Annotated in this window: 41 protein-coding genes; 7 read left to right on the top strand and 34 right to left on the bottom strand. The window is 42.0% G+C overall.

Features of this window, described 5'->3' with window-relative positions:
* The coding region (locus tag ND16A_RS09690) for an IS3 family transposase (RefSeq protein WP_033077529.1) at nucleotides 1-376 on the top strand (376 nt) is incomplete at its 5' end.
* 577 nt (nucleotides 377-953) lie between these two features.
* Here ND16A_RS09690 and ND16A_RS09695 read toward each other — a convergent pair.
* From ND16A_RS09695 to ND16A_RS09710, 4 genes are all read right to left on the bottom strand, one after another.
* On the bottom strand, nucleotides 954-1,949 hold the full coding sequence (locus ND16A_RS09695; protein ID WP_052073055.1) for a type II toxin-antitoxin system HipA family toxin: 996 nt from the start codon (nucleotides 1,947-1,949) through the stop codon (nucleotides 954-956).
* A 2-nt stretch (nucleotides 1,950-1,951) separates the two neighbouring features.
* Complete coding sequence (locus ND16A_RS09700) at nucleotides 1,952-2,311, bottom strand: HipA N-terminal domain-containing protein (protein ID WP_033077519.1); 360 nt, start codon at nucleotides 2,309-2,311, stop codon at nucleotides 1,952-1,954.
* Complete coding sequence (locus ND16A_RS09705; RefSeq protein WP_033077518.1) at nucleotides 2,298-2,606, bottom strand: hypothetical protein; 309 nt, start codon at nucleotides 2,604-2,606, stop codon at nucleotides 2,298-2,300. The genes ND16A_RS09700 and ND16A_RS09705 overlap by 14 nt, the downstream gene beginning before the upstream one ends.
* Nucleotides 2,607-3,056: 450 nt before the next feature.
* Entirely contained in the window at nucleotides 3,057-4,331 is a 1,275-nt protein-coding gene (locus ND16A_RS09710) for a tyrosine-type recombinase/integrase (protein WP_033077517.1), read from the bottom strand.
* A 270-nt stretch (nucleotides 4,332-4,601) separates the two neighbouring features.
* On the opposite strand from ND16A_RS09710, the gene mutS reads away from it, so the two are divergent.
* Nucleotides 4,602-7,157 (top strand): DNA mismatch repair protein MutS, encoded by a 2,556-nt coding sequence (gene mutS / locus ND16A_RS09715; RefSeq protein ID WP_033077516.1) that lies wholly within the window; start codon nucleotides 4,602-4,604, stop codon nucleotides 7,155-7,157.
* 164 nt (nucleotides 7,158-7,321) lie between these two features.
* On the opposite strand, the gene rpoS is transcribed toward mutS, so the two are convergent.
* The 12 genes from rpoS to ND16A_RS09775 all read right to left on the bottom strand — a co-directional run bounded on the left by rpoS (nucleotide 7,322) and on the right by ND16A_RS09775 (nucleotide 18,325).
* Nucleotides 7,322-8,236, bottom strand: a complete 915-nt coding sequence (gene rpoS / locus ND16A_RS09720) for an RNA polymerase sigma factor RpoS (protein ID WP_033077515.1) — start codon at nucleotides 8,234-8,236, stop codon at nucleotides 7,322-7,324.
* Between the two features lie 77 nt (nucleotides 8,237-8,313).
* Nucleotides 8,314-9,126 carry a peptidoglycan DD-metalloendopeptidase family protein gene (locus tag ND16A_RS09725; protein WP_033077514.1) on the bottom strand — a complete coding sequence of 271 codons (813 nt, stop codon included), beginning with the start codon at nucleotides 9,124-9,126 and terminating at the stop codon, nucleotides 8,314-8,316.
* Between the two features lie 66 nt (nucleotides 9,127-9,192).
* Nucleotides 9,193-9,771 carry a YqaA family protein gene (locus ND16A_RS09730; RefSeq protein WP_033077513.1) on the bottom strand — a complete coding sequence of 193 codons (579 nt, stop codon included), beginning with the start codon at nucleotides 9,769-9,771 and terminating at the stop codon, nucleotides 9,193-9,195.
* Nucleotides 9,768-10,424, bottom strand: a complete 657-nt coding sequence (locus tag ND16A_RS09735) for a protein-L-isoaspartate(D-aspartate) O-methyltransferase (RefSeq protein ID WP_033077512.1) — start codon at nucleotides 10,422-10,424, stop codon at nucleotides 9,768-9,770. The genes ND16A_RS09730 and ND16A_RS09735 overlap by 4 nt, the downstream gene beginning before the upstream one ends.
* Nucleotides 10,421-11,173, bottom strand: coding sequence for a 5'/3'-nucleotidase SurE (gene surE / locus ND16A_RS09740; RefSeq protein WP_033077511.1), 753 nt, complete (start codon nucleotides 11,171-11,173; stop codon nucleotides 10,421-10,423). Before surE ends, ND16A_RS09735 begins: the two co-directional genes overlap by 4 nt.
* A 10-nt stretch (nucleotides 11,174-11,183) precedes the next feature.
* A complete protein-coding gene (gene truD / locus ND16A_RS09745; RefSeq protein ID WP_235282097.1) occupies nucleotides 11,184-12,227 on the bottom strand; it encodes a tRNA pseudouridine(13) synthase TruD in 1,044 nt (347 codons plus the stop codon).
* Nucleotides 12,220-12,717: a 2-C-methyl-D-erythritol 2,4-cyclodiphosphate synthase gene (gene ispF / locus ND16A_RS09750; RefSeq protein ID WP_033077510.1), complete on the bottom strand. Its 498-nt coding sequence runs from the start codon at nucleotides 12,715-12,717 to the stop codon at nucleotides 12,220-12,222. The genes truD and ispF overlap by 8 nt, the downstream gene beginning before the upstream one ends.
* Nucleotides 12,708-13,481, bottom strand: a complete 774-nt coding sequence (gene ispD / locus ND16A_RS09755) for a 2-C-methyl-D-erythritol 4-phosphate cytidylyltransferase (protein ID WP_081945557.1) — start codon at nucleotides 13,479-13,481, stop codon at nucleotides 12,708-12,710. The genes ispF and ispD overlap by 10 nt, the downstream gene beginning before the upstream one ends.
* 2 nt (nucleotides 13,482-13,483) lie before the next feature.
* On the bottom strand, nucleotides 13,484-13,762 hold the full coding sequence (ftsB, locus tag ND16A_RS09760) for a cell division protein FtsB (protein ID WP_033077509.1): 279 nt from the start codon (nucleotides 13,760-13,762) through the stop codon (nucleotides 13,484-13,486).
* Nucleotides 13,763-13,894: 132 nt separating this feature from the next.
* Nucleotides 13,895-14,545 (bottom strand): hypothetical protein, encoded by a 651-nt coding sequence (locus ND16A_RS09765; protein ID WP_052073053.1) that lies wholly within the window; start codon nucleotides 14,543-14,545, stop codon nucleotides 13,895-13,897.
* A gap of 534 nt (nucleotides 14,546-15,079) precedes the next feature.
* Nucleotides 15,080-16,378, bottom strand: coding sequence for a phosphopyruvate hydratase (eno, locus tag ND16A_RS09770; protein WP_033077508.1), 1,299 nt, complete (start codon nucleotides 16,376-16,378; stop codon nucleotides 15,080-15,082).
* 309 nt (nucleotides 16,379-16,687) lie between these two features.
* Nucleotides 16,688-18,325, bottom strand: coding sequence for a CTP synthase (locus ND16A_RS09775; protein ID WP_033077507.1), 1,638 nt, complete (start codon nucleotides 18,323-18,325; stop codon nucleotides 16,688-16,690).
* A gap of 247 nt (nucleotides 18,326-18,572) precedes the next feature.
* On the opposite strand from ND16A_RS09775, the gene ND16A_RS09780 reads away from it, so the two are divergent.
* A complete protein-coding gene (locus tag ND16A_RS09780; RefSeq protein ID WP_033077506.1) occupies nucleotides 18,573-18,992 on the top strand; it encodes a secondary thiamine-phosphate synthase enzyme YjbQ in 420 nt (139 codons plus the stop codon).
* 348 nt (nucleotides 18,993-19,340) lie between these two features.
* On the opposite strand, the gene ND16A_RS09785 is transcribed toward ND16A_RS09780, so the two are convergent.
* The 5 genes from ND16A_RS09785 to rlmD form a co-directional block, all read right to left on the bottom strand.
* Nucleotides 19,341-20,477, bottom strand: coding sequence for a DUF3083 family protein (locus tag ND16A_RS09785; RefSeq protein ID WP_081945556.1), 1,137 nt, complete (start codon nucleotides 20,475-20,477; stop codon nucleotides 19,341-19,343).
* Nucleotides 20,478-20,901: 424 nt separating this feature from the next.
* The gene (locus tag ND16A_RS09790; RefSeq protein WP_235282096.1) at nucleotides 20,902-21,531 is read right to left on the bottom strand and encodes a hypothetical protein; all 630 of its coding nucleotides are present in this window, start codon (nucleotides 21,529-21,531) and stop codon (nucleotides 20,902-20,904) included.
* 236 nt (nucleotides 21,532-21,767) lie between these two features.
* Nucleotides 21,768-22,565, bottom strand: a complete 798-nt coding sequence (mazG, locus tag ND16A_RS09795; protein ID WP_033077505.1) for a nucleoside triphosphate pyrophosphohydrolase — start codon at nucleotides 22,563-22,565, stop codon at nucleotides 21,768-21,770.
* Between the two features lie 46 nt (nucleotides 22,566-22,611).
* Complete coding sequence (relA, locus tag ND16A_RS09800) at nucleotides 22,612-24,807, bottom strand: GTP diphosphokinase (RefSeq protein WP_033077504.1); 2,196 nt, start codon at nucleotides 24,805-24,807, stop codon at nucleotides 22,612-22,614.
* A gap of 91 nt (nucleotides 24,808-24,898) precedes the next feature.
* Entirely contained in the window at nucleotides 24,899-26,251 is a 1,353-nt protein-coding gene (rlmD, locus tag ND16A_RS09805) for a 23S rRNA (uracil(1939)-C(5))-methyltransferase RlmD (RefSeq protein ID WP_033077503.1), read from the bottom strand.
* Nucleotides 26,252-26,353: 102 nt separating this feature from the next.
* Between rlmD and barA the strand changes: the two genes are divergently transcribed.
* A complete protein-coding gene (gene barA / locus ND16A_RS09810; RefSeq protein ID WP_033077502.1) occupies nucleotides 26,354-29,167 on the top strand; it encodes a two-component sensor histidine kinase BarA in 2,814 nt (937 codons plus the stop codon).
* 17 nt (nucleotides 29,168-29,184) lie between these two features.
* Here the strand turns inward: barA and acpS are convergent, their stop codons facing one another.
* The 11 genes from acpS to rpoE all read right to left on the bottom strand — a co-directional run bounded on the left by acpS (nucleotide 29,185) and on the right by rpoE (nucleotide 38,579).
* Nucleotides 29,185-29,565, bottom strand: coding sequence for a holo-ACP synthase (gene acpS, locus ND16A_RS09815; RefSeq protein WP_033077501.1), 381 nt, complete (start codon nucleotides 29,563-29,565; stop codon nucleotides 29,185-29,187).
* Between the two features lie 110 nt (nucleotides 29,566-29,675).
* Nucleotides 29,676-30,407: a pyridoxine 5'-phosphate synthase gene (gene pdxJ, locus ND16A_RS09820; protein WP_033077500.1), complete on the bottom strand. Its 732-nt coding sequence runs from the start codon at nucleotides 30,405-30,407 to the stop codon at nucleotides 29,676-29,678.
* A gap of 143 nt (nucleotides 30,408-30,550) precedes the next feature.
* Nucleotides 30,551-31,288, bottom strand: a complete 738-nt coding sequence (gene recO, locus ND16A_RS09825; RefSeq protein WP_033077499.1) for a DNA repair protein RecO — start codon at nucleotides 31,286-31,288, stop codon at nucleotides 30,551-30,553.
* Nucleotides 31,289-31,316: 28 nt separating this feature from the next.
* Entirely contained in the window at nucleotides 31,317-32,255 is a 939-nt protein-coding gene (gene era, locus ND16A_RS09830; protein WP_052073051.1) for a GTPase Era, read from the bottom strand.
* Nucleotides 32,245-32,928 carry a ribonuclease III gene (gene rnc / locus ND16A_RS09835; RefSeq protein ID WP_033077498.1) on the bottom strand — a complete coding sequence of 228 codons (684 nt, stop codon included), beginning with the start codon at nucleotides 32,926-32,928 and terminating at the stop codon, nucleotides 32,245-32,247. The genes era and rnc overlap by 11 nt, the downstream gene beginning before the upstream one ends.
* Entirely contained in the window at nucleotides 32,929-33,849 is a 921-nt protein-coding gene (gene lepB, locus ND16A_RS09840) for a signal peptidase I (protein ID WP_033077497.1), read from the bottom strand.
* 7 nt (nucleotides 33,850-33,856) lie between these two features.
* Nucleotides 33,857-35,647: a translation elongation factor 4 gene (gene lepA / locus ND16A_RS09845; protein ID WP_033077496.1), complete on the bottom strand. Its 1,791-nt coding sequence runs from the start codon at nucleotides 35,645-35,647 to the stop codon at nucleotides 33,857-33,859.
* A gap of 116 nt (nucleotides 35,648-35,763) precedes the next feature.
* Entirely contained in the window at nucleotides 35,764-36,240 is a 477-nt protein-coding gene (locus tag ND16A_RS09850; protein ID WP_033077495.1) for a SoxR reducing system RseC family protein, read from the bottom strand.
* Between the two features lie 73 nt (nucleotides 36,241-36,313).
* The gene (locus tag ND16A_RS09855; protein WP_052073050.1) at nucleotides 36,314-37,336 is read right to left on the bottom strand and encodes a MucB/RseB C-terminal domain-containing protein; all 1,023 of its coding nucleotides are present in this window, start codon (nucleotides 37,334-37,336) and stop codon (nucleotides 36,314-36,316) included.
* Nucleotides 37,337-37,939, bottom strand: a complete 603-nt coding sequence (locus ND16A_RS0119165; protein ID WP_052073049.1) for a sigma-E factor negative regulatory protein — start codon at nucleotides 37,937-37,939, stop codon at nucleotides 37,337-37,339.
* A gap of 61 nt (nucleotides 37,940-38,000) precedes the next feature.
* Nucleotides 38,001-38,579, bottom strand: a complete 579-nt coding sequence (gene rpoE, locus ND16A_RS09860) for an RNA polymerase sigma factor RpoE (RefSeq protein WP_033077494.1) — start codon at nucleotides 38,577-38,579, stop codon at nucleotides 38,001-38,003.
* 391 nt (nucleotides 38,580-38,970) lie between these two features.
* On the opposite strand from rpoE, the gene nadB reads away from it, so the two are divergent.
* Nucleotides 38,971-40,563 carry an L-aspartate oxidase gene (gene nadB / locus ND16A_RS09865; protein ID WP_033077493.1) on the top strand — a complete coding sequence of 531 codons (1,593 nt, stop codon included), beginning with the start codon at nucleotides 38,971-38,973 and terminating at the stop codon, nucleotides 40,561-40,563.
* Between the two features lie 17 nt (nucleotides 40,564-40,580).
* Here the strand turns inward: nadB and ND16A_RS0119160 are convergent, their stop codons facing one another.
* Both ND16A_RS0119160 and ND16A_RS09870 read right to left on the bottom strand, forming a co-directional pair.
* The gene (locus tag ND16A_RS0119160; protein WP_152593854.1) at nucleotides 40,581-41,123 is read right to left on the bottom strand and encodes a protein YgfX; all 543 of its coding nucleotides are present in this window, start codon (nucleotides 41,121-41,123) and stop codon (nucleotides 40,581-40,583) included.
* A complete protein-coding gene (locus ND16A_RS09870; protein ID WP_033077491.1) occupies nucleotides 41,071-41,322 on the bottom strand; it encodes an FAD assembly factor SdhE in 252 nt (83 codons plus the stop codon). The genes ND16A_RS0119160 and ND16A_RS09870 overlap by 53 nt, the downstream gene beginning before the upstream one ends.
* A 342-nt stretch (nucleotides 41,323-41,664) precedes the next feature.
* Between ND16A_RS09870 and ygfZ the strand changes: the two genes are divergently transcribed.
* Both ygfZ and ND16A_RS09880 read left to right on the top strand, forming a co-directional pair.
* The gene (gene ygfZ / locus ND16A_RS09875; RefSeq protein ID WP_033077490.1) at nucleotides 41,665-42,657 is read left to right on the top strand and encodes a tRNA-modifying protein YgfZ; all 993 of its coding nucleotides are present in this window, start codon (nucleotides 41,665-41,667) and stop codon (nucleotides 42,655-42,657) included.
* A gap of 75 nt (nucleotides 42,658-42,732) precedes the next feature.
* Nucleotides 42,733-43,221, top strand: a complete 489-nt coding sequence (locus ND16A_RS09880) for an FKBP-type peptidyl-prolyl cis-trans isomerase (protein WP_033077489.1) — start codon at nucleotides 42,733-42,735, stop codon at nucleotides 43,219-43,221.
* Nucleotides 43,222-43,500: the final 279 nt, after the last annotated feature.

Raw genomic sequence — 43,500 nt, 5'->3', positions numbered from 1 at the left:
AGCCGATCTTGTTTGTGATGCATTAACTATGGCTATTTGGCAGCGACAACCCAAAGCAGGTCTTATCGTTCACTCTGATCAAGGCGTTCAATATGCTAGCCACAAATACAGAAAGCTAATTAAATCGCATGGCTTTGTTGGTAGTATGAGTAAAAAAGGTTGCTGCTGGGATAATGCCGTTGCAGAAAGTTTCTTTGGCAGCTTGAAACAAGAACGAGTTCATTGGCGCAATTATCAAACACGCTATGCTGCTCAGCAAGATATATTGAATTACATAACAATGTGGTACAACAGTCGTCGCCTACATTCTTATCTGGATTACCAAAGTCCAAATAACTTTGAAGCGATGATAAACAATTTAGATATGGTTGCTTAACTGGGGTGACTGAATTTGGTTGACCAGGTCAGATTCCACTTAGGAGACTTTTGCCAAGTTGAACTACCCTATTCTTCAAAAACACCGATTCCACTTAGGAGACTTTTGCCAAGTTGAACTCCCCTATTCTTCAAAAACACCGACTCCACTTAGGGGAACTTTACTAAGGTGGACGACTCTATTTAGTATGCTATATAATTAGTGACCTAGATTGATACGTTTATAGCAAAGAAAATATTAAGTATCATCGCAGCTTAGAACATACTACTTGTGCTCTGGAAGCCTTTACAAGACTGCCATTTTAGTTTTAAAAAGATCTAACTAAATCCCTCCCCATTAGGGCACTCTTAACAGCAATCCTTAGATGATTAGGTGGGGTGGTTCGGCAAAAAACTGAGGTTTGTAAACGAGGTTTACACCTAATAAAAAACACATTGTAAGGTTTAAACTTCAGGGCTAACTATCCACTGTTCGAGTCCACCTAACAAGGCAGACCAAGTTAAAGTTAGTAATAACCGCGCTGTCAGACAGGCTCTGTGGTGCTTGTTAGTCGAGTAATAATCATGTGATGCCTCTATCAATATAAGATCGGTTGTTTGATAGATATACAGCGATCATTAATACGCTTCATGATGATCGTTTTAAGCTTATCATCAAGGGATGAATAAGCGATGACTTCAGTTGCTGCTTTTTGAAGATCATCGGTAAAGTTCATGATCACTTTTTCAGCTACTCGCTGTTTAATCCCTAACGCCCCTAATAACAAAATAAAATCATATTGCGTGTAATACCCATAAACGTCATGACTTGAGCTAAAGTCACCTTCCGTTTCAATCTCCAATAAAGATAATGATAAATACACCGTATCATACTCAGGATATGGCGCTACGCTGAGTACATCGTATAGGGGCGTGAATCCGTCCATGATATGCGTTTTGCTTGAGGGCTTGCGTTGCAGTGAAAAGTTTTTTAAATGCAAATCATTATTTCCCACAATATAAGAAAATAACACAAGTTTTACGGCTTGAGCTGCAATGGCAGTAGCACCACCACACGCCTTTACCATGGTTTTTATACACGTTTCATAAGACAGCGCATCGCTACCCTTATTCAAGGGGTGAACATCACAAATACTAGCGCCATCTTCAATGAAGAAATTAATACCTGCTGTTGATGTTAAATCAAATCGTTTTGTCACATACGCCAACTCACCATCTTCAAAAGGCGCCACTGAGCACTTTGCGACCTTTATTTTTAACCGCTCAGCTATCTTCATGATGGCGTGTTCATTTTCTGCTAACTGAGGAAAATGTTTTGGTGTGGGTTTTACGATGTATTCGCCTTGGTTACTGGGCACTAAAACATTGTTTTCTAGGGTCATAAACATTTTACGTTGGACGCCTGAGATAGAGGTGCCAGTTGTATGGTCCACCACCATTTCATCAAACGAGTCCGAGGTTCCCTTTACTGAGACAGGCTCTGATTGTTGGTACATCCCTTTGAGGTGAGACGTAGAAAAACCATGATGCAGTTCTTTTTCTTTCGTATTCCGTAAATCGCCTTTACAAAACATGGTCATTCCTTAATTTTGTTTTTTAATACACTAATCGCACCAATTAACTCTTTTCCGTTCTCTAACAACAAACCGAAAGAGTCGGCTTTATCAAGCCGTGCTTTGTTGGCTTGGTGGGTACGTAACCAACCTTCAGAAATGAGATTAGCAAAAAAGGTGGGAAAAGTATCAAACTCAAACTTGTCAGGAGTTAATGCAAAACGGTACCCAATCGGAGTACCAAAATCTAAATAAACAGCATCATATTCAAACGTATAGCTTTGTTGTTTTAAGTCGCTAAATTCGGTAAGCACACCAGCAAAATGATTGTTGCAATAGACATAACCTATACGGTTAGGCGTAGGGGATCTAAACTGATCCATTGTGACGCCCTATTAAGATTTCTAAGCCAATCACCGATGCAATAGATGAAATGGTAGTCATCGTGGCTTTTTCTGGGTTTTTCAGTGCTGCTGTGAGCGTTGACGATGAAATATCAGCAAGGAGACAAATCTCGCCTTTAGTTGAAGGCGTTTTCTTACAAAAGTCATCAACACAGTCATTTAATTCAGTCAATTTGAATAAGTCTTTAGATGCAGCGGCTTCTTTTGATGCTTTCATAAGAAGAAGCTCTGCTTCCTTGACTGCTCTCAAGGCTTCATTTAGTTCACGTTTCATTATCAATTCCTAAATTTGTACGAATATTGCTATCTGAATAACAATAATCTTATTTATTTGGGAATACAAGCAATTAATCGTATATATTTGCGATTTATAAATATAAAAGATCAAAGATCAAAGATAAATGTGATTATGATATCAGCAACAAAACTTAATTGAACGGTGGCTATTTTGAAGTCATTTGAATACTTCCAAGTTCATCTTGGATTATTGCACTTTGACAGACACTTCATCTTTAGCTAGATTTTGCTGTCCGTTTTATAGAGAGCAGATCAGTGTCCTTGTTGATTTCTTGTATAGTCTCCTGAATAGTTCAGTCAAATCATAAGCTAATGGAGTATACTCCATAAATATATCTATGCGCCAAAATGAGGTAACTTAACCCAGTTTTACGATTAAAAATGAAATTTAACCTGTACTTTCGACACAAACATCCACATCAAAAATTTAATTAGTAATTAATTGATCCATATGATCAGCCCATTTTTGCAGCCATTCTTTACAATCTTCTTCATATTTATGTAAATCATATGTGCCTTCGATACCTGAACGAGCATGCCCCAGTACAGCCTCAGCAACCTCACTTCTACACTTTAATCGAGATAAACCTGTTCTGACTGTACGGCGAAGATCGTGAGGGACCCAATGCTCTATATCAAGCATTTTTTCATCCCTGCGCATTAGCCATGCTTGCTCAGTGATGGATTTTTGCTGAATAGGCAATTTGGTTTTAAACGAGGGAAAAAGATACTTACCTGTTTCTAAACGAAGTTGTCTCAAAAAATCAATCGCCTGTTTTGATAATTGAACATATCTTTCAACATCCGTTTTTGTCGCTTTGAGGTGCCATGTTGCCTTATTTAAATCAATGTCACTCCATTCTGCCTCACAGACCTCCCCTGTACGGCAACCTGTCCAAAGTGTAAACCTAAGAATTCTTTTTTGCGTTTGAGTAAAAGCAGAGCTAGGTAGCCAATTCAAAAATTTGGATAATTCATTGTCAGAAAAAACGCGAGTTGCTCTCTTTGAAGTCAGACGAACCTTTGCCTGACGAAGGCTATTTTTTGCTAACAATGCAGGGTTAGCAAATTCATCGGAAAATTTATCAAGTCCAATAGAATATTCATAAGCTGCTGTAAATTCTCTCAGAACGTTACCAGCTTGGACATTTGAGCCTCGTGCAACTATTCCCATGATCATATTAACGATATTTTTTCGAGTAACCTCCTCAGCATATCGACCACCCAACTCTTTTACTGCATCACAGTAAAGTGTTCTTCTAGTTTCATCTTGGCCTTTTTGCTTTCTCGCTCCTGCGATGATCTTACCGTCCACTCTACGATCTTCGATATACTGAGATAAGTAAAGTTCTATAACATCAGCAACTGTCATTCTTGATGACAGTTTTTCCTCAATTATAGCTTTATCTTTTTTAGCTTTTTTTTGTTCACTGGCGGGACAACGACCATCATTGCGAATTACTTTTAACTCTTGCAATTTCACTCTAGCCTCAGCTAGTGATATAGAAGGAAATCGACCAATTTTAATTTGACATAATTTATTAGTGATAGGGCTTTTATATCGATAACAAAATGTTTTAGTGCCTGCTTTAGCACAAGATACGCGTAAACCTTCATTTTCCTCTATATCCGACAGATCTTTATCTTCGTGCTTCATTGCTTTAATTGTCGCTGCGTTTAGAGGTTTTCGTTCTTTTAGCATTTAATTACGTCCTTATTCATGGCAGGTATAGCACTAACTTTTTAATATCAGTATGATTGCATTTATAACTTAGAATGTTAGTAAACTAGCAGATCTGGTGTAGGTTTTTTAATGGTCCAATTATACACTAAAAAAACCTACACCAAAACCTACACTTATTAGTGGGATTACATGGAATAAATTGAAATTTCAGTTTGTTTCACTAGATTACAACAAACACATAAATAGCCACTCATCTGGCCATACAGAACCAAAAAGTGTAATAAAAACATGAAAGATTTATCCTCACATACCCCTATGATGCGTCAATACCTTAAAATCAAGGCCGAATTCAAAAATATTTTAGTATTCTATCGTATGGGGGACTTTTACGAGTTGTTCTTTGATGATGCGAAAAAGGCTTCTGACTTATTGGATATTTCTTTAACCGCACGTGGGAAAACGGGTGGTAATGCCATTCCTATGGCTGGGGTTCCTTATCATGCCGTAGAAAACTATTTGGCTCGTTTAGTGCAAATGGGCGAATCGGTAGCTATTTGTGAGCAAATAGGCGATCCGGCAACCAGTAAAGGTCCGGTAGAAAGAAAAGTGGTGCGGGTAGTAACACCGGGTACTATTTCTGATGAGGCGCTGCTTGAAGATAAGCGCGACAGTTTATTGGTGTCCATTTTTGCCAATAAAGACAAATTTGGCATTGCTTACCTCGATATGAGTAGCGGCCGCTTTGTTATTTGCCAGCCGGAAAATGAAGAACAGCTGCAGGCGGAACTGCAACGTCTGGCTCCTGCGGAATTGTTATATGCCGAATCATTTGAACCTCTGGATATTATCGAAAACATTAATGGTAAACGCCGGCGTCCAGACTGGGAATTTGATCTCGACACCGCGCTTAAAGTGTTAAACCAGCAATTTGGCACCAAGCAATTGTCTGGTTTCGGCGTTGATAATTATCCTTATGGTTTGGCGGCTGCCGGTTGCTTAATGCAGTACGTTAATGATACGCAAAGAACGGCACTGCCACATATTCGTAGTATAAAAGCTGAAGTTTATGCGCAAGGTGTGATTTTAGATTCTGCGACCCGTAGAAACCTTGAGTTAACGCAAAATTTAGCTGGCGGTTTTGACAATACCTTAGCTGCGGTTCTCGATAAAACCGCATCGGCAATGGGTGCAAGGTTATTAAAACGTTGGCTGCACTTTCCATTACGCGATCTTACTGTGTTATCGAATCGACAAGATGCAATCAGCGCGATTATTAGCGAGGATGTGCAAGCGGATATTTTTGACTCGATCAAAGGCATTGGCGATATCGAAAGGATCATCGCCCGTATAGCGTTGCGCAGCGCTCGTCCGCGAGATTTTGCTCGCCTGCGCAATGCGTTAGGCTTGCTACCCGAGTTAAATGCGTTGACCGAATTATCTGATCAGCCGTTTATGCAGCAACTCAGTAACGATAGCAAGGCATTGCCTGAGCTGCAGCAACTGTTAACTCACGCCATTGTTGATAATCCGCCAGTACTGATCCGCGATGGTGGTGTGCTGGCACCAGGTTATAACGCAGAGCTCGATACACTGCGTGATCTGAGTCAGGGTGCCAGTAATTTTCTTGCCGAGCTGGAGCAGCGAGAGCGTGATAAAACCGGGATCAGTACATTAAAAGTTGGTTACAACAGAGTCCACGGCTTTTATATTGAGATCAGCCGCAGTCAATCAGGGGATGTTCCGGTTGAATACATTCGTCGGCAAACCCTAAAAAACAATGAGCGCTTTATTACCGAAGAGCTGAAATCGCATGAAGAAAAAGTGCTTACCGCGCAAAGCCGTTTCCTGGCGCTGGAAAAGCGCTTATATGATCAGTTGTTTGATCAATTTGCACCACATATTGAACAGTTACAACTTTGTTCAGATGCGGTAGCCACGTTAGATGTGCTCAACAATTTTGCCGAACGGGCACTGTCATTAAATTACCATAAACCGACACTTTCCACTTCGCCGGGCATTCATATCAATGCCGGACGCCACCCTGTGGTAGAGCAAGTTACAAAGGACGCATTTATTGCCAATCCGGTGGAGTTATCCAGCCAACGGAAAATGCTGATTATTACGGGTCCCAATATGGGTGGTAAATCGACTTACATGCGTCAAACGGCGTTAATTACCTTACTGGCTCACGTTGGCAGTTTTGTGCCGGCTGACAGAGCCGAAATAGGCCTGGTGGATCGCATCTTTACCCGCATTGGCGCTTCTGATGATTTGGCCAGCGGCCGTTCGACCTTTATGGTGGAAATGACCGAAACCGCCAATATACTGCATAATGCCAGTGAGCATTCATTAGTATTACTCGATGAAATTGGCCGCGGCACCAGTACTTATGACGGCTTATCACTGGCCTGGGCCTGTGCCGAATATTTAGCGATAAATAGTAAGGCATTTACCTTATTTGCCAGCCATTACTTTGAGCTCACCGAACTGGCAGAACAAATAGATAGTTTGGCGAATGTTCACCTAGATGCAATGGAGCATGATGATTCCATTATTTTTATGCATGCCGTGCAAGAAGGCGCCGCCAGTAAAAGTTTTGGTTTGCAAGTAGCGCAATTAGCTGGCGTTCCTAAGCCAGTAATTTTACGGGCAAAACAGCGATTAGCTGAACTTGAACGACAAGCTCCAGCAACAGTAATTAGCACCAGCGCAGCAGCAGAAATTCAGCAAGATATGTTTATTGAAGAGCACCAGGTGGTAAGTGAATTGAAAGCGATGAATATCGATGACATTACGCCAAGACAAGCGCTGGATTTACTGTTTGAATTAAAATCTAAAACTTAAATTCTCGATTATCCTGAGTTCATTGTAACGATATAGGTTAGGTGAAGCCGGGTTTTAATTAAGTCAAAATGCGAGAATGAATTGCCGCCAAGCCATTTTTTCGAAGTGACAAATAGAAAGACCAGCTAAATAGCTGGTCTTTTGGTTTATTGAAGTTCTAATTTTTACGATTGAAACAAGGCTTCAATGGAAAGGTTTTGCGCGGATAATATATCACGTAATCGTTTTAATGCTTCCACTTGAATTTGTCTTACGCGTTCACGAGTTAAACCAATCTCATGACCTACATCTTCCAGTGTCGCCGGCTCGTAGCCAAGTAAACCAAAGCGTCTTGCTAATACTTCACGTTGCTTAGAGTTTAACTCATTTAACCAGTGCACAATATTTTGCTTGATATCACCGTCTTGCAAGTTGGTTTCTGGGCCCTGCCCCTTCTCATCGGCAATAACATCCAATAACGCTTTGTCCGATTCACCACCAAACGGGGTATCCACAGAAGTAATACGTTCATTAAGTTTTAGCATTTTGCTGACATCAGATACTGGAACATCCAGTTTTTGCGCGATTTCTTCGGCAGTAGGCTCATGATCCAATTTTTGCACCAGCTCTCGAGCGGCACGTAAATATACGTTCAGTTCTTTAACTACATGAATGGGGAGTCGAATCGTACGAGTTTGATTCATGATTGCTCGTTCAATCGTTTGGCGGATCCACCAGGTGGCATAAGTAGAAAAGCGGAAGCCACGTTCTGGGTCAAATTTTTCTACGGCTCTAATTAAGCCTAAGTTGCCTTCTTCAATTAAATCTAATAATGGCAGTCCACGGTTATTGTACCTTCGGGCGATTTTGACAACAAGACGCAGATTACTCTCAATCATTCTTGCTCGTGATGCTTCACAGCCTTTTAACGCTTTACGCGAAAAAAACACTTCTTCTTCAGCACTCAGTAAGGGGGAAAAACCAATCTCGCTTAAATACATTTGTGTTGCATCTAAATTTGACGAGGTTTCCTCGATAGCTTTTTTTGTATCCTTTACATTGATGTCTTCACTGACAGCTACTTCTTTTACTTTATCCATCTATATCTCCCAATATTAACCGGAATTATTATTAAATTATCATTAACACTTTCTCTTATACTCTCTTCATAAATTTATTATATTTTCGGTAAATACCGTGTTGGATTTACCGATTTGCCCCTAAATCGTATTTCAAAGTGCAACATGGTTCTATCCGTACCGCTGTTGCCCATTTTTGCAATGACTTTACCCGCTTTTACTCTTTGTTGCTCTTTTACCAACAAAGATTCGTTATGAGCATAAGCACTTAGATAATCATCGTTGTGCTTTATTATTATTAGATTGCCATAACCGCGTAATGCATTGCCTGCGTATACTACAAGACCATCGGCAGCGGCTTTTATCGGTTTCCCTTTATTACCCGCAATGTCTATGCCCTTGTTGCCTTTTGCAGAGCTGGAAAACCTGGAAATAATTTTGCCATTTACCGGCCACATCCAGGATTTCACTTTCTGGGTCAGAGAAGGCACCTTTACATTGGTGAATTTTCCGCCACTTTTTTCACCATACGCCTGTGTTTTTTGATTTGCAACAACTTTTTTGACGTTTTTTTGCACAGGTTGTCTAGTTTTAACATTTATTTTTGAGCTTGCCTTGGCTGAAGCCAGAGTTTTACTACCTTTACCGGTTAACAATAAAATTTGCCCTGGGTATATTCGATAGGGAGCCGACAACTGGTTTAGACTGGCAATGGTGCGAACATCTTTGCCCGATCGCCAGGCAATAGAGTATAAAGTTTCTCCCGATTTCACTTTATACTGCTTCGACTTGATGGTGGCTTTATTAACCGGGGGACTGGCGGTTTTACCTGAAAGGCTAACCACGGGTGCCGGCCTAGTTCTGTCAGCGCAACTCAATAACATGCCCAAAGTGATCAGCACGATGAGCATTGAGACTGTCCGTTGACTCTGAAAGAAATAGTAGTTCATTGATATTTAAATGCTTTACCTGCTCAATTATCTAAATATAAAATACAAAGCGACAATAATAAAGACCACCGCCCAACCAATTAAATCTATGCTTTCGCGAATTTTTTTCTCCATTGGCTCGCCACCAGCTTTAATTAATCCGGCAACCAAAAAGAAGCGCATGCCGCGGCCAACCGCAGAAGCAATAAGAAATGGAATAAACAGCATCTGCAAAAAACCGGCGCTGAGCGTAAACACTTTATATGGAATAGGCGAAAACCCAGCGATAAACACCACCCAAACGCCATAATCTTTAAACCACGCCATCGCATGTTCAAATTTATCCATGTAATTAAAGTCAATTAAAAGTGGCTGAATAAGCGGTTCAAACATAAGATAACCTAATAAATAACCGACTACACCACCAATTACCGATGAAACCGTTGTAAGTAGTGCTAACCGCCAGGCTCTTTCCGGTTTTGATAACACCATAGGCGCCAATAACACATCGGGTGGGATAGGAAAAAATACCGACTCGGCAAACGTTAATAACGACAATACCGCAGGCGCTGCCTTGTGCTCAGCCCAACGCATGGTCCAAACGTATAATGGTGAAAATATTTTCATGATAGCTCGCCTGGCACTAATGGCACGAATTTTACCGCTTCAATTTGTTGCTGTTCAAAATCATCACCGTTACGGGTAATTAACTTTAACACTTGTGAGGTTTCGCCAACTGGGATTATCAACTTGCCGCCATCAACTAGCTGGTTCAGCAATTCTTGCGGTATTGAGCTGGCCGCAGCCGTGACAATGATTGCTTGATATGGGCCTTTGCTGGCCCAGCCTTTCCAGCCATCGCCATGTTTCATCGCGACGTTGTGCAAGTCCATTTTTTGTAAACGCCGTTTCGCTTGCCATTGCAAAGTCTTTATCCTTTCTACCGAAAATACCTTGCCAAATAACTGCGCCAAAATAGAGGTCTGATAGCCGGAGCCGGTGCCAATTTCAAGTACATTGTCATTCGCAGAACCCTTCAATATAAGCTCGGTCATCTTCGCCACTATGTAAGGTTGAGAAATGGTTTGTCCCTGGCCAATAGGCAAGGCCGTATTATCGTAAGCTTTATGGGCCAGTATTTCTGGCACAAAGATATGCCGGGGACTATTGGCAATGGCATGTAATACCTGGTTATTGCGGATCCCGGCGCTGTAAAGTTGTTGCGCTAAAATCTCACCACTGCGTAGCGACTTGCCACTAATTCTTGTTGTTACATTCATAAGTTAAGTTCACTCATCCAATCCGTCATTTGCTGCATACTTTTATACGCGGTCATATCAATCGTCAACGGCGTCACCGACGCATAACCATTGGCAATAGCATGAAAATCAGTACCTTCGCCACAATCGGCTTCATTACCCAATTTACCATACCAAAAAATATCCCGGCCCCAGGGATCCGTGCTTCTTTGCATCGTTTCGGCCTTATGGCGATTACCCAGTCTGGTCACTTTAATGCCTTTTAGTTGCTCAATAGCAATGTCCGGAACATTAATATTAATGATTTGATCGCTCGGCAGCGGGTGTTGCTTTAAGCGTTTAACAAATTTAGCGGCGACAATTGCAGCCGTTTGATAGTGTTGCTGATGCTTACCGACTAAGGAAACGGCAACGGCTGGTAAGCCCATATGTCGGCCCTCTGTGGCGGCAGCAACGGTGCCAGAGTACAACACATCATCACCTAAATTCGCGCCATTATTAATGCCTGCTACGACCAAATCCGGTTGACCATCAAATATTTGACTAATGCCGACATGCACAGAGTCTGTCGGGGTACCATTTACGGAAAAAAAACCGTTGTCTAAGGTTTCAATGCGCAATGGATTTAATAAAGTTAATGAGTTACTGGCGCCACTGCAATTTCTGTCAGGGGCAATCACTAAGGTTTCAGCAAATTTGGCCAATTCATCATTAAGCACTTTTATCCCAGGAGCATTTACGCCATCATCATTACTGACTAAAATTTTCATTTTTGCCTACCTACTCTTCGTTGCTCAAAGATTTATCGTTATATAACAACAGTTCTCTTAATATCGTTGTCGCAAAACACCCTGCCGGCAAAAAGAAAGACAAGGTCACCACATCGTTTTGCGATGCAATTTGTCCGGCTTCAATTTCCAGATTAATGCGACGTCGCTCTTGCTTTAAACCAAACTTGGCCAGGCCCTGGCAATAATCCCCTTGTTGATTTGCCAGGCTTTGCTCAAACGCCAAGGCCGCAGATGAAGTTGCCAGCTCACCGGCCCCCCACAGCGGCGCTGTGATGGCAATATCCTTTTCGGCCAAACGAGTTATAATGGCTTGATCGACCTCGGCTTGCGAAAAAATGGAGCGAGTTCCCGCTAACATATACACATCACCATTTACTGGTGAACTAAAACTCTCTTGTTGTATACGTTCACTGACAAACAGGTTAAATAAGTACGAACGTGCTGCCGATAAATAAAAGCCTCGTTTTTTCTTATCTTTAACCTTTTTGCCATTAAATAAGTCAGTTGCCGCGGTTAAATTGTTATTTTCATGGCCAAAGCGTTGTTCACCAAAGTAATTGGGCACACCGGTTTGTACTGCTTTTTGCCAACGGGCTTTTACATCGTCAACGTCATCCACATTGCGCAGAATTAATTCAAAGCGATTACCAACTAACGCACCGGTCTTCAATTTTTTATTGTGTCGTTGGTAAGATAAGACTTCGACCCCTTCAATCGATAAATCCGATAGATCGTATTGAGTTTTGCCGGGTAAATGTACGCCAAAATATTGTTCTGTAACGGCGTTTCTGTCTTTTAGGCCCGCATAAGAAACCAGCGCTTCTTTTACTTTAAAGTATTTAGCTAATTGTCTGGCAACAAATAAGGTATTTGCTCCCGTTTTGCGAATATGAATAATTAAGTGTTCACCTTCACCTGATGGCTGAAACGGTAATAATTCAAAGACTTTAAAATCACTGACAGAGCTGCGTAAATCTCCATGACTCTTGGGTTTGCCATGTAAATAAGCCAGTTCACTTACCACATTAGTCATGCGCGACTTCCCTTTTAGATTGTTGTGTTAACAGCGTTATGGCATGTACCGATATGCCTTCTTTGCGTCCTTCAAAGCCCAGTTTCTCTGTCGTCGTCGCTTTTACATTGACGTTATCGATGTCGGTTTGTAGATCAGCCGCCAAAATAGTACGCATGTTAAGCAAGTGTGGTGCTATTTTAGGCGCTTGTGCCACGATAGTGATATCGGCATTACCGATTTGATAACCGCGTTCCATCATTAACGCCACCACATGACGCAATAAGATTCGACTGGAAATGTTTTCATAATCGGCATCGGTATCGGGAAAATGATTACCAATATCGGCTAACGCTAATGCCCCTAGAATGGCATCACATAAGGCATGAATGGCTACATCACCATCAGAATGGGCAATAAAACCCTGGTCAAAATCTATGTTAACGCCAGCTAACACTATCGGACCTTTACCTCCAAATTTATGCACATCAAAACCATGACCTATACGCATGTTTCTTCCTTTTGTTGAGCCAGTATAAAAGCGGCGAGATTAAGATCTGATGGTCGGGTAATTTTTATATTGTCTTCACGGCCACTCACCACAAAACTGTTAATGCCGCAATGTTCCAGCGCCGATGCTTCATCGGTGATTGCCGCCTTGTCTTGCAAGCCCAGGGTTAATGCCTGGGTTAATTGAGTGAGTTTAAACATTTGTGGTGTTTGTGCATGCCAAAGGTTTTCTCGCTCTTCGGTATGGGATATCTGTTGATTACTATCACACCTTTTCATCGTATCTCTTACCGGCGTCGCTAAAATTGCGCCGGCACTGTTATTGTCAGTGCAATGGTTTTGACAAAACCCAATCAGCGCATCAATATCGGCATGGGTAACGCATGGCCTGGCCGCATCGTGCACCAATACCCACTTGCCGGAAGTATTGCTTTCTTTATTAGTACCAGCATTAGCGAGGGCTGTTAAGCCAGCCAATACCGAATCACTTCTTTCGCCACCACCAATAACCGTGCTAATTTGTGGATTACTGGCAACGGCTAAGCGGCTAAATGATTGATCGTGCTCTGCAAGAGCAACCACGATGTGGTTAATTTTAGGGTGCGATAACAAGCGCTCAAGCGTATGTTCAAGAATAGACTTGCCAGCAATTTTGAGGTATTGCTTGGCAATAGTTTCGCTCATGCGTTTACCGATACCGGCAGCAGGTACAACCACACTGTAGTGGTTGGAAACATTTGGGTTTACAAAGGATTGGTTATTCAATGTTAATTCTCTTGGGGAATTACTCGGAAAAAGGTTTCACCGTCTTTGATCATGCCAAGTTCATTACGGGCACGCTCTTCTACGGCTTGCAGGCCATTTTTGAGATCGTCGATATCGGCATAAATAAGTTTATTTCGTTGCTCGAGTTTGTTGTTTAGCTCAAGTTGTCTGGCAACGCTTTTTTTCAGTTCAAGATAATCGGGCACGCTGTTTTTGCCAAACCATAAACGGTATTGGAGCAATACTAAAAACAGTACCAGTAATGCTGTGATTAATCTCATATTGAGTGATCGTTATTATTATCATTTTGTCTAAGTTTAACATTATAAATACAGGAGATCTCAAGTCCACCAATATTATTGGTGGAGTCGTAAATATCGACAAAAGTAGGGAATATACCGTGCGACTTGCTGTTATTGACTATTGAACAATTGAGATTTGATCGATGCTGGCAATTTAAAGTTACGCCAGTTTATTTGACAAGAAAGTAATAATTCTCTTAACGACAAGGTGGAAGGCTGGGTCCGGTTATTGCCCTGCCATTGATGGCCACTGCAAGCGGCAGTAAGAACTTTTTTACTGGGTTTTAACAGGGTAAAGCTTGCATCCTTGTGCATCGGCAATTCAGTTAAGTAAAACCAGCCACAATAATTACTGCGAAAGCGCTGATTGTCCAAATCAATTCTATCGATACAATCGATCATGATGCGCGACGTTCCCCGCTCTTTGATCAGCACCGGCACCACCAAACCTAACTGCAGTTTGTTATTTTGATACCATTTTTGAATGTCGCTGGCACTTTGCTCTTTAAGCGGGATTTTTTTCGCCTGTTTTTCGCTCCAGCTGCCATTTTGCAAATCCAGTAATAATGGGCTATCTACCGCTAGCATCGAACCGGCCGTACGTTTGATATAATGAGGCAGGCTTTTTAACCGAGCTTGTACTTGCTCAGCCGAGTTAAACTTTGCATCTGCTAACAAGTTTATTTCACGCTCATACAAAGCACTACACAGCTCAGAAAACTGGGAAGATTGCGCCAATGCATCGGTTAATAAATCTGCCATCAAAAAACTGCTTAATACTGCTTAAAAAAACTTCTAAGAATGACTAAATGATATACCCGAAAGTATTGATAGTGCAAGATTTTGAGGGAATTAGCAGAATTTAAGCCATCCATGCTTCAGCAGGATAAGTACTTTCATATCGATAAAGTGCTTACTTTCGTTTTGAGCCATTTACAGTCATCCACATATTCAGAAAAGAAATACCATTGAAATATGCACATTAAGAGAAAATAAGCACCGTCATTCCGTGATGTTGTTGCACGGAACCTCCTTCAGTTTCAAGGTGGCTTTGTTAAAGGCTCTATTGGGGTTTAGGAGATCCCATCCAAAAGCATGATGGGACGACGGCGCTATTTTTCGAAGAAAGTGAATATCCGCTCCAAGCTAATACTCGAGTAATTACTCACGGATGTAAATCCTGATAATAAAAAAGCACTAGATTAGGTAAATAATCTAGTGCTTTTATTAGAACCACGTTAACTAATCGGCTTGCATCAGCAGCAAGCTTTTTAAGTATTCGCTACAATTGCGAGTTTATTGGCCTTTAATTTCACTACGACCATTATAGATCGCCGCATCACCTAAAAATTCTTCAATACGAAGTAATTGGTTATATTTAGATACACGGTCTGAACGACATAATGAACCCGTCTTGATTTGACCAGCAGCAGTACCAACGGCTAAATCAGCAATGGTTGCATCTTCCGTTTCACCACTACGGTGCGAAATAACGGCGGTGTAACCGGCATCTTTTGCCATCTTGATAGCGTTTAATGTTTCAGTTAACGTACCAATTTGGTTAAATTTGATCAAGATAGAGTTGGCAATACCATTATCAATACCGCGTTTAAGGATTTTAGTATTGGTAACGAATAAATCATCACCAACAATTTGTACTTTATCGCCAATTAAATCGGTTTGGTATTTGAAACCATCCCAATCTGATTCATCCAAACCATCTTCAATAGATACGATTGGGTATTGTTGACACAACTCGGCTAAGAAATCTGAGAACTGATTTGAAGTGAATTGCTTACCTTCACCTTTAAGGTCGTAGATATTTTTGTCAGCATCATAAAATTCAGAAGCGGCACAATCCATCGCTAAAGTGATATCTTTATCTAACTCATAACCGGAAGCGGCAATAGCTTCTTTGATAACCGCTAACGCATCGGCATTTGATGCTAAATCAGGGGCAAAACCACCTTCATCGCCAACAGCTGTATTTAAGCCTTTTGCCGATAATACTTTTTTCAACGCGTGGAATACTTCTGCGCCCATACGTAATGCTTCGCTAAAGTTTGCTGCGCCCACAGGCTGGATCATAAACTCTTGAATATCAACGTTGTTGTCGGCATGTTCACCACCATTGATGATGTTCATCATAGGTACTGGTAAGCTGTAAACACCAGGAGTGCCATTAAGATCAGCAATGTGTTGGTAAAGTTCAACACCTTTATCAACAGCGGCCGCCTTCGCAACAGCTAAAGAAACAGCCAAGATAGCGTTAGCACCAAAGGTCTCTTTGTTTTCAGTACCATCAAGTTCAATCATTATCTGATCGACTTCAGCTTGGTTTAACGCATTTTTACCTTTTAGGGCAGCGGCAATATCGTTGTTCACAGCAGCAACGGCTTTTAATACACCTTTACCTAAATAACGCGCTTTATCGCCATCGCGTAATTCAAGAGCTTCACGAGAACCGGTTGATGCGCCAGATGGAGCACAAGCGCGACCAAACGCACCAGATGCTAAACGCACATCAGCTTCTACTGTAGGGTTACCACGTGAGTCCATAACTTCACGAGCGATTACTTTAACTATTTCAGACATTGTGACCTCAAAATTACTTATGTTTAATGTTTGTAGTGTTGAATTTAACTTTTATTGTGCCGGAAATTAACCATAATGATGTTTCCAGCTTATTATTCGTACTTATATGTTTCATATTATTCGTCCATGGATAACACAGAAATTTATACATCCATGTATAATCACCCTCTAAAGGCTATCCCTGCCTGCCGGGTATAAATACATCCATGTATAATCACCCTCTAAAGGCTATCCCTGCCTGCCGGGTATAAATACATCCATGTATAAAAAAGCCGCAAATATATTTCTATAGATGCGGCTAGGAGTTATTTAGTGTTGTTCAAGTTTTTGATGTTCGAACGCGGCAGCAATAAAGCTTTCAAATAACGGATGACCATCTCGCGGCGTTGAATTAAACTCTGGATGGAACTGACCAGCAACAAACCAGATATGCTCTGGAATTTCGATCATCTCCACCAGTTTTTTATCGGCAGATAAGCCTGAAAATACCAGCCCAGATGCAGATAATTGCTCTCTGAAGTTATTGTTCACTTCAAAACGATGGCGATGACGTTCAAAAATACTTTCTGCGCCGTAAATCTCCGCAGCTTTGGTGCCAGCAATTAGGTGACACTGTTGTGAGCCCAAGCGCATAGTACCGCCTAAATCAGAATTTTCACTGCGTGTTTCCACCTGGCCTTCTTCATCTAACCATTCTTCGATTAAACCAACCACAGGAAACGCTGAGTTTTTATCAAATTCGGTTGAATGCGCATTCTCCATCTTGGCCACATTACGGGCAAATTCAACAAGCGCTACTTGCATCCCTAAACAGATGCCAAAATATGGAATGTTGTTTTCACGAGCGTATTTTGCCGTGGCAATCTTACCTTCAACACCACGTTCGCCAAATCCACCGGGAACGAGTAAAGCGTCAACACCTTTTAGCACTTCTTCGCCTTTCGCTTCCACAGTTTGTGAGTCAATGTATTTGATATTCACCGTTAACTGGTTTTTCAAGCCAGCATGTTTTAACGCTTCATTCACCGATTTGTAGGCGTCTGGTAGTTCAATGTATTTGCCCACCATACCGATAGTCACTTCACCTTTAGGATTCGCTTCCTGGAATAACACTTGTTCCCATTCGTGTAAATCGGCAACAGGGACATCAATACCGAAACGTTTGCAGACAATTTCATCGGTGCCTTGTGCCACTAACAGTGCAGGTATTTTATAAATGCTGTCGACGTCACGCATTGATACTACGGCTTTTTCTTCAACGTTACAGAACAAGGCAATTTTGGCACGTTCGTTCGCCGGTATTGGACCTTCACTGCGACATACTAAGATATCAGGGAAGATACCGATTGAGCGCAATTCTTTGACCGAGTGCTGCGTTGGTTTGGTTTTAATTTCACCGGAAGCGGCCAAATAAGGCACTAACGTTAGATGCATATACATGGCACGTTCGCGGCCAACCTCAACGCCAAGTTGACGAATTGCTTCTAAAAATGGTTGTGATTCGATATCACCTACCGTGCCGCCAATTTCAACCATGGCAACATCAAAGCCTTCCGCACCTTCAATCACTCGACGTTTGATGTCGTTGGTAATGTGTGGGATCACCTGAATAGTGGCTCCGAGAAATTCTCCACGACGTTCGCGGGCTAATATCCCCTGATAGATACTGCCGGTAGTGAAGTTGTTTTTCTTGGTCATTTTGGTACGAATAAAACGTTCGTAATGACCTAAATCCAGATCAGTTTCAGCACCATCGTTGGTTACAAAAACTTCACCATGCTGGATAGGGCTCATAGTGCCTGGATCAACATTAATATACGGATCAAGTTTTAGCATGGTTACTTTTAAGCCACGGGCTTCTAAAATAGCAGCCATTGAAGCGGCAGCAATACCTTTACCAAGGGATGATACAACCCCACCTGTTACAAAAATATATCTTGTTGTCATTTGAAACCCAGAACCATGGAATTAACAGAAAATTGTTTAAGTAATTTATCACCAACAATGCATACCTAATTATGAAAACAGGTAGATAATGAGGGTGTAAATTAGTAGTCACTACAAGTGTAGCAGGACGGGGCGATATTGTAGCAAAAGCCAGGCCGCACAACAATAACGAATTTAGCTGAATTAGTTCACAAATTGGCCAACATTGTTATAAGCTTATTTTATTGCAAATAAAAGATTATTGCTTATGTGGTTACAACAACAACTTTCTATACGCGCTAAAACTCGTGGCTTTCATTTAATCGATAATGATATCGTCCAGCAATTGCCGCAGTTACAAAATATCGATTCCGGTTTGTTGCACTTATTTTTACAGCACACTTCCGCGTCATTAACCATAAATGAAAATGCGGATCCCACCGTCAGGGCAGATTTAGAACAACATTTTAATACTTTCGTGCCGGAAAATGCCCCCTATTATCAGCACGATTATGAGGGCCCTGATGATATGCCTGCGCATATCAAATCGTCCATATTAGGCTGTCAGCTAACCATCCCTATCAGCAATGGCCAACTGGCACTAGGTACCTGGCAGGGTATTTATCTAGGCGAGCATCGCAACCATGCTGGCAGCAGGAGAATTATTGCCACTATTCATGGGGAATAGATACGGGGTACGAGCTACGGGCAGTCAGCGTAAATAAAATATTGCAGCCACAAATCTAAGTATCTGGACAATACTCAGAAACAATTAACCACGTCATTCCATCACGAGCTCTAGCGAGATGTGGGACCTCCATTAGTTTATAACGTGCAAACAAACAATACCTTATATGCTCTGCTGCGGTTCAGGAGGTCCCTGATGTCGCTTATGCTCCTCAGGGATGACGGCGCTCTTTTTAGCATTTAGTGTGGGACCGCAGTTTCGCTCTTTGGCGACATTTACCTTTTCAATGAGTTAATATCTGCTCGCAGCTCATAGCCCAAAGCATAATTTCGCTAGCGCGCCCTCCCCTTATTTCGGCAATAAATACATCAGATGCTGATGGAACCTCAAGATAACGGTGTCACTATCCCCCCGATAACCAAGCTCAAGACATAGCTGTTTTAAGGCGTCGGTTAAGTGATTAACGAAACGGCCATAGCCCCGCTTATTCATATTTGCCTCAGAAGCGATGAATACCAATTTCATCGTATCAACCAAATTTTTACTGTCCCACTGGCTAACAAATATGCCGCCACTGCCTACGGGTTTAAAGCCAAGGTTTAATAATTCACCTTTTGGTAATACATAGTTTTCATTGTCTTGGCGAATGATGGGGATTTTGCCATTAGCCACAATGGCGAGTTGGTTTAGATTGTATTGCTTGGCAATTTTCACAAACCGATCGCTGACAAACGTATATAGCGGGTTGTAAGGATCATCGGCACTCTCATCAATATCGCATTGCTGCAATAAGTTTTTGTTAATAGGCAAATTGGCAACGGCAAACGTCATATTGCTGTTCTCACGGGGTAATATTAATGACTGCTGTTGATAGCGAGTTGTCATGGCGCGAAAGCCATGGGTAGCGGTCTTTTTATCGCCTTTGTTCGCGCTGAAAATATCGTAGGTTAAATGTTGGTGATCTCGCATTTTAAACGTGCCGATATCGACACCTAATAACTTGCCAAACTTACTAATGAGTTTGCTCACCCGTTGATGAAATATTGGCGCATTTTGTCTTAGCTCATCACCCGTTGCCAGAAATAATAGCTCTATTTTATCCACTAGCAATTCGCTGTTGAAAAACGTACGCAAACCGGTATGCACTTTCGGGTTATACATAAACAGAATTTGTTGCTCTGTTTCAATCACTTGCTGTTCTTCAGCATACATTACCCGGACCAGCTTATTTTTGGCAATAAAACTGACGTTATTGAACCCATACTGCTCACACAAATTAAAAAAACTGTGACTTAAATTTCGATAAAAATCGGCAAAATAGACACCATTGATATCTCTGCCTGAGATCAGTTCCAGTAACGCCAGGTTCGGTTTAAATTCCACCAACAGGTATTGATTTTCCCGGGCGCCATGCGGTACATAAACTTTGTCGGCGGCACTACGTTTGCGTATTAAATTGATCCGTGAATTGTGTTTTAACATCATCTTTCTCCTTGGTATGCCTTGCAGAATAGGCGAACAATGTGTCAAAGACGTTACATTTGGATGATAGTTTAAAGAAGCTGCGAGCAATTGGCTACGGGCATCGGGCGACTAGCTACGGGCAGCCTGCGGAGATGAAAGATTCCAGTCACAAATCTAAGTATCTTAACAATACTCAGAAACAATTAACCACGTCATCCCATCACGAGCTCTAGCGAGATGTGGGACCTCTTTTAGGTTATAACGTGCAAACAAACAATACCTTATCTGCTCTGCTGCGGTTCAGGAGGTCCCTGATGTCGCTTATGCTCCTCAGGGATGACGGCGCTCTTTTTAGCATTTAGTGTGGGACCGCAGTTTCCCTCTTTGCCGACATTAACCTTTTCAATGAGTTAATATCTGCTCGCAGCTAGCAACAAAGAGGCTCTTAATCTTCATAACCCCAAGGTGCGTCAGGCGTGTCTACCGGCTTGGTTAAGTCAAAGTCGACTCGAAACTCACGGCCTTGTCGGACCAAGCGATAAGTGAAGACTTCCGGGTAAATGTACATTTGCCAGGTGTTGCCCATAGATTGTGGAATTTGCAGTTCGACAAATAGTTGTTTGGAATATTGGTCAGCGGGGAAAGATTGTACTTGTGGGTAGCCCGCATCAAGCGTCTGACCACCATACATGGTGGAAACATCACTGCTGCCGTCGGTATGACGATGATCATGTTTTAACGATAAGCCGCTGCCAGTTTTGCTGATAATCCAGGTGCGTGAAGAGTCATCGCCAACATGAAAAGGCACTTGTAACTCAGTATCCGTACATTTGCGCACATGCATGATCAACGCTTTGTTACTAAAGCTGCTTGCCGGTGCATTATCAACCGTCACTTTGCCGGCGAAAGCCTGGCCACAATGGGCTTTAATGTTGGCAAAAAAAGCATCCTGACTTGCAATCGACACTAATGGCGCCTCATTCGCAAACGCCGGGGTTGTTGAAAGCGCCCCAGCAAAGGCAACAGTAATGGCACAGGTTTTGGGTAATTTTTTAATTAATGTATTTTTGTTCATATTGGATACCAAGTTGATTAAATATCTACTCATTTTTAATGGTTAAAACGAATAACTACTGCTTTATAAAATTGATAAGTACATAAGCATGGATGCTGCAGGTAGAGCGACGCAGGATGCCAAAGCCGAGAATAACTACTTACTAAATTTTATGCATTGTATTTATCCGTTTTTCCTCATGAAAAAGTAGAGCACATAATTAACCAAATTGGTATGACCTCTTAATAGTATAGGTTTTAACAACACAGTTTGGCTTGCTGCCATAACTGCTCTAATTCAACCAGGCTGGATTGTTTGATATCCAGGTTATGATCAAAGTGATGTTGTTCAATAAATTGAAAGCGTTTGCTAAATTTTCGATTGCCCTGCCTGAGCAATTGTTCGGGGTCTTGCTTAACATGGCGCGCTAAATTTACTACAGCAAACAACAAGTCGCCAATTTCTTCGGCGACTTTAGCATCATCGATATCATCAGCTTTCAGTTCATCTTCAACTTCAGTCACTTCCTCTTTTACTTTTGCCAGGACATCGCTGATATTGTCCCAGTCAAAGCCCACATGAGCACATCGTTTTTGAATTTTTGCCGCTTGCGCTAACGCCGGCAATGAATTGGGAATATCATCTAGTAGCGACTTTTGCTGATTTTTTCTGGCCCTCTCGATGGCTTTTTCATTTTCCCAATTGGCTTTTATTTCTTGCTCTGTGGCTAGTTCTGCATTAGCAAAAACGTGCGGGTGGCGACGGATCAGTTTTTCACAAATAGCGGCAACGACATTATCAAAGTTAAAGCGTTGTTGCTCTTCGCCCAAACGGGCATAAAACACCACTTGAAACAACAAATCACCGAGTTCATTTTCAAGTTCCGCGTAATCCTGATTTTCGATCGCTTCAGCCACTTCGTAAGCTTCTTCCAACGTATACGGCACTATGGTTTGAAAACTTTGTTGCAAATCCCATGGACAGCCTTTGATAGGGTCTCGCAACTGACTCATGATCCAAATCAGCTTTTCAATTGACGCCGGGTTATCGCGCATAGTGTTCCTTGATAAATGTTGCTGGGTTAGTGTTACTGATAACGGGTTAATTGCGAATTCGCTTAACGGTGATGACTTCATCAATGTGATCAATTTTGCTGACCAAGCGAGTCAATATTTCAACGTCGGTTAATTCTAGCTTAAAGTCCATTATGGTGACTCTTTGCTTAGGATCTGAGCGTGATGACATATCCAGAACATTCACTTTGTCATTGGCGATGATGGTGGTCACATCTCGAAGTAACCCTTGCCTGTCACCGGCAACAATTTGTATTGCTACTTGATAATTTTGCTGGTGTTTGTCTCCCCACTGTACGTCAACCAGGCGTTCCGGCGATTGCTTTAAGGCATTGTTCAATTGCTCACAATCGCTACGGTGTACTGAAATGCCTCGCCCCTGAGTAATAAACCCCTGAATACTATCTCCGGGTACTGGCTGGCAGCATTTCGCCATATGGGTTAACAAATTACCGACGCCGGATACTGTGATACCATTACTATCAACTTGCTGCTTCTCACTTTGTTGGCGGATCACCATTTTTGGATCAATGTCAGCAGCGGGCTTTAATTTTTCGGCCTGAAATTGTAACTGGTGAACAACTTGTAAAACCCGGACATGGCCACTGCCAATCATCGCATGCAAGTCGGTTAAGCTCTTAACATTAAAGCGATGAAATATTGTCGAAAAATCTGCGTCTTGCACATCATGACGAGTGAGCTCAGTATCGAGCAGTTCTTTGCCAGCTTGCGTATTCTTATCTTTATCTAATGCTTTAAAAAAACTTTGTACTTTCGACCTGACTCTGGTGGTATGAATATAACCCAATGAAGGGTTTAACCAATCGCGAGATGGATTTGGCTTTTTGCTGGTTAAAATCTCTAATTGTTCACCGGTTTTAAGTTTGTAGGTAAACGGGACAATTCGCCCGGAAACCTTTGCACCGATACAGCAGTGACCAACGTTTGAATGAATATAGTAAGCAAAATCAAGCGGCGTAGCACCATTAGGTAAATCGATGACGTCGCCATTTGGGGTAAACACATAGATTCGGTCTTCAAACACTTCATTGCGCAGCTCGTCCACCAATTCATCGGAACTGGAAATGTCTTCTTGCCATTGTAAAAGTTTTCTTAGCCAGTTAATTTTTTCATCAAAGCCCCCGGTTTTTCCGCTGGCATTACCTTCTTTGTAACGCCAATGTGCAGCGACGCCCAGCTCGGCATCATCATGCATTTGCTGCGTTCTGATCTGCACTTCCACCGACTTACCCTCTGGCCCAAGTACAACCGTATGAATAGACTGATAACCATTGGGTTTTGGCGTGGCGACATAATCATCAAATTCACTGGGCAGATGTTTCCAACTGGTATGGACAATGCCGAGGGCACCGTAACAGTCTTGTAATTTATCCACCACAATACGGACCGCTCTAACATCGAACAGTTGCTCAAAATCTAACGATTTTTGCTGCATCTTTTTCCAGATACTGTAAATGTGCTTCGGTCGGCCATAAACACTACCGCGGATCTGTAAATCGTCTAATTGTTGCTGCGTATTGGCGACAAAATCTGTCATATATTGCTCTCGCACTAAACGTTTATCATCGAGCAATTTTGCGATTTTTTTATAGGTATTCGGATGCAAATAACGAAAGGATATATCTTCCAGCTCCCATTTTAACTGGCCAATACCCAAACGGTTTGCTAATGGTGCATAAATACTGACAGTTTCCTTGGCCGCAAGTACCCGGGTTTCTTCATCGCTATTTTTGACATAGCGCAGATTGCATACACGTTCGGCAAGCTTAATCACTACAGCACGGACATCTTCGACCATAGACAATAACATTTTCCGTAAATTATCAATTTGGCCACTGGCAAACTTGGTACCACTGGGCTGCTGCAAACTGCGGATGGCGTCCATTTGCACCACCCCTTTGACTAAAGTGAAAATGGCGGGACCATAGTCATCACCAATGGTATCGATATTTAACGCTTTAGTTTCAATCAGCGGTACCAACAAGGCAGCAGATAATGAATCTTTATCCATGTTCAAACCCGCCAGTATTTCAACCATCTCTAAGGCCTTATACTGACAACTTAAGTTGTCTCGAAACAGAGCTTGCAACTTTATCCACAAAGCCTCTATGGCTTGCTGTTTTTGTTCCGTTAAGTCGAGTTCTGCCAACCATACTTCAAAATTTTCGGCAGTCATTTGATGAGATTTTCTCACTGAAACCATGAGTATTCCTGTCTATGATTTGGGAAATTAAATTTTTTTTCACTAAACATCTTAAAGCTACGGATTTATGTTACCGATTTACTGCAATTATTTAGCACTTCTGCTTACGTGTAAACAGCGCCATAGTTTCGACATGACGAGTTTGACTAAACATATCCATTAATCCTATTTTGCTTAGCTGATAGCCATTGGCAAGTAATACTTTCGCATCTCTTGTCATCGTTGCCGGATCACATGAAATATAGAGTATACTGGCGACCTTTAGTTTTAAGATGTTGGTAACCGCATTTAACGCGCCCGCTCTCGCCGGATCGAGTAGCACTTTCGAAATCGTTGATTGCTGCGCTGCCATTTTATCTTTAAGCCATGACCAGTCATCGTTTTCAGCGTTTAAATCGGCTTGTAGGAATTGGCAGTTTGTTAGAGCATTGTGTTTGGCATTTTGCAATGCCCTGTCCACCATATCCTGAACACCTTCAACGCCAATCACACTGTTGACTTGCTTTGCCAACGGCAAACTAAAATTACCCAAACCACAAAACAAATCAAGGACCACATCATCGCCATCTAATTCTAACCATTGCATTGCCTGATTGACCATCGCAGTATTTAATTTTGCATTCACTTGCACAAAATCAGTAATGGCAAAATTTAACTGGCAATCATTGACTTGATAACTTAACAAACGGCCGTTTTGCGGCGTTAACAATTCTGTCGCATCATCGGTTTGCAGGGCTATTTGATAAGGTTTTTGCTGATTAAACTCGATAAATTTTTGTCTGTCATGCTCCGTCAATTTACGAACTTGCCTAAATATCACCAATGCCGATTCGGCATCGATAACTTCGATGTGAGATATTGCCGCTTTGGCATCCAGGCTATTAATGAGCTGAGTGAAATCATTAAACTCATCGCTAAACAATTGCGGTAATACCGGACAAGATTTTATTTGTGTGAGTACATTGGAGCTTTTTTGACGGAAGCCAACAATTGCCTGATTATGCTTATTGTATTGTACGCCAATTCGGGCTTTACGGCGATAATGCCATTTGTCGCTAATTAAACTTGTTTGCCAGGGCAAGCTAGTAATGTCACTATTGCGACGAAATAAATCGCTGACTTTTTGCTGTTTAAAGTCCAGCTGTCCTTGATAAGCAAGGTGCTGTAGATCGCAGCCGCCACATTGGTAAAAGTGCTTACAGCGTGGTTGCACGCGATTACTGGCGCTAATTAATACGTTTTTAGTTTTGCCGCGCAGGTATTTTGACTTTTCCTGAATGATCTTCGCTTCTACGGTTTCGCCAGGCAAGGCTGAGTCGACGAAAACCGGTTTTTTGCCTATTTTGCCGACGCCATCACCATTGATATCCAAAGATTTGATCTCTATCTTGACTTGCTGGTTAAGATATTTGTTTGCTGCTTTTGGTTTGTAAAAATTAACCATTGATTATCCAGTTAGCGCTATCGAATTGCTATTAATGCTACATTTTTCTGAAAAAAAGTGCCATGATAAGCGAATGATTTTAACACGAAAAAGAACGTAATTATGATCAAAATAACTATCAAGGATTGGGTTATTTTATTTGCCGTACTACCAACAATCATTATTGGCTCCAGTTTGGCTATTTATTATGCCTACAATAGAATTGTTGCCATTGATGAAACCTTAATCGATAAAGGCAAAACGATCGCCAACACCCTTGCTGTAACCACGGCCTATCGTATGAATAATAAGGAATATTATTCATTGCGCAACTTATTGGCTTATGTCCAGGGCAGTAATTCCGACTTAATAAAAACCATTTTGTTATTTGATCATAAAAACACAAACCTGATAAACAGTAACGGCTCCGGTAATTCAAGCCAATACATCGCCTCACTCGCCAACGGCGAGTTAGATAAAGAATACATCCAAGAATATGATCATAGCTACTTCATCTACTTTCCTATTCGCCTCGCCATTTATAAAATCGATCAAAAATCGACTGCGAACAAATCCTATTACGGCTATTACGTCATTGAAATTAATAAAACTGGCATTTTGTATGAAAAGCAAATCTTGCTGATTGTCAGTTTACTGGTGGTATTCTTCGGTATATTTTTATCTCTGCACTTTGCCAAAAGGCTGGTATCTATTCTCTCCGGGCCAGTAAAAGAGATGAACGAAATCGTTCTGCAAATTCGCCAAGGGGCGTTGGGGGTTAGGATCCATGAGCCGTTTCAGGGGGAGTTAGATATTCTGCGCATCGGCATCAACAATATGGCACAAGCGATTGAAGATTATCAGTACGACTTAGAGTCGAATATCGAACAGGCAACCAGAGACCTACGTACCGCTCTTGAACAATTTGAGGTACAAAACGTACAACTCGATCTTGCCAAACGCAAAGCACAGGAAGCAAATCAGGTAAAGTCCGAATTTCTGGCAAATATGAGTCATGAGTTACGAACGCCGTTAAACGGGGTTATCGGTTTTACCCGACAAGTATTAAAAACGCCTTTATCAGAAACACAACGTGAATTTCTTACCACCATCGACAGCTCGGCAAATAACTTACTGTCGATTATTAACGACATTCTTGACTTCTCAAAACTCGATTCCGGTCGACTGGAAATTGAACATATCCCATTCAGTTTTAGAGACAGCATTGATGAAGCGATCATCTTGTTTGCAGATTCTGCCCATAGCAAAAACATTGAATTATCATTAAATATTAACCAGAATTTGCCCAACTCACTCATTGGCGATGCATTGCGAATAAAACAGGTATTAATTAATTTATTAAGCAATGCCATTAAGTTTACCGACTATGGTTATATCGCCGTGGACGTCGATTATCAAATAAGCAACGACGCCAATATTGAAATCTCAATACAAGTTATCGATACCGGCATAGGGATCAGCGATAAACAAAAAGAATCGTTATTTAAAGCATTTTCACAAGCCGATAAAAGCATTACCCGCCTCTATGGCGGCACCGGATTAGGCTTAGTAATTTCTAAACGCTTAGCCAATGAAATGGGTGGTGATATCAACTTTAGCAGTCAGTCTCATAAAGGCTCAAGTTTCTTTTTTACCTTTAAAAGTGAAATCAACCAACTGCCGATTGATAGTATTATCGAACCGTTTGAGCTTGAACATAAATCAGTTATTTTGTTTGAACCGCATCAGCGCAGTCGCTTAGCTATGGTAAATATTTTAAAGCATTGGCATATGGATATTACCCAAGTTACTGACTTGCGGGAATTACAAAATCAAATTCAACAGCGCAGTTTCGATTTTGCCATATTGGGGCAACAAATAGGTTCGACCAACATTAACGATGTGAAATCATTGATCGAGTCTTTATCAATGAGCGTCGGGAAAATGATTTTGGCGATCAATAATAACTCGTTAAGTTTAAAAAAATCGCTGATTAATTCGGGTATTCATGCCTGTATTACCAAACCAGTAACCAACAAAAATTTAAAGCATGCACTGTTACAAACTGAACAAACCTTTACTGAAGAGAAAAGTAAAAAACTCAAATCTGATCCTGAGAAATTACCAATTTCAGTGCTTGCCGTTGATGATAATCAAGCCAATTTAAAACTCATTCAAACCTTACTTGAACAGAAAGTCGCGGCAGTGGTTTTAGCGAGTGATGGCAGAGAAGCCTATAAACTGTGTTGTAGAGAGAAATTTGATTTGATTTTGATGGATATCCAAATGCCTATTCTCGATGGTATCAGCGCCTTGACCAAAATCCAGCATGACTCACTGAACATTCAAACCGGCATTATTGCCGTTACCGCCCATGCCCTACCCGGAGAAAAAGAAAAATACATCCGATCAGGCTTTGACGGTTATTTGGCAAAACCCATTGACGAAACGCTACTCGATCACATTATTTTTGAACACGCACCAATCAAAGATCACAATCACAACAATATAATTCCTGCAGTAGAAACTAAACATGATAACTCAGAAAAACTGGCTCATTTAGTACAACACAGTTACAACGGCGTCATCGACTGGACTATTTCGATGCAGCGCTCTGCCCATAAATACGAGTTAGCAATAGAAATGTTTACCTTGTTAATCAATTCATTACCAGAAACAAAAGTCGCCTTGCAAAACAATATCAAATTAGAAAACCTACCTAGTGTCAGCTCATTGGTACACAAACTTAACGGGGCGAGTTGTTATGTTGGTGTGCCCAGGCTGGAGAAGGTGGTACAAAGAATAGAAACACAAATAAAGCAGCAGCTGTCATTAGCCGAACTGGAGCCGGAATTTTTCGAATTGTTTGATGAAATCGATGCGGTGTTAGCCGTTGCCGATGATTTTTTGCAACTCGCTACTGCGAATGCTAAATAAACTGAACTCGGGGTAAGCTAAGCACTGAGTACCACAAAGGCTAACGCGTACTGCTTTTCATCAGATAAACTGATGTGCCAGCTAGTTGCCGTTAATTGCAGAGCCAACTCTAAAGCTCTGCCAGTTAACTCAAGCGTGGGTTTACCTGAGGCCAAATTGACAATATTAAAGTGTTGAAACGAGACACCATCCGCAATACCTGTACCTAGTGCTTTCGCTGCCGCTTCTTTGCCTGCCCAGCGTTTCGCCAAAAATCGTTCCGGCTGCTTCAAGCTCAAAAATTTTTCATGCTCAGCCGGCGTCAACACCCGCAACGCCAAACGTGCTCTCGCCTTATCCGCCATATTTTCGATACGACTGATCTCAACAATATCATTTCCGATACCAACTACTGACATATATTTCCCTAGGGTGATAAGCTGCGAGCTAAAAAAGCTACGGGCAACGGGCTATAAGATGCAGCTTGTTTGTTGCTCGTAGCTCGTAGCTCGTAGCTCGTAGCCATTCTTTACTGCCTTGCTTCAATCATCAATCGTTTCATATCACGTACGGCTTTCTCTAAACCATCGATAGCCGCACGAGCAATGATGGCATGGCCAATGTTCAACTCAATAATTTCTTTGATTGCCGCAACCGGTTTTACGTTAAAGTAATTCAAGCCATGGCCGGCATTTACTTTTAAACCTAAATTGTGCGCATATTTAATGCCGTCAATTAAACGTAACAGCTCGGCTTGTTGTTTATCTTCTGTTTCTGCATCGGCATAATGGCCGGTATGAATTTCAATAAACGGTGCTCCTGTTGCTTTGGCGGCATCTATCTGTTTTCTATCGGCATCAATAAATAAACTGACCTTGGTACCCACTGCAGCCAAACGTTCAACCGCGTTACTGACTTTGTCCATTTGTCCGGCAACATCCAAGCCACCTTCGGTGGTTAACTCTTCACGCTTTTCCGGGACTAAACAACAAAATGCGGGTTTAATACGACAGGCAATATCCAGCATTTCATTGGTCACCGCCATTTCCAGATTCATTCTACTTTGAATCGTATTTGCCATCACTTCGACATCGCGGTCGTTAATATGACGCCGGTCTTCACGTAAATGAATGGTGATGCCATCGGCACCCGCATGTTCAGCCACACAGGCGGCATGTGCAGGATCCGGGTAAGTCGTGCCTCTGGCCTGGCGTAACGTTGCAATATGGTCAACATTAACACCCAATAAAATATCGCTCATAAAACTTGCTCTCTTAATTTCATTTCATCTATTTAATTAAATCTATATAGGTCAACAGACCCTAACAATAATACCAAGTTGATTAAATATCTACCCATTTCACATGGTAGAACTAGTGGAAAACGGACAGTCGAAGCGGCAGCTTATTTGGCAAACTTATTACTGAATAGTTTGCGACTATTTAACGGCTTTTTCCCTAAATAACTCTGTAAAACCTGCCGCATCAAGCGTTTACAGGTTAATAATACGTCTGCTTGCTCTAATTTACCATCACCAATTGCAATTATGTGTTGACGATTATAGCGCGGTAAAGACAAATCAAAATCGGCCAGCACAAACCCTTGTTCGGGTACAAAATGTAACTCATTGCCGTACGGCTCACTAATTTGAGTTGATGGTTGCTCGGGTTGTTGTTGCAGATCATGAAAATCTAATGAGAAGCCTAATTCAGCCAATAAGGTTAATTCGAATTTCCTCAGCATCGGCTCTAAGGGCGATTGCAGCAGTAACTGATTCAAACTTGTTTGATAGAGTTGAAATAGGCTCTCGCATGGAATGTTTTCTGGCAGTAGCCGTACCATCAGCTCATTTAAATAGAAGCCACTAAACAGGAAGTTACCACTAAGCGCCAAGCTTTTATCGGCGTGTTCAATGCGGGATAACGACTTTAAGTCATTGCTGCCTTGCAACTCTATTTGTAAACAGGCAAAGGGCTGTAACAGGCCTTTTTTGTTGGCTTTCTTACTTTTGCCAATATAGACCACCGCACTCACATGGCCATGTTGCTCAGTCAGTAAGTTAACCAATAAACGACTATCACGGTAAGGGCGAGAGTGCAGTAAATACGCTTTTTGCAGGTTGAGTTCTTTACTAACAGACATAGCCAGGCGTTTGCATTAGCAGTGAAAACTAACCGGAATAATCATCGCCGTAGCCTAAACTGCGTAACGCTCTCTCGTCATCAGCCCAGCCAGACTTCACTTTCACCCAAGTTTCGAGAAACACTTTGCGCTCAAACATGGCTTCCATATCGCGACGGGCTTCGCGGCCAATGGTTTTCAGTTTTTCACCTTTATTGCCGATTACCATACGTTTTTGCGTGTCACGCTCGACCAAAATCAAGGCATTTATGTGCAGAATCCCCTTATCATCGGTTTTGAATTGCTCTATTTCTACTGTGGTCGAATATGGGAGTTCATCGCCGGTAAAGCGAATTAGCTTCTCTCTGACAATTTCAGAGGCCATGAAACGAGACGATCGGTCGGTAACGTAATCTTCCGGAAACCAAAAATCGCCATCCGGCAGCGACGATAAACAGACCTCACGTATCTTGTCGACTTTATCGCCTTTTACCGCACTGATAGGGATAATTTCTTGAAAATCATGCAACGCCGCTATTTTTTGTAAATGTGGCAATAACTCTTCTTTATCCTGAACATTATCAATTTTGTTCACCGCTAACACTACCGGACGGCCTGATTGCTTAACTTTACTTAGTACCAGTTCGTCATCACTGGTCCAGTTAGTGCCTTCGACCAGAAAAATAATGAGTTCAACTTCGGCTATCGTACTGCTCGCCGCCCGATTCATTAAGCGATTAATGGCCCGTTTTTCTTCTAAGTGTAACCCCGGGGTATCTACCAAAACCGCCTGACGATTATCTTCGGTTAAAATACCCAGGATACGATGGCGAGTAGTTTGTGGCTTACGCGATGTGATACTTATTTTCTGGCCTAATAAGGCATTTAACAAGGTCGATTTGCCAACGTTGGGACGACCAACTAATGCCACCAAACCACAATAGTTATCACTTTGGCTTGCACCTTCAAAATCGTCGTCATTTAACATTTAATAGCTCCAATGCTTGTTCGGCAGCCGCTTGTTCGGCTTTTCTTCGAGATGTACCTTTGCTAATAATGGCATCCGCTAACGTTTCAATTACGCAACTGATGGTAAATTGCTGGTTATGTGATTGCCCTGTGGTGGCTATCACATCATATTTAGGCAGCGCTAATTTACGCCCTTGTAAATATTCTTGTAACCGGGTTTTGGGATCTTTTTGGCTTTGTCCTGGGTTGATTTGATTGATACGTATTGCAAACCAATCAAGAATTAACTGCCGGCAAGTTGGCATATCTGAATCTAGAAATACGGCACCGATAATTGCTTCAATGGCATCTTCTAAAATCGAGTCTCGACGAAATCCGCCACTTTTTAACTCACCTGGACCTAATACCAAATAATCGCCCAGAGCAAAACTGCGACCAATTTCAGCCAGGGTAACACCACGTACCAAGGTTGAACGCATACGCGTTAGCTCGCCTTCACTGGCCTGTGGAAATTTTTCAAACAAAGCACGGGCAATCACATACCCCAAGATTGAATCACCTAAAAACTCTAAGCGTTCATTATTATCGCCTTTGGCACTACGATGCGTTAATGCCTGAATCAGCAGTTGCTCATCATTAAATTGATGACCCAGCTTAGTCGCCAGTCGATTTAAGTGTAATGGTTTAGTCAATTAATTAATTCCGCCAATGCGATTAAAACGAATACCTGATGGTACCCAGGTAGGTAAAAAGTCTGCCTCACTTCGTTCAAAATCAAAACTCATCCATATGGCAACAGCCTCACCTACCAGCGCATCTTCGGAGACAAAGCCCCAAAAACGGCCATCGAGAGAGTTGTCACGATTATCGCCCATCACCAGGTACTTACCTTCCGGTACCAGCCATTCGCCTTTTTTCAAGCCCGGTTGGTTAAAGAACCGATAATTTTGTGGCGGCTGGCTGTTATTGACTAAAATTTCATGAGTTTTATTGGGCATTGCCGATTCATAACGGGTTAATGCCTTGCCCGACTTTGGAGATTCGCCGCTGTTCTTAAACGTTGTTACCACTTGCTTCATTTCAGCGCAAGATGTGGCATTTTCTGCACATTTAGGTTGGATATATAAGTATTTGTTTTGATAAACCACCCTGTCACCAGGTACGCCAACAACCCTTTTGATGAAATCGACATTGGGATCGACCGGATACTTAAATACTACGACATCGCCACGCTCAGGTGAGCCGATATCGAAAAATTTATTGCGGGCAACAGGTTCGCGCAAGCCATAATTAAATTTATTCACCAAAATAAAATCGCCATCATATAACGTTGGCATCATCGAGCCCGATGGAATTTGGAACGGTTCATAGATAAACGAACGTAAAATAAGGACAAAGGCAATCACCGGAAATACTTGTACTGAGGTGTCAACCCAGGCATTCGGGGTGGTGATCTTTTCAATGGCAACCTGATCAAGCGGTTGCGCGCATTGCTCTTGCGTGGCTTGTAAGTTCAATTGACGCTTTGGTGCATAAACAAACTTATCGAGAAAATAAACGATGCCCGTTACTATCGTAATGACCACCAAAAATAATGAAAAATACATCGCCATAGAATAATTACTTCCCTAACTTAAGTACGGCCAAAAACGCTTCTTGTGGTACTTCGACATTGCCCACTTGCTTCATCCGTTTTTTACCTTCTTTTTGCTTTTGTAACAATTTCTTCTTACGAGAAATATCACCACCATAACATTTGGCGATTACGTTTTTGCGTAACTGTTTCACCGTTGTCCGGGCAATAACGTTACTACCTATAGTCGCTTGAATGGCGACATCAAACATTTGACGGTGAATAAGCTCTTTTAGTTTATCCACTAACTGACGACCACGTGATACTGAATTGCTGCGATGGGTGATCATCGCCAACGCATCGACTCTGTCGCCGTTAATTAACACATCGGTACGCACCATGTCTGATGCTTCGAAACGAACAAAGTTATATTCGAGTGAGGCATAACCACGACTGGTGGATTTCAACTTATCGAAGAAGTCCATCACCACTTCTGCCATCGGCAGTTCGTAATGCACCGCAACTTGGTTACCGTGATAGGTTAAATTCTTTTGCACACCACGCTTTTCGATACACAAGGTAATGACATTACCCAAGTGCTCTTGTGGCACTAAGATATGCGCTTCGACAATGGGCTCGCGAATTTCATCAATTTCATTAACCGCGGGTAAATCCGATGGATTGTCTATGGCAACTACCTTGCCATTAGTGCATAACACTTCATAGTTTACCGTCGGTGCCGTGGCGATCAGATCCAGATCATATTCACGCGCCAAACGCTCCTGAATAATTTCCATGTGCAACATGCCAAGGAAGCCACAGCGGAAACCAAAGCCCAGCGCGCCAGAACTTTCTGGCTCGAAGAATAATGAAGCATCATTCAGGCTTAACTTATTTAATGCGTCGCGGAAGTTTTCAAAATCATCTGAGCTGATAGGGAAAATACCGGCATACACCTGTGGTGTTACTTTTTGAAAACCGGGTAGCACATCTTCAGCCGGCTTACGCGTTAACGTTAACGTATCACCAACTGGGGCACCGTGAATCTCTTTAATACCGGCAATAATGAAGCCAACTTCGCCAGTCTTCAAGATACCAGTTTCCGTTTGCTTCGGCGTGAAAATACCGACTTTATCAATTTGATGGCTTTGCCCGGTCGACATCACCGTCATCTTATCACCGGCTTTGATCTCTCCGTGCATCACCCGTACTAAAGAAACTACGCCTTGATAGTTATCAAACCAGGAGTCGATGATCAGCGCTTGCAGCTTATCATCCGTTTTACCCACCGGCGGTGGCACATTGGCCACTATGCTCTCTAGTACTTCATCAATACCAATACCAGTTTTCGCACTACACTGCACGGCGTCAGTTGCGTCAATGCCGATAATATCTTCAATTTCTTCCGCCACTTTGTCAGGGTCAGCCTGTGGTAAGTCAATTTTATTTAAAATTGGCACCACTTCTAAATCCATTTCAATGGCGGTGTAACAGTTTGCCAGAGTTTGTGCTTCTACGCCCTGGCCAGCATCGACTACCAACAATGCACCTTCACAGGCGGCTAATGAGCGTGATACTTCATAAGAAAAATCAACGTGACCGGGAGTGTCGATAAAGTTAAGCTGATAAATTTCACCGTCTTTGGCTTTATAATCCAGGGTTACGCTTTGCGCTTTAATGGTAATACCGCGTTCACGTTCCAGATCCATAGAATCTAATACTTGCGCTGCCATTTCACGGTCTGACAGGCCGCCACAATGTTGAATTAATCGATCGGACAGGGTGGATTTGCCATGATCAATGTGGGCGATAATTGAGAAATTTCGAATGTGCTTCATAAAAGAGCTTTTAATAGATACGTAAATACAAAAATGATTATGCGTGATTTTAGCGAATTTAACCGCAGCTAGCTATCTATTTCACTGACTTTAGGCTTTAAATCTGTAACAGGAGATTATTTTAGTTCGACAGTTGCGATAATATCGGCACATTTTCGCAGCAGTTTAGGTTGTAAACTGGCTTGGCTATGCCGACTATTTTGCTGCTTTTGCGCAATCACAAAACCTAAATAACCACCCACGACAGCAAACACCAAAGCGATAAGCTCATGCAGTTGTAACTGTTCCACCAGATAAAACTGACCAATAGTGGCGAACACTATCATCATCAATAACGGTAATAAGTAGACTTGCACGGCACTGTTTAACAGACTTTTTTCCGATAAGCCGATCACCACCTCATCACCAATGTGCAAATTGTTTTGCCCGGCTGTAATTGTGGTGGTCAGTGCCTTATGAGGAATGGCTTTGGCAATTTGGCCACTGCCACAATCATCTTGCTGATGGCAGCTATGACAGGTTGATTTAATGGTACTGGTGACGGTTACTTGCTTGCCATTAATGGCAACAACAGTGGCGGTTTCTTCAATCATTACCTTATTTATACCAATTCTATCTGCATTTTCGTGACTAAATTGTAAACGGGCTCATTAACTCGAATTCAAATTAGTTAAAACTTATTGACTCCGCTATGGTGTTCGCCGTTTTAGCTGGTATTTTACCGACTACGGTGATCTCATAGCCATCGCGCAACGTCGATAATAACACAGTTGCGCCGGTTTGATTAACCGTTGCTTTTCTTGGCGCTTCATCACTTGCCAGCACATAGACAGAAACATCGACCAGGCCATCATTAAACATCAAGGTTTCCACCTCAGTATCTACTTTTTGGATATTGCGTTTGCTGCTTTTGATTAATTCAAATCCAGCCGGAAGCCAGTTAACTTGCCATGGTAGTTTCACTTCCGCCTTGTTTCCTGATAATGGTTCGGGTAAAACCGCGGTGGTCAGTTGCTGCAATAACTCATTGGATTTTTCAGTGATCATCAGATGAGTAAATTGAATTTGCTCTAACAGTTCGCCCGCTCTTGAAATCACCGCGACCTTTAACAACAATCCGCTTTCAATATCAAGCCACAACCAGTAACCAAACCGTTGCTTGTCTTTACTTTCCAGTCGCACCAACTGTGCTGGTCGACCTAAGATCCTGCTTTTCCCAACACCAATAAAATTATAGGTCGCTTGCAGCTTTTCAATATCGCCGAATAAGGCTGCCGGGATCGGAGCTCTGATACTATTGCTGTGTACAGAGTAAGGAGACTTATCTGATTCAAAATAACTGACAGTATCATCTAAACGAATCGCTTCTTTGCGCGGCCCATTTAACAGCGTAATTAATTCAAGTTCTTGCTCATCTGAAATACCATGCAACCAACGGTAGGGCTCGGCGCGATTGTTTCGCACCACCACAAAAGAGGTATCAAAATTAAGGGTTCGCATTGAATGCGTTAACCGCTGTAGCCATTGTAAAGCGGTTGGTGCTTTTACGGTTTCAGCGGCAGTTATCGCCTGCTCTTTGGTTTGAGGTGGCTGTTGCGTTGCAACAGCAGGTTCAGATTCAGCTTCATCTTGAGAAAATGCTGGCGTTGAAAAAAGCGCCAGCAGCAGGAAAGGTTTAAAAAAGTTCATTTATTCGTGGTTTTCACTCAACGGGTCGGGTATGCCATCATCGCTTTCATGCGCGACGTCAGATTGAAGTTTAATCTGCATGTTATGATCAGATAACAAGGCTTGCAACCTTTGTTGGTGCTCAATATATGCTTGTTTGGGGTTTGCTACATTTTTCTGGGTTGAATAATTGTAGCTTACCGGATCTGCCACACCACCCATTGGCAATGGTTGCCACACTTGCGCAGGAACGATTTGACCTTCATCAGAAACGTTGGCTTGCTGTACACCTAATACCATCAACCCGGCAGCAGATGCGGCAATGGCAAATTGGCCAACCGGTTTAGATAGCTGGATCACTTTTGCTTTCGCTCGCTGAGTAAAAGTTGGACGAGAAACAGGCGCTAATACCGTAGGCTCGGCAGCAATAGCAACGGCAATATCATTGGCAAGTTCAGTATTGATAAAATCAGCACTGTCACCACGCATAATGTCACCAATCAAATGGTATCGATTCCAGGTATCACCGAGCTTATCATCATCCTTTACTTCGTTTAACAATGATTGCTCGACATTGTTATCATCAAGTAAGGCTGATATTGCTTCAAACTTATTTTCACTCATATATACTCACACTCGCACTGTTTTTTAATATTGCTTGCTCGATTAACATTAACTACAACCACTAATTCTGCAGCAAAGGCTTAATTTTTTTGTCTACCGCATCTCGCGCTCTAAAAATTCGAGAACGCACGGTACCAACCGGGCAATCCATTACATTTGCTATTTCTTCATAACTTAAACCATCCAGTTCTCGTAAGTTAATTGCGGTGCGCAACTCTTCCGGTAACTGTTCGATGGTTTTAAATATCAACTGACGAATTTCATCGGTTAACATTAACCTTTCTGGCGATGCATTCTCTCTGAGGGCATCTCCACTATCGTAAAATTCTGCGTCTTCAACGTCGATATCACTTCCTGGAGGTTTTCGCGAACCTGCCATCAAATGATTTTTTGCGGTATTTACCGCAATTCGGTATAACCAGGTATAAAATGCACTCTCACCGCGAAAATTTCCTAAAGCACGATAGGCTTTAATAAATGCTTCTTGAGTAACATCTGCCACGTCCGCTTGATTCTTGACATAGCGCGATACCAGATTCATTACCTTTTGTTGATATTTCTTTACCAACAGATTAAATGCATTTTTATCGCCGCTTTGTACCTGTTGTACCAACATCTGGTCTACATTCTGTTCGCTCATCCGAGCCTTTACTCCTCAAAACCAATATAATTTATTGGTTATACTACAACTACCTGTTCTCAATATTTTTTATGTCCAATGACCAGATTACTATCGGACTTGGTATTCATAGTTTTATTCAGCTCTTGGCAAACACATCAATTAGGACTGAGTGTTTTGCAAAAAGTTCGCAAAACTTTGAAAAAAAGTAAAAAATAATTAAAAATCGTTTAATTTACCTAAATTCGGGATAATGAGTGCTTGCCACTAGTTTAAAATACTGTTGAGAATTTATCCTCAATCAATGCTCCTAATTTAGGTTAAATATAGTATATAACTCTATATTTTTGCTAATTCGCTATAAAGTAAGTTAAAATTCTATCATTAACAAGAACAACTCGATCTAAGATTTATGAATCAACAACATAACTGCGACGTTTTGATTATTGGCAGTGGTGCTGCAGGATTAACCCTCGCGTTAAAACTGGCAAACCAAGCCGATGTTATTTTGCTAAGTAAAGGTCCAATTAATGAAGGCTCCACCTTCTATGCGCAAGGTGGTATCGCCGCAGTATTTGATGAAAATGACTCGATTGATGCCCATGTCAACGATACCTTAATAGCAGGTAATGGTTTGTGCGATAAAGACATGGTTCATTTTACTGCCGAAAATGCGAAAGCGTCAATGCAGTGGTTAATCGCCCAAGGGGTTGATTTTGATCAAGACGATAACAACAGCAAGGGCACTCAATATCACCTTACCCGAGAAGGTGGTCATAGCCACCGTCGTATCTTACACTCTGCCGATGCAACCGGCAAAACCGTTCAACTGACCCTTGCCGAAAAAGTAAAACGCCATAGCCGAATTCGGGTCTTTGAACGCTCCAATGCGGTCGACTTGATCAATGATGGCAACAGTGAGACCAAGCAATGTATCGGCGCCTATATTTGGAACCGAAACAGTGAAAAAGTGGAAGCCATTCATGCTCAAAAAACCATTTTAGCAACCGGCGGTGCCAGTAAAGTTTATCAGTATACCTCAAACCCCGATATTGCCAGTGGCGACGGGATTGCCATGGCATGGCGTGCCGGCTGCCGAGTGGCCAACATGGAATTCAATCAATTTCATCCAACCTGCCTGTTTCATCCGAAAGCCGGAACGTTTTTGCTAACCGAAGCGCTGCGTGGCGAAGGTGCGATTTTACGACGACCTAACGGCAGCCGCTTCATGCCAGAATTTGATCAAAGAGCTGAGTTGGCACCGCGTGATGTGGTCGCAAGAGCGATTGATTATGAAATGAAACGCCTGGGTGCCGATTGCATGTTTTTAGATATCAGTCATAAAAGTGATGATTTCATTAAGCATCATTTTCCAACGATATTTGAAAAAACCAGTGCCCTTGGTTTTGATATGACCAAAGAGCCTTTGCCGGTAGTGCCGGCCGCACATTACACTTGTGGCGGAGTGATGATCAATAAACACGGTCAAACCGACGTTGCCAACCTTTATGCCGTTGGTGAAGTTTCATATACCGGGCTACATGGTGCTAACCGCTTAGCCAGTAACTCGTTATTGGAATGTGTGGTATTTGCCAGAGCTGCTGCGGAGCACATCAACAGTAGACTGGACTCTAAAGCGACAATTAAATCCATTAAAGCCTGGGATGAAAGCCGGGTCTCAAACTCTGATGAAGAAGTGGTTATTCAGCATAACTGGCACGAATTGCGGTTGTTTATGTGGGACTATGTCGGTATTGTCCGCACCACCAAGCGCCTTGAAAGAGCCTTGCACCGGGTCGAATTATTGAAAGCCGAAATTCAAGAGTATTATCGTCACTTCAGGGTGAGCAATAATTTGCTGGAACTGCGTAATTTGGTGCAAGTGGCAGAACTTATCATTCTTTCGGCGATGGAACGTAAAGAAAGCAGAGGGTTACACTACACTTTGGACTATCCACAACTGGCGGAGAATTCTCGCCCAACCATTTTAGCTCCTCCCGGTTAAATGTCTGCTCATTAAATTTAATGTTTAATGTACTGCACAATTCGGCATAAGCGGCGATAATCACCACTACTTAGCGAGTCTTTAAAGACAAATAGGCGCAATGAATTTTCATCGCATTGAGGTTGTAAGGGGATCTGCGCAGCTTGTGGTAACCGCTTCCTCAATGCTAAAGCGCAACCAAAAGGAAAGACAAAACTATCACTGCACAGCTGATAATGCTGATCAGCACCAAGCGTTAATCCCCCCTCTTGTGAGAGTAATAACGACTTACTTTCGACCCGGCACTCTGAATGGCTATGCGCTAAACCAAGAGAAAAAAGTTGCGCAATCGCTAAGTTCTGAACCAGCAGGTAACTGATCCCGGCAATAATCGTTGATAGTATGAAGACTTGAGCATAGCTTAAAGATAAGCCAAAATTAAGTAATAACAGGCAGGATATGAGAAACATTAGCCCCGCAAGATAACGCGGGACCTGAGCGGCAATTTTTGATGGCGTTAACCGAAAGTTATACTTTAACTCGGTTGAGTATAAGTTGTACCATGGAGTTGAGTGCTTCATCCTTGCATTCCTCATGTCCCATAAACCAGGCAAATAATTCTGGGTCATCACCGGCGAGTAATCGATCGAAGTCGAGTTTTTGTTGCTCGTTTAAACCGTCCCAGGCTTCGTCAACAAATGGCATAAACAATACATCCAGCTCTAACATCCCGCGACGGCATGCCCAACGTAATCTTGCTTTGTTATTGTGTAATGTCATTGCTTATCCGCATCAAATTAATGGTAATTGCCATTATTATATCTTTTCATCATTGTGCTGACTAGGGTCTGTTGGTCTTTGCTGTGCATTTTTGCAGCGTTTAGGCTCAATTATTTGGAACAACCAAACTTCAATCGCCAGGCCTTGTTCAAAGTTCGCCTGTTTGAACAAAAGTTGTACCGCAAAGTTCAACAGACCCTCAATTCACCCTAGGATAAGTTAACAATAAATGCAATCAAATGGCGATTAACCTTGATTTTTATCACCTTCGCCCTTATTAATTTAACATAATATCAAGCACTCATTATCCCGAGTTGCGGTTAACTAAAATAGTAGCATAATATGAATATTCAACCTGCAAAGCCAAATATCGAACAGCTCCCCGAAAATTTTGCCATTATTGTCGATTCTATCAGTGCAATTAGCGTTAGTGGTGTTGAAGCAGATACTTACCTGCAAGGGCAACTCACCTGTGATGTTGAGCAATTAGAGGTAAAAAAACTATTGGTGGGTAGCCATTGTGATGCCAAAGGCAAGATGTTTTCCGCATTTCGTTTGCTCAAACAAAACGAGCAACGCTTATTAATTCAAAGCAGTGCTTCATTAAATGCATCGATGACTGAGTTACAAAAATTTGGTGTGTTTGCCAAAGTCGATATAGCCCTGGCTGAACAACTGGGTTATCTGGCTTTAGTTGGCGCTAGCAGTGGCGAATTTATTCAAGCAGAATTTAATGCGGTGCCCGATTCATTTAACCCGGTAATCACCAACGACGATGCCTCAGTACTCTATGTTGGGGGAGCAACTGAGCGTTATTTAATTGTTGCCAAAAGGGAGCATATTGACGCACTATCGAAAAAACTGACCGTTGATATTTATCCAAGCGAGGTATGGACCTTACTTGAGATACAATCTGGCTTTGTTCATATGAACAGCGTAAGCGTTGGTGAATACGTACCGCAAATGCTTAATTTGCAACTTGTTAATGGCATCAGTTTTAGCAAAGGCTGTTATTTAGGTCAGGAAACAGTGGCAAGAATGAAGTATTTAGGTCGCAATAAAAAAGCCTTGTATGCCCTAAAAAGTGAAGGCGAGTTAAAATGGCAAGCCGATGCGATGATTAATGATAGCTCAATGTTAGAAAAACAAGCCGGTGAAAACTGGCGTCGTGGTGGTGATATTATTGCTCATTATGAAGCAGATGATGGTACCATTTACATTCAAGCGGTGCTGGCCAATGATACCGAAGCGGATGCCAGTTTACGCCTTAAACATCAAAACGGCATTAAGTTTAACTTAATGTCATTACCTTATTCTCTTGCTGAAGGCGCATAGTTTTTGTTGTCAACAAAAACTGGCCGCAGCGCTAAACTTATTCTAGATTAGATCTGGATTTACTCAGGAAATTTTATGAAAATTGCAAACAATAAAGTCGTCGTTATGCATTATGCCGTAATGGACAGTGAAGAAACCCTAATCGACAGCTCTTACGATCATCAGCCACTGACCTTCATTCAAGGTACTGGCTTTTTGATCCCGGGTCTCGAGTCGGAGTTAGTGGATAAAGCCGTTGGCGATAAGTTTATTGTCGATGTCGATGCCGATAATGCCTATGGTCAACGCCATGATGGTTTTGTGCAAACCGTGCCTAAATCATTTTTTCAAGGCATCGATGATTTAGATGTGGGCATGCAATTGCGCGCGCAAACTGATGAAGGCGAGCAAACCGTGATTGTCATTGGCATGGAAGATGATGAAATTACCGTTGATGGTAACCACCCTCTTGCCGGCATCGATTTAAAATTTGATGTCGAAATTTTAGAGGTTCGTGACGCCACTGAAGAAGAAATTGCTCATGGTCATGTGCATACTGAAGGTGGCTGCGGTCACGAGCATTAATAGCTACGGGCTACGGGCTACGGGCAGGATATTCTAAGTTAATTGAATGCCGGACTTTTCGTTGATAAAGACAAGACCTGCTTCTATAGCTAATGCGATCTGCTCGCAGCTCGTGGCCAGTCGCTCGTAGCAATTGCCAACCTGCGAGGTTAAAACCTGAAGTATCCCCACAAATATTTGTGTAAGCGTTTGAAATTTAGTTAAATTAATTTCACCACAAAACAAAAAAACTAAACCTCAAACGCTATGAAGGTATTTTCAAACTTTTTTAAGAAAGAA

It is taken from the genome of Thalassotalea sp. ND16A (genome assembly GCF_000764205.1).
Taxonomy (GTDB): domain Bacteria; phylum Pseudomonadota; class Gammaproteobacteria; order Enterobacterales; family Alteromonadaceae; genus Thalassotalea_A.
This window is presented reverse-complemented; position numbering and strand designations above follow the sequence as displayed.

What these genes read in the sequence shown, in the direction of transcription:
- ND16A_RS09695 (WP_052073055.1), bottom strand. Translation starts at nt 1,949, where the DNA reads ATGTTTTGTAAAGGCGATTTACGGAATACGAAAGAAAAAGAACTGCAT.
- ND16A_RS09700 (WP_033077519.1), bottom strand. Translation starts at nt 2,311, where the DNA reads ATGGATCAGTTTAGATCCCCTACGCCTAACCGTATAGGTTATGTCTAT.
- ND16A_RS09705 (WP_033077518.1), bottom strand. Translation starts at nt 2,606, where the DNA reads ATGAAACGTGAACTAAATGAAGCCTTGAGAGCAGTCAAGGAAGCAGAG.
- ND16A_RS09710 (WP_033077517.1), bottom strand. Translation starts at nt 4,331, where the DNA reads ATGCTAAAAGAACGAAAACCTCTAAACGCAGCGACAATTAAAGCAATG.
- mutS (WP_033077516.1), top strand. Translation starts at nt 4,602, where the DNA reads ATGAAAGATTTATCCTCACATACCCCTATGATGCGTCAATACCTTAAA.
- rpoS (WP_033077515.1), bottom strand. Translation starts at nt 8,236, where the DNA reads ATGGATAAAGTAAAAGAAGTAGCTGTCAGTGAAGACATCAATGTAAAG.
- ND16A_RS09725 (WP_033077514.1), bottom strand. Translation starts at nt 9,126, where the DNA reads ATGCTCATCGTGCTGATCACTTTGGGCATGTTATTGAGTTGCGCTGAC.
- ND16A_RS09730 (WP_033077513.1), bottom strand. Translation starts at nt 9,771, where the DNA reads ATGAAAATATTTTCACCATTATACGTTTGGACCATGCGTTGGGCTGAG.
- ND16A_RS09735 (WP_033077512.1), bottom strand. Translation starts at nt 10,424, where the DNA reads ATGAATGTAACAACAAGAATTAGTGGCAAGTCGCTACGCAGTGGTGAG.
- surE (WP_033077511.1), bottom strand. Translation starts at nt 11,173, where the DNA reads ATGAAAATTTTAGTCAGTAATGATGATGGCGTAAATGCTCCTGGGATA.
- truD (WP_235282097.1), bottom strand. Translation starts at nt 12,227, where the DNA reads ATGACTAATGTGGTAAGTGAACTGGCTTATTTACATGGCAAACCCAAG.
- ispF (WP_033077510.1), bottom strand. Translation starts at nt 12,717, where the DNA reads ATGCGTATAGGTCATGGTTTTGATGTGCATAAATTTGGAGGTAAAGGT.
- ftsB (WP_033077509.1), bottom strand. Translation starts at nt 13,762, where the DNA reads ATGAGATTAATCACAGCATTACTGGTACTGTTTTTAGTATTGCTCCAA.
- ND16A_RS09765 (WP_052073053.1), bottom strand. Translation starts at nt 14,545, where the DNA reads ATGGCAGATTTATTAACCGATGCATTGGCGCAATCTTCCCAGTTTTCT.
- eno (WP_033077508.1), bottom strand. Translation starts at nt 16,378, where the DNA reads ATGTCTGAAATAGTTAAAGTAATCGCTCGTGAAGTTATGGACTCACGT.
- ND16A_RS09775 (WP_033077507.1), bottom strand. Translation starts at nt 18,325, where the DNA reads ATGACAACAAGATATATTTTTGTAACAGGTGGGGTTGTATCATCCCTT.
- ND16A_RS09780 (WP_033077506.1), top strand. Translation starts at nt 18,573, where the DNA reads ATGTGGTTACAACAACAACTTTCTATACGCGCTAAAACTCGTGGCTTT.
- ND16A_RS09785 (WP_081945556.1), bottom strand. Translation starts at nt 20,477, where the DNA reads ATGATGTTAAAACACAATTCACGGATCAATTTAATACGCAAACGTAGT.
- ND16A_RS09790 (WP_235282096.1), bottom strand. Translation starts at nt 21,531, where the DNA reads ATGAACAAAAATACATTAATTAAAAAATTACCCAAAACCTGTGCCATT.
- mazG (WP_033077505.1), bottom strand. Translation starts at nt 22,565, where the DNA reads ATGCGCGATAACCCGGCGTCAATTGAAAAGCTGATTTGGATCATGAGT.
- relA (WP_033077504.1), bottom strand. Translation starts at nt 24,807, where the DNA reads ATGGTTTCAGTGAGAAAATCTCATCAAATGACTGCCGAAAATTTTGAA.
- rlmD (WP_033077503.1), bottom strand. Translation starts at nt 26,251, where the DNA reads ATGGTTAATTTTTACAAACCAAAAGCAGCAAACAAATATCTTAACCAG.
- barA (WP_033077502.1), top strand. Translation starts at nt 26,354, where the DNA reads ATGATCAAAATAACTATCAAGGATTGGGTTATTTTATTTGCCGTACTA.
- acpS (WP_033077501.1), bottom strand. Translation starts at nt 29,565, where the DNA reads ATGTCAGTAGTTGGTATCGGAAATGATATTGTTGAGATCAGTCGTATC.
- pdxJ (WP_033077500.1), bottom strand. Translation starts at nt 30,407, where the DNA reads ATGAGCGATATTTTATTGGGTGTTAATGTTGACCATATTGCAACGTTA.
- recO (WP_033077499.1), bottom strand. Translation starts at nt 31,288, where the DNA reads ATGTCTGTTAGTAAAGAACTCAACCTGCAAAAAGCGTATTTACTGCAC.
- era (WP_052073051.1), bottom strand. Translation starts at nt 32,255, where the DNA reads ATGTTAAATGACGACGATTTTGAAGGTGCAAGCCAAAGTGATAACTAT.
- lepB (WP_033077497.1), bottom strand. Translation starts at nt 33,849, where the DNA reads ATGGCGATGTATTTTTCATTATTTTTGGTGGTCATTACGATAGTAACG.
- lepA (WP_033077496.1), bottom strand. Translation starts at nt 35,647, where the DNA reads ATGAAGCACATTCGAAATTTCTCAATTATCGCCCACATTGATCATGGC.
- ND16A_RS09850 (WP_033077495.1), bottom strand. Translation starts at nt 36,240, where the DNA reads ATGATTGAAGAAACCGCCACTGTTGTTGCCATTAATGGCAAGCAAGTA.
- ND16A_RS09855 (WP_052073050.1), bottom strand. Translation starts at nt 37,336, where the DNA reads ATGAACTTTTTTAAACCTTTCCTGCTGCTGGCGCTTTTTTCAACGCCA.
- ND16A_RS0119165 (WP_052073049.1), bottom strand. Translation starts at nt 37,939, where the DNA reads ATGAGTGAAAATAAGTTTGAAGCAATATCAGCCTTACTTGATGATAAC.
- rpoE (WP_033077494.1), bottom strand. Translation starts at nt 38,579, where the DNA reads ATGAGCGAACAGAATGTAGACCAGATGTTGGTACAACAGGTACAAAGC.
- nadB (WP_033077493.1), top strand. Translation starts at nt 38,971, where the DNA reads ATGAATCAACAACATAACTGCGACGTTTTGATTATTGGCAGTGGTGCT.
- ND16A_RS0119160 (WP_152593854.1), bottom strand. Translation starts at nt 41,123, where the DNA reads ATGAAGCACTCAACTCCATGGTACAACTTATACTCAACCGAGTTAAAG.
- ND16A_RS09870 (WP_033077491.1), bottom strand. Translation starts at nt 41,322, where the DNA reads ATGACATTACACAATAACAAAGCAAGATTACGTTGGGCATGCCGTCGC.
- ygfZ (WP_033077490.1), top strand. Translation starts at nt 41,665, where the DNA reads ATGAATATTCAACCTGCAAAGCCAAATATCGAACAGCTCCCCGAAAAT.
- ND16A_RS09880 (WP_033077489.1), top strand. Translation starts at nt 42,733, where the DNA reads ATGAAAATTGCAAACAATAAAGTCGTCGTTATGCATTATGCCGTAATG.